General features: G+C 72.8%; 49 protein-coding genes and 1 pseudogene (1 of these 50 only partly in view). 30 read left to right on the top strand and 20 right to left on the bottom strand.

What is annotated here, in order from left to right; translation table 11 throughout:
• Window positions 1–3, bottom strand: the beginning of a protein-coding gene (locus AB0K28_RS44635) for a CPBP family intramembrane glutamic endopeptidase (RefSeq protein ID WP_364382755.1). It extends 558 nt beyond the left edge of the window; the window shows 3 of its 561 coding nt (coding positions 1–3); it begins with the start codon at window positions 1–3; its stop codon lies off the left edge, out of view.
• Between the two features lie 147 nt (window positions 4–150).
• Here AB0K28_RS44635 and AB0K28_RS44630 point away from each other — a divergent pair, with 147 nt between their 5' ends.
• Window positions 151–1,065 (top strand): phosphotransferase, encoded by a 915-nt coding sequence (locus AB0K28_RS44630; protein ID WP_364382846.1) that lies wholly within the window; start codon window positions 151–153, stop codon window positions 1,063–1,065.
• A 118-nt stretch (window positions 1,066–1,183) separates the two neighbouring features.
• On the opposite strand, the gene AB0K28_RS44625 is transcribed toward AB0K28_RS44630, so the two are convergent.
• Both AB0K28_RS44625 and AB0K28_RS44620 read right to left on the bottom strand, forming a co-directional pair.
• Complete coding sequence (locus tag AB0K28_RS44625; protein WP_345385278.1) at window positions 1,184–2,098, bottom strand: alpha/beta hydrolase; 915 nt, start codon at window positions 2,096–2,098, stop codon at window positions 1,184–1,186.
• Window positions 2,099–2,176: 78 nt separating this feature from the next.
• Window positions 2,177–3,001, bottom strand: coding sequence for a winged helix-turn-helix transcriptional regulator (locus tag AB0K28_RS44620; RefSeq protein WP_364382752.1), 825 nt, complete (start codon window positions 2,999–3,001; stop codon window positions 2,177–2,179).
• A 106-nt stretch (window positions 3,002–3,107) separates the two neighbouring features.
• Between AB0K28_RS44620 and eno the strand changes: the two genes are divergently transcribed.
• The gene (eno, locus tag AB0K28_RS44615; RefSeq protein WP_345385281.1) at window positions 3,108–4,385 is read left to right on the top strand and encodes a phosphopyruvate hydratase; all 1,278 of its coding nucleotides are present in this window, start codon (window positions 3,108–3,110) and stop codon (window positions 4,383–4,385) included.
• Here eno and AB0K28_RS44610 read toward each other — a convergent pair.
• Window positions 4,378–4,902: a CGNR zinc finger domain-containing protein gene (locus AB0K28_RS44610; protein ID WP_364382748.1), complete on the bottom strand. Its 525-nt coding sequence runs from the start codon at window positions 4,900–4,902 to the stop codon at window positions 4,378–4,380. The two genes, eno and AB0K28_RS44610, sit on opposite strands and share 8 nt — an antisense overlap.
• Before the next feature lie 81 nt (window positions 4,903–4,983).
• Here AB0K28_RS44610 and AB0K28_RS44605 point away from each other — a divergent pair, with 81 nt between their 5' ends.
• The 3 genes from AB0K28_RS44605 (at window position 4,984) to AB0K28_RS44595 (ending at window position 8,420) form a co-directional block, all read left to right on the top strand.
• Entirely contained in the window at window positions 4,984–5,943 is a 960-nt protein-coding gene (locus AB0K28_RS44605; protein WP_364382745.1) for a DUF523 and DUF1722 domain-containing protein, read from the top strand.
• A gap of 178 nt (window positions 5,944–6,121) precedes the next feature.
• Window positions 6,122–7,408, top strand: a complete 1,287-nt coding sequence (locus AB0K28_RS44600) for an MATE family efflux transporter (RefSeq protein WP_364382742.1) — start codon at window positions 6,122–6,124, stop codon at window positions 7,406–7,408.
• Between the two features lie 40 nt (window positions 7,409–7,448).
• On the top strand, window positions 7,449–8,420 hold the full coding sequence (locus tag AB0K28_RS44595) for a threo-3-hydroxy-L-aspartate ammonia-lyase (protein WP_364382739.1): 972 nt from the start codon (window positions 7,449–7,451) through the stop codon (window positions 8,418–8,420).
• Between the two features lie 6 nt (window positions 8,421–8,426).
• Here the strand turns inward: AB0K28_RS44595 and AB0K28_RS44590 are convergent, their stop codons facing one another.
• Genes AB0K28_RS44590 through AB0K28_RS44580 form a run of 3 tightly spaced genes read right to left on the bottom strand, consistent with a single transcriptional unit; the run spans window position 8,427 to window position 11,347 of the window.
• Window positions 8,427–9,713 (bottom strand): alpha/beta fold hydrolase, encoded by a 1,287-nt coding sequence (locus AB0K28_RS44590; RefSeq protein ID WP_364382736.1) that lies wholly within the window; start codon window positions 9,711–9,713, stop codon window positions 8,427–8,429.
• Window positions 9,710–10,303, bottom strand: a complete 594-nt coding sequence (locus tag AB0K28_RS44585; protein WP_364382733.1) for a WHG domain-containing protein — start codon at window positions 10,301–10,303, stop codon at window positions 9,710–9,712. Before AB0K28_RS44585 ends, AB0K28_RS44590 begins: the two co-directional genes overlap by 4 nt.
• Window positions 10,304–10,360: 57 nt before the next feature.
• On the bottom strand, window positions 10,361–11,347 hold the full coding sequence (locus AB0K28_RS44580) for a BtrH N-terminal domain-containing protein (protein ID WP_364382730.1): 987 nt from the start codon (window positions 11,345–11,347) through the stop codon (window positions 10,361–10,363).
• A gap of 93 nt (window positions 11,348–11,440) precedes the next feature.
• Here AB0K28_RS44580 and AB0K28_RS44575 point away from each other — a divergent pair, with 93 nt between their 5' ends.
• Window positions 11,441–11,776 carry a bacteriocin fulvocin C-related protein gene (locus AB0K28_RS44575; RefSeq protein WP_345385287.1) on the top strand — a complete coding sequence of 112 codons (336 nt, stop codon included), beginning with the start codon at window positions 11,441–11,443 and terminating at the stop codon, window positions 11,774–11,776.
• A 5-nt stretch (window positions 11,777–11,781) separates the two neighbouring features.
• On the opposite strand, the gene AB0K28_RS44570 is transcribed toward AB0K28_RS44575, so the two are convergent.
• Both AB0K28_RS44570 and AB0K28_RS44565 read right to left on the bottom strand, forming a co-directional pair.
• A complete protein-coding gene (locus tag AB0K28_RS44570) occupies window positions 11,782–12,576 on the bottom strand; it encodes a serine protease (protein WP_364382727.1) in 795 nt (264 codons plus the stop codon).
• 25 nt (window positions 12,577–12,601) lie between these two features.
• Window positions 12,602–14,107 (bottom strand): alpha/beta fold hydrolase, encoded by a 1,506-nt coding sequence (locus AB0K28_RS44565; protein ID WP_345385288.1) that lies wholly within the window; start codon window positions 14,105–14,107, stop codon window positions 12,602–12,604.
• A gap of 243 nt (window positions 14,108–14,350) precedes the next feature.
• Here AB0K28_RS44565 and AB0K28_RS44560 point away from each other — a divergent pair, with 243 nt between their 5' ends.
• The 3 genes from AB0K28_RS44560 (at window position 14,351) to AB0K28_RS44550 (ending at window position 18,096) form a co-directional block, all read left to right on the top strand.
• On the top strand, window positions 14,351–15,244 hold the full coding sequence (locus AB0K28_RS44560; RefSeq protein WP_345385289.1) for an NmrA family NAD(P)-binding protein: 894 nt from the start codon (window positions 14,351–14,353) through the stop codon (window positions 15,242–15,244).
• Between the two features lie 62 nt (window positions 15,245–15,306).
• A complete protein-coding gene (locus AB0K28_RS44555; RefSeq protein WP_345385290.1) occupies window positions 15,307–15,465 on the top strand; it encodes a hypothetical protein in 159 nt (52 codons plus the stop codon).
• Window positions 15,466–15,558: 93 nt separating this feature from the next.
• Complete coding sequence (locus tag AB0K28_RS44550; RefSeq protein WP_364382723.1) at window positions 15,559–18,096, top strand: polysaccharide lyase family 8 super-sandwich domain-containing protein; 2,538 nt, start codon at window positions 15,559–15,561, stop codon at window positions 18,094–18,096.
• Here AB0K28_RS44550 and AB0K28_RS44545 read toward each other — a convergent pair.
• Window positions 18,090–18,956 carry an alpha/beta hydrolase gene (locus tag AB0K28_RS44545; protein WP_364382720.1) on the bottom strand — a complete coding sequence of 289 codons (867 nt, stop codon included), beginning with the start codon at window positions 18,954–18,956 and terminating at the stop codon, window positions 18,090–18,092. The genes AB0K28_RS44550 and AB0K28_RS44545 overlap by 7 nt on opposite strands.
• An 85-nt stretch (window positions 18,957–19,041) precedes the next feature.
• Here AB0K28_RS44545 and AB0K28_RS44540 point away from each other — a divergent pair, with 85 nt between their 5' ends.
• From AB0K28_RS44540 to AB0K28_RS44500, 9 genes are all read left to right on the top strand, one after another.
• Window positions 19,042–19,608: an ABATE domain-containing protein gene (locus AB0K28_RS44540; RefSeq protein WP_345385291.1), complete on the top strand. Its 567-nt coding sequence runs from the start codon at window positions 19,042–19,044 to the stop codon at window positions 19,606–19,608.
• Between the two features lie 83 nt (window positions 19,609–19,691).
• Window positions 19,692–20,924 carry a family 16 glycosylhydrolase gene (locus AB0K28_RS44535; RefSeq protein ID WP_364382717.1) on the top strand — a complete coding sequence of 411 codons (1,233 nt, stop codon included), beginning with the start codon at window positions 19,692–19,694 and terminating at the stop codon, window positions 20,922–20,924.
• A gap of 203 nt (window positions 20,925–21,127) precedes the next feature.
• The gene (locus AB0K28_RS44530; protein ID WP_364382714.1) at window positions 21,128–22,165 is read left to right on the top strand and encodes a LacI family DNA-binding transcriptional regulator; all 1,038 of its coding nucleotides are present in this window, start codon (window positions 21,128–21,130) and stop codon (window positions 22,163–22,165) included.
• Between the two features lie 255 nt (window positions 22,166–22,420).
• Window positions 22,421–24,601 (top strand): alpha-galactosidase, encoded by a 2,181-nt coding sequence (locus tag AB0K28_RS44525; RefSeq protein WP_364382711.1) that lies wholly within the window; start codon window positions 22,421–22,423, stop codon window positions 24,599–24,601.
• Between the two features lie 46 nt (window positions 24,602–24,647).
• Complete coding sequence (locus AB0K28_RS44520) at window positions 24,648–25,970, top strand: ABC transporter substrate-binding protein (RefSeq protein ID WP_364382708.1); 1,323 nt, start codon at window positions 24,648–24,650, stop codon at window positions 25,968–25,970.
• A gap of 19 nt (window positions 25,971–25,989) precedes the next feature.
• Complete coding sequence (locus AB0K28_RS44515; protein ID WP_364382705.1) at window positions 25,990–26,907, top strand: sugar ABC transporter permease; 918 nt, start codon at window positions 25,990–25,992, stop codon at window positions 26,905–26,907.
• Entirely contained in the window at window positions 26,904–27,782 is an 879-nt protein-coding gene (locus tag AB0K28_RS44510) for a carbohydrate ABC transporter permease (RefSeq protein WP_345385295.1), read from the top strand. Before AB0K28_RS44515 ends, AB0K28_RS44510 begins: the two co-directional genes overlap by 4 nt.
• Window positions 27,783–27,808: 26 nt before the next feature.
• Window positions 27,809–30,400, top strand: coding sequence for a hypothetical protein (locus AB0K28_RS44505; protein WP_364382702.1), 2,592 nt, complete (start codon window positions 27,809–27,811; stop codon window positions 30,398–30,400).
• A gap of 180 nt (window positions 30,401–30,580) precedes the next feature.
• Window positions 30,581–31,888, top strand: a complete 1,308-nt coding sequence (locus AB0K28_RS44500) for a cytochrome P450 (protein ID WP_364382699.1) — start codon at window positions 30,581–30,583, stop codon at window positions 31,886–31,888.
• A gap of 4 nt (window positions 31,889–31,892) precedes the next feature.
• Here the strand turns inward: AB0K28_RS44500 and AB0K28_RS44495 are convergent, their stop codons facing one another.
• Complete coding sequence (locus AB0K28_RS44495; RefSeq protein ID WP_345385298.1) at window positions 31,893–32,462, bottom strand: XRE family transcriptional regulator; 570 nt, start codon at window positions 32,460–32,462, stop codon at window positions 31,893–31,895.
• A gap of 70 nt (window positions 32,463–32,532) precedes the next feature.
• On the opposite strand from AB0K28_RS44495, the gene AB0K28_RS44490 reads away from it, so the two are divergent.
• From AB0K28_RS44490 to AB0K28_RS44475, 4 genes are all read left to right on the top strand, one after another.
• Window positions 32,533–34,068, top strand: a complete 1,536-nt coding sequence (locus AB0K28_RS44490; RefSeq protein ID WP_364382696.1) for an MFS transporter — start codon at window positions 32,533–32,535, stop codon at window positions 34,066–34,068.
• 197 nt (window positions 34,069–34,265) lie between these two features.
• Window positions 34,266–35,006 (top strand): hypothetical protein, encoded by a 741-nt coding sequence (locus AB0K28_RS44485; protein WP_364382693.1) that lies wholly within the window; start codon window positions 34,266–34,268, stop codon window positions 35,004–35,006.
• A complete protein-coding gene (locus AB0K28_RS44480) occupies window positions 35,003–35,911 on the top strand; it encodes a hypothetical protein (RefSeq protein WP_364382690.1) in 909 nt (302 codons plus the stop codon). The genes AB0K28_RS44485 and AB0K28_RS44480 overlap by 4 nt, the downstream gene beginning before the upstream one ends.
• The gene (locus tag AB0K28_RS44475) at window positions 35,908–38,061 is read left to right on the top strand and encodes a hypothetical protein (RefSeq protein WP_364382687.1); all 2,154 of its coding nucleotides are present in this window, start codon (window positions 35,908–35,910) and stop codon (window positions 38,059–38,061) included. The genes AB0K28_RS44480 and AB0K28_RS44475 overlap by 4 nt, the downstream gene beginning before the upstream one ends.
• A 1,115-nt stretch (window positions 38,062–39,176) precedes the next feature.
• Here AB0K28_RS44475 and AB0K28_RS44470 read toward each other — a convergent pair.
• Genes AB0K28_RS44470 through fxsA form a run of 3 tightly spaced genes read right to left on the bottom strand, consistent with a single transcriptional unit; the run spans window position 39,177 to window position 43,913 of the window.
• Complete coding sequence (locus tag AB0K28_RS44470) at window positions 39,177–40,103, bottom strand: hypothetical protein (protein ID WP_364382684.1); 927 nt, start codon at window positions 40,101–40,103, stop codon at window positions 39,177–39,179.
• 16 nt (window positions 40,104–40,119) lie between these two features.
• Complete coding sequence (fxsT, locus tag AB0K28_RS44465; protein WP_364382681.1) at window positions 40,120–43,680, bottom strand: FxSxx-COOH system tetratricopeptide repeat protein; 3,561 nt, start codon at window positions 43,678–43,680, stop codon at window positions 40,120–40,122.
• A gap of 50 nt (window positions 43,681–43,730) precedes the next feature.
• Window positions 43,731–43,913, bottom strand: a complete 183-nt coding sequence (gene fxsA / locus AB0K28_RS44460; protein ID WP_345385306.1) for an FxSxx-COOH cyclophane-containing RiPP peptide — start codon at window positions 43,911–43,913, stop codon at window positions 43,731–43,733.
• A gap of 104 nt (window positions 43,914–44,017) precedes the next feature.
• Between fxsA and AB0K28_RS44455 the strand changes: the two genes are divergently transcribed.
• Window positions 44,018–45,127 (top strand): FxsB family cyclophane-forming radical SAM/SPASM peptide maturase, encoded by a 1,110-nt coding sequence (locus AB0K28_RS44455; RefSeq protein ID WP_364382678.1) that lies wholly within the window; start codon window positions 44,018–44,020, stop codon window positions 45,125–45,127.
• Window positions 45,124–46,539: an HEXXH motif-containing putative peptide modification protein gene (locus AB0K28_RS44450; protein WP_364382675.1), complete on the top strand. Its 1,416-nt coding sequence runs from the start codon at window positions 45,124–45,126 to the stop codon at window positions 46,537–46,539. Before AB0K28_RS44455 ends, AB0K28_RS44450 begins: the two co-directional genes overlap by 4 nt.
• Window positions 46,540–46,814: 275 nt before the next feature.
• On the opposite strand, the gene AB0K28_RS44445 is transcribed toward AB0K28_RS44450, so the two are convergent.
• Window positions 46,815–47,390 (bottom strand): TetR family transcriptional regulator, encoded by a 576-nt coding sequence (locus AB0K28_RS44445; protein WP_364382672.1) that lies wholly within the window; start codon window positions 47,388–47,390, stop codon window positions 46,815–46,817.
• A gap of 104 nt (window positions 47,391–47,494) precedes the next feature.
• Here AB0K28_RS44445 and AB0K28_RS44440 point away from each other — a divergent pair, with 104 nt between their 5' ends.
• The 3 genes from AB0K28_RS44440 (at window position 47,495) to AB0K28_RS44430 (ending at window position 49,666) form a co-directional block, all read left to right on the top strand.
• Complete coding sequence (locus AB0K28_RS44440) at window positions 47,495–48,979, top strand: aldehyde dehydrogenase family protein (protein WP_364382669.1); 1,485 nt, start codon at window positions 47,495–47,497, stop codon at window positions 48,977–48,979.
• Window positions 48,980–49,106: 127 nt separating this feature from the next.
• The gene (locus tag AB0K28_RS44435) at window positions 49,107–49,340 is read left to right on the top strand and encodes a DUF2945 domain-containing protein (protein ID WP_345385312.1); all 234 of its coding nucleotides are present in this window, start codon (window positions 49,107–49,109) and stop codon (window positions 49,338–49,340) included.
• Window positions 49,337–49,666 (top strand): DUF3140 domain-containing protein, encoded by a 330-nt coding sequence (locus AB0K28_RS44430; RefSeq protein ID WP_364382665.1) that lies wholly within the window; start codon window positions 49,337–49,339, stop codon window positions 49,664–49,666. The genes AB0K28_RS44435 and AB0K28_RS44430 overlap by 4 nt, the downstream gene beginning before the upstream one ends.
• Here the strand turns inward: AB0K28_RS44430 and AB0K28_RS44425 are convergent.
• From AB0K28_RS44425 to AB0K28_RS44410, 4 genes are all read right to left on the bottom strand, one after another.
• Window positions 49,659–50,342, bottom strand: a complete 684-nt coding sequence (locus AB0K28_RS44425; protein WP_364382662.1) for an alpha/beta hydrolase — start codon at window positions 50,340–50,342, stop codon at window positions 49,659–49,661. The two genes, AB0K28_RS44430 and AB0K28_RS44425, sit on opposite strands and share 8 nt — an antisense overlap.
• Window positions 50,343–50,490: 148 nt before the next feature.
• Window positions 50,491–50,727, bottom strand: coding sequence for a hypothetical protein (locus AB0K28_RS44420; protein ID WP_345385315.1), 237 nt, complete (start codon window positions 50,725–50,727; stop codon window positions 50,491–50,493).
• A 101-nt stretch (window positions 50,728–50,828) separates the two neighbouring features.
• Window positions 50,829–51,779, bottom strand: a complete 951-nt coding sequence (locus AB0K28_RS44415) for an alpha/beta fold hydrolase (protein WP_364382659.1) — start codon at window positions 51,777–51,779, stop codon at window positions 50,829–50,831.
• 59 nt (window positions 51,780–51,838) lie between these two features.
• Entirely contained in the window at window positions 51,839–52,291 is a 453-nt protein-coding gene (locus AB0K28_RS44410; RefSeq protein ID WP_364382656.1) for a MarR family transcriptional regulator, read from the bottom strand.
• A gap of 179 nt (window positions 52,292–52,470) precedes the next feature.
• Between AB0K28_RS44410 and AB0K28_RS44405 the strand changes: the two genes are divergently transcribed.
• The 3 genes from AB0K28_RS44405 to AB0K28_RS44395 all read left to right on the top strand — a co-directional run bounded on the left by AB0K28_RS44405 (window position 52,471) and on the right by AB0K28_RS44395 (window position 55,347).
• Window positions 52,471–53,523: an LLM class flavin-dependent oxidoreductase gene (locus tag AB0K28_RS44405; RefSeq protein WP_364382653.1), complete on the top strand. Its 1,053-nt coding sequence runs from the start codon at window positions 52,471–52,473 to the stop codon at window positions 53,521–53,523.
• Window positions 53,520–54,074 (top strand): NAD(P)H-dependent oxidoreductase, encoded by a 555-nt coding sequence (locus AB0K28_RS44400; protein WP_364382650.1) that lies wholly within the window; start codon window positions 53,520–53,522, stop codon window positions 54,072–54,074. The genes AB0K28_RS44405 and AB0K28_RS44400 overlap by 4 nt, the downstream gene beginning before the upstream one ends.
• A gap of 79 nt (window positions 54,075–54,153) precedes the next feature.
• The gene (locus AB0K28_RS44395) at window positions 54,154–55,347 is read left to right on the top strand and encodes an MFS transporter (protein WP_364382647.1); all 1,194 of its coding nucleotides are present in this window, start codon (window positions 54,154–54,156) and stop codon (window positions 55,345–55,347) included.
• A 4-nt stretch (window positions 55,348–55,351) separates the two neighbouring features.
• On the opposite strand, the pseudogene AB0K28_RS44390 reads toward AB0K28_RS44395, so the two are convergent.
• A pseudogene (locus AB0K28_RS44390) lies at window positions 55,352–56,007 on the bottom strand (rhamnogalacturonan lyase); the annotation flags it as partial.

Below are 56,007 nucleotides of genomic sequence, written 5' to 3'. Positions count from 1 at the left end.
CATGATGACTCCCTGCCGAGATCCGAGCGGCCGCTGTGGCCACGAGGAAAACGCTAGAGATCGAGGAAGCGGCGATCGTCACCGTACGGAGGACATTCTGGGGTAGCTCGCACGGGGGACAGCGCATTTGGCAGAGTCTTCCCCGTGTCTATGAACGATCTGCCGGACTGGTTGCCGGCCTGGTGTCTGCGCCGGCTCGGCAGCGAGCCCGAGGGCGTGTTGTTCCGGTTGCAGCAGACCTCGATGGTGTTCGGCCTGCGGCTGGCCGGCGGTGCGGACGTGGTGGTCAAGGCGCGTGCCGACGGCGGCAGGGCGGTGTCGTGCGTGACGGCGCAGGCCCGGCTGGCCGAGCGCGGGTTCCCGTGTGCGCGTCCGCTGACGCCGGTGACCGAGGTGGGGTCGCTGGCCGTGCACGCCGAGGAGTTCAGGCCGGGTGGCGAGGTGCTCGCAGGCGACTCGCCGGAAGTGGCCGTACGCTGCGCGGAGATGTTCGCCCGGCTGATGGCGGAGCTGGCCGAGGTGAGCGTGGAGCCGCCGCTGCCGAGCCCGCGCTGGGCGCGCTGGGACCACGCCGGCGCCGGCACCTGGCCGGCCATCCCCTACCTGGACGAGCAGGATCAGAGCCGGGTGCCTATGCACGTCGTCGAGACGGCTGAGCGGGCGCGCAGGCGCATCCTGGCGGCCGGGCTGCCGCGCGTGCTCGGTCACGCCGATTTCGAGGCGCAGAACCTGCGCTGGCGTGACGGGCGGTTGTGGACGGTGCACGACTGGGACAGCCTGGCCTGGCAGCCGGAGGCGGCGCTGGTGGGGGCGGCGAGCGGGGCGTTCGCCAGCTCGGGCCAGCCGACGCTGGCGCCGGTCGCGAGCTCGGCGGCCTTCCTGGAGGCGTATCAGGAGGCCAGGGGGCGGGTGTTCACGGACGTGGAGCTGGAGGTCGCGTGGGCGGCCAGCCTGTGGACGGCGTCGCACAACGCCCGCTACGAGGCCCTGTACGGCCAGCGGCCGGTTTCCGGCGACGCCGTCGCCACCCAGGCCGCCGAACGCCTCCGCCGCGCGGGCGCCTGACGCGTCCCTCCGTGACCATCCGGACCGGCCACGCCGACCACACCGGCGGTGGCAAGCCCGGCTGCAACGGCCGCCGCGACGTCATCGGCGTCGGCTGCCGCTGACGCACCCGCCCGGCTCAGGCGGTCGCCGGTTCCGCGGCTGCCGTGCGGTAGGCGTGGGCGAGGAAGAGCGCCGCGTCGTCGAGCGCCTGTCCCGCCTCCTCCACCAGCGCCGTGTGGTGCTGGAAGACGTGCGGGAGTCCGCCCCAGACGCGCAGCGTGACGTCCACGCCGGCCGCGCCCGCCCCGGCGGCCAGGCGTACCGAGTCGTCCAGCAGCAGCTCGTTCGACCCGGCCTGGACGAGCAGCGGCGGCAGGCCGGTGAGGTCGGCGAGCGCGGGGCTGGCCAGCGGCGCGGCCGGGTCGCCTCCGCCGAGGTAGTGCGTGCGGTAGCCCTCGATGTCGGCCCTGACGAAGATCGGGTCGGCGCCCAGCTTGCCCTCCATGCTGGCCCCGGTGAGCGTCAGGTCGGCCCACGGCGAGAACAGCACGGCGCCCGCCGGCATCGGCAGCCCCGCCTCACGGGCCGCGAGCAGCGTGGCGACGGCCAGCCCGCCGCCCGCCGAGTCGCCCGCCAGCGCGATCGCGGCCGGGCTGGTGCCCCGTTCCAGCAGCTCGCGATAGGCGGCCAGGCCGTCGTCGACCGCCGCGGGGAACCGGTGCTCGGGGGCGAGCCGGTAGTCGAGCGAGATGATTCTGGTGCGGGCGCGGCGGGCGAGGTCGCCGGCCAGGGCGGCGTGCGTACGCGGGGAGCCGACGACGTATCCGCCGCCGTGCAGGAAGAGCACCACCGTGTCCCCGTCCGCGCCGTCGGGCGTGAGCTCCAGGGCCGGGCGGCCGCCGAGCGTGGTGTCGCGGACGGTGACGCCGCCGGGGGCGGGCACGTCGAAAAGCGTGGCGAAGTCCGTACGGGCCTGTTCGACGGTGTCGCCCGCCGTCTTGGGGGCGTTGCGCAGCATGTCGTCCAGGTCCTGGCGCTGCTGACGGCTCATCGGTGACCTCTCATCCGGTGCGTCATTCGGGACGCATCGCGCAACACACCGCATCCTGATCGCATTCCGGCGAACGGCTCAGCGGACGAAGCGGCTGGTCACGCCGGCCGCCAGGCGGAGCGCCTCCTTCATCGCGGCGGTGGCGTCGGTGACCGGGTAGAGCACGTGGCGGATCGTCCGGTGGGCGTCGGCGACGATGACGACGGGCTTGAGGTGCAGCGTGTGCCCGGTGCGGAAGGTCGGCAACCCCAGGGCGGCGCACAGCGTCAGCTCGGCGTCCGACAGCACCGGGAACGCCTCCTCGTCTAGCCCCTGCGTGGTGACGCCCCGCAATGCCTGCTCTCCCGGCTCCCGCGTGGTGACGCCCCGCAACGCCACCCCCGCCTCGGCGAACGCGCCCGGGTCACCGCCGGCGAAGGCGTCACCGGCGAGGACGACGGTGGCGCGGGCGTCGGGGGCGACGACGTCCACGTCGTCGCCGTTCGCCGCCCGGAGGAGCAGGGGATGCGGGATGGGAGTGCCGGGCAGCGCGTGGAGGCGGGCGGTCTCCGTCTCGGTGGGGGCGGTGGTCGGTGTGCCGTCGCCGAGGAGGAAGCGTTCGCCCCAGTCCTGGAGGCCGGCCAGCAACGGGGCCAGGGCGTGCCCTGCGGCGGTCAGCCGGTATTCGTAGCGGGTGGGCCGCTGCTGGTACGGGCGCCGTTCCAGGACGCCGTGGTCGAGCAGGTGCTTGAGCCGTTCGGCCAGCACCCGGCGCGAGATGCCCAGCTCGGCGTGCAGGTCGTCGAAGCGGTAGCGGCCGCGGGTCACCTCGCGCACGATCAGCAGGCTCCACCACTCCCCCACCACCGCGGCGGCCTGCGCGATCGCGCAACCGGCGTCCTGCTCCCGCAGCTCTCGGGTCACCACGCTTCTCCTCGCTCGCGGGATGGCGCCCGCGTCCCGGACCAGTGTAAGTTCCATCTTGGAACTTAGTGAGTTCCGATCTGGAATTCGTACGGGGAAGGCAGACATGACAGCAATCGTCCGGGTGGCGGGCAGGGAGATCCTCGACAGCCGCGGCAATCCCACCGTGGAGGTGGACGTCGTCCTGGAGGACGGCTCCCTGGGCCGCGCGGCCGTACCGTCGGGCGCGTCGACGGGCACCAACGAGGCGGTGGAGCGGCGCGACGGCGACCCGCGCCGCTTCCACGGCAAGGGCGTGCGCCAGGCGATCGAGGCCGTCACCGGCGAGATCGCCGCGGCCGTCACCGGGATGGACGCCGAGGACCAGGCGGCCGTGGACGAGGCGATGATCGCGCTCGACGGCACCCCTGGCAAGGCGAGGTTCGGGGCGAACGCGGTGCTCGGCGTCTCGCTGGCCACGGCGAAGGCCGCCGCCGCCTCGCACCGGCTGCCGCTCTACCGCTATCTCGGCCCGGACGCCGCGCTGCTGCCGCTGCCGATGATGAACGTCATCAACGGCGGCGCGCACGCCGACAACCCGCTCGACTTCCAGGAGTTCATGATCGCGCCGATCGGGGCGACGACCTTCGCGGACGCCGTACGGATGGGCTCGGAGGTCTTCCACACCCTGCGCGCCACGCTCAAGAAGGCCGGCCACCACACCGGCGTCGGCGACGAGGGCGGCTTCGCCCCGGACCTGCGCACCGCGGAAGAGGCGCTCGACCTGATCGGCACCGCGATCTCCGACGCCGGCTACTCCCCCGGCACGCACATCGCCGTCCTGCTCGACCCGGCCGCCTCGGAGTTCTACCGCGACGGCGCCTACCACTACGCCGGCGAGGGCGTCCGGCGCGGCGTCGAGGAGCACGCCGCCTACCTGGCCGGGCTGGTCGCCGCCTACCCCATCGTGTCCATCGAGGACCCCATGGCGCAGGACGACGCCGAGGGCTGGCGGCTCGTCACCGAGCGCCTGGGCGCGACCTGCCAGCTCGTCGGCGACGACGTGTTCTGCACCAACGCCGCCCTCCTGCGGGCGGGCATCGACGCCGGCGTCGCGAACTCCATCCTGGTCAAGGTCAACCAGATCGGCACGCTGACCGAGATGCTGACCACCGTACGGACCGCCGAGGAGGCCGGCTACGGCGTCGTCATGTCGCACCGCTCCGGCGAGACCGAGGACACCACGATCGCCGACCTCGCCGTCTCCACCGGCTGCGGCCAGATCAAGACCGGCTCCCTGTCGCGCTCCGAGCGGACCGCCAAGTACAACCAGCTCATCCGCATCGAGGAGGAGCTCGGCGCCGAGGCCCGCTACGCCGGCCGCTCGGCGCTCACGATCAGGTGACCTTGCGGGCGGACGCGCGCTTCCTGTAGGCGGCCACCTTGTGCCGGTTGAGGCAGGTGGCGGAGCAGAAGCGGCGCTGGCCCGCCGGGGACGCGTCGGTGTAGACGTCGACGCATCGGGAGGCGTGGCAGGTGCCCAGCCGGGCCTGCTCGTGCGTCATGAGCCAGGCCAGCAGGCAGGTGGCCAGCGCGGCGGGCAGCAGGTCGGCGGCGTCGCCGACCGTCCAGCGCAGGCCGTCGGGGGCCGCCACGGGCAGCGGGCGGACGGCGCGGAGCAGGGCGTTCAGCTCCTCCAGGGCCCGGCCGTCGCGCGCCGCGGCGAAGACGGGGAAGACGGCGTTCGCCGCCGCGACGAGGCCGCCGGTCGCGGGCAACGCCAGCCCGGGGGGCCAGGCCAGGAGATCGTGGGCGTGGGGATACGGTGTCTCCTGCTCTCCCGCGGCCTCGCGCGGCGGGTCGGCGTACTCGTTGACGAACGCGACCACGTGTCTCACGTCGAGGACGGGAACGGCGGGCATTCCTCCAGTGTAACTCCGAAAAGCCGACCTTCAGGTTACGAGGGCAGGCGTGCGACCTGCGCTCCTGGGCAGCTGACCAGCATGGAGGAAGGTCAGGGATGCGGCAGACCCCGGGTGGCGGTGTCGAGCTGCCTGCTCGGCGAGCCCGTACGGCACAACGGCGGCCACAGCCGCAGCCGCTACCTCACCGACGAGCTCGCGCCGTTCGTGGACTGGCTGCCGCTCTGCCCCGAGATGGCGATCGGCCTCGGCGCGCCCCGCGAGGCGCTGCGCCTCGAACGCTCCCCCGAAGGCCCCCGGCTGATGACCCGCCGCAGCCGCCGCGACCTCACCCCCGCCATGGCGGTGCTGGCCGCCGAGCGCACCGCGGAGCTGGCCGCCGACGGGTACGTGTTCAAGGCCAAGAGCCCGAGCTGCGGCATCCACGGCATCCCGCTCTACGCCGGCGAGAACGCGGTGACCAGGCAGCAGCGCGGCATGTTCGCCGACGCGGTGATCGAGGCGCACCCGCTGCTGCCCGTGGAGGACGACGGCCGGCTCAACGACGCCGTACGGCGGGAGGCGTTCACCGAGCGGATCTTCGCCCACGCCCGGCTGCGTGAACTGCTGGAGAGCCCATGGAAGCCCCGCGACCTGATGGCCTTCCAGGCCCGGCACAAGATGCAGCTGCTCGCCCACACCACCGAGGGCTACCGCGAGACCGGCCGCCTGGCCGCCCAGGCGGGCACCCGGCCGCGCGACGAGGTGGCCGCCGCCTACAGCATCGCGTTCCGCACCGCGATGGCGGCGCCGACGACGGTCGGGCGGCACGTCAACGTGCTGCAGCACTGCCTCGGCATGATCGGCGACGGGCTCGACCCGGTGCGCCGCGCCGACGTGGCCGAGGTCATCGCCTCCTACCAGGCACGCCGGGTGGCGCTGAGCGTGCCGCTCGCCCTCCTGCTCCACCACGCACGCGGCGCCGCGGCCACGTACGTGGAGGAACAGACGTACTTCCAGCCCTACCCAGAGGACCTCCGCCTGCGCAACCACGTCGTGTGAGCCGCGGACGCACCTCCAGCCCCACCCCGAGGCGTTCTGTCGCCGCAACCCGGTCGTAGGAGCCGCGGACTCCCCACCCTGAGAAGCTCTGCCTGCCTGCGAACCCACGCCGGGTGCGGCGCTGATGCGATAGAATGATCACGTCCCGAGCGGTCGCCCGCCCGGGATTTTGCTTTTCATGTCCTCTTCTCTTCGCGTCGTCCTGAGCGCGGCGCTGCCGTTGCTGCTGTCCATGAGCGCCGGCGTCGTCGCGCAGCTTCTCGGCACCTCCCTGCTCGGCCGCCAGGCGACCGCCGAGCTGGCCGCGTTCACGCTGGCGAGCGCCGTGCTCAGCCCGGTGACGGCCGCCGTGGCGGGCGGTCTGCGCGGGATGTCGCCGTTCGTCGCCGCCTGCCGTGACCGTCCCGCCGAGGCGCTCGCCATCCTGAAGGACGCCCGCTGGCTCACGCTCGCCCTCGGGACGGCGGGCGCCGGCGTGGTGCTGGCCGTACCTCTCATCGCGCGGGCCGGCGGGGCGCCCGAGGCGGCGATCGCCGAGCTGGGCGCCCTGCCCGCGCTCCTCGCCGGGCAGGTGCTGCTGTCGGCGGCGGGCAGCGGCGCGGGCGGCATGCTGATCGCGCTACGGCACAGCAGGAAGGTGCTGTGGTCCGGCCTCTCCGGTACGGCGGCGCAGGTCGTCCTGCTGCTCACGCTCGTGCCCGCGTACGGCGTCCAGGGCACCGGCGTCGCGATGGTCACCGCCACCGCCGTCCAGGTCGTGGTCGCGAACGTGCTGCTGCTGCGGCTGCCCGAGCTGGCCGGGCAGTCGTGGTGGCCGGGACGGCCGCGCGGGCGGCGGATCCTGCGCATGGCCAGGGTCGGCCTGCCCCTGTCCGCCACGCTGATCGTCAAGTTCACGGTGACGGGCGGGGTCGCGTACGCCGCCGCGCGCACCGGCGTGCACCAGGCCGCCGCGCACGCGATCCTGCTGTCCCTGGACGGACTCCTGGGGCTCGCCGCCTTCGCCGCCGCGCAGGCGGTGACGCCGGAGGTCGCGCGGGCGTCGTCCCCTCGCGAGGCCAGGCGGCTGATCCTCGCCGCCGTCACGGTCGCGGCGGGCGGGGTGGTCGCGGGCGGGGTGGTGGTGCTCGTCGCCGGTGACGTGGTGCTGCGGCTGTTCACGCAGGACGCCACCGTGTACTCCCTCGCTCTTGGGCTGGCGCCGCTGCTCGTGGCGTTCTCGCTGGTGAGCAACTGCGCGATCGTCACCGCGTACGGGCTGGTCGGGCTCAAGCGCTCCTCTTGGCAGCTGGCCGCGGTCGGCACCGGCTACGGCCTGCTCGCGCTCGCCATGGTCCCGGCGGCCACCGCCTGGGGGCTGGCCGGGGTGTGGGGCGCCATGATCGCGACCGCCGCGCTCATCTGGGCGCTGCAGATCACCGGCTTCGTCCGGCACAGCGCCGCTCTCGAAACCGCCACCGCCTAAGATCGGAGAGCAGCTGATCCACCCGCGCCCGAGGAGCCTCATGGACACCGCCACGTCGGTCACGATCGACGACGTCCGTGCCGCCGCCGCCCGGCTCGACGGCATCGCGCACCGCACGCCCGTGCTCACCTCCCGCATACTCGACGAGCGCGCCGGCGCCGAGGTGTTCGTCAAGTGCGAGAACCTCCAGCGCGTCGGGGCGTTCAAGTTCCGCGGCGCTTACAACGCCATCGCGCTGCTCTCCCCCGAGCAGCGGGCGCGGGGCGTCGCCGCCTACTCCTCGGGCAACCACGCCCAGGCCGTCGCGCTGGCCGCGCGTGAGCTCGGCACCTCGGCCGTCATCCTCATGCCCGAGGACGCGCCCCGCTCCAAGCGCGCGGCCACCGCCGGTTACGGGGCCGAGGTCGTCACGTACGACCGCTACACCGAAGACCGCACCGCGCTCGCCCGCGCCCTGGCCGACGAGCGCGGCCTGGCCCTCATCCCTCCCTACGACCATCCCGACGTCATCGCCGGTCAGGGCACCGCCGCCCTTGAGCTGCTGGCCGAGACCGGCGAGCTGGACGCCCTGCTCGTGCCCGTCGGCGGGGGCGGGCTGCTGGCCGGCACCGCGATCGCCGCCACTTCAGTGCACCCGGCCATCCGGGTCATCGGCGTCGAGCCGGAGAGCGGCGACGACACCAAGCGCTCGCTGGAGGCCGGGGAGCGCGTCACCATCCCCGTGCCCAGGACGATCGCCGACGGGCAGGCGCTGCCCACGCCGGGCGAGCTGACGTTCGCGATCAACCGGCGGCTGGCCGACGGGGTCGTCCTGGTGAGCGACGCGGAGATCGTGGAGGCGATGCGGTTCGCGTTCGAGTACCTCAAGGTCGTCATCGAGCCCAGCGGTGCCACCCCGCTCGCCGCCCTGCTGTCCGGCCGCCTGGACGCCGCACCCCGCCGCGTGGGCCTCATCGCCTCAGGCGGCAACGTCGACGCACAACGCTTTACCGACCTGCTCAGCGGGAGCTAGCGTCGGTCACCGCAGCAGTTCGGCCAGCAGCTCACCGAACTCGTCGGGGTGCGTGCTGAGCCCGGTATGCCCACCGGGAAAGTGCACCAGCTCTGTGCCGAACCGCTCCGCCATGACCGCCGCCGGCCGGTAGGGCACCTCTCCCCGCGACTCGACGCCACCTGCAAGCACCAGCCGCTCGGACAGGGCCTGAAGCCGGTCGAGGTCGGGCACATAGCCCATGAAACTCGGCACGATCCGCCCGAGAAAGTACGGCATATCCCCCATCGTCCGCTCCACCCTCGCAGCGGCCTCCGGCGGCAACCCACTCCTCTCCACCGGTACGGCGGAGGAAGTGGAGGGGGTGGAACGGCCGACCTCGGCACCGGCAGCGGGCGCCGGCGCAGGTGAGGCGGAGGGTCCGGCCTCGGCACCCGGGGCAGATGCCGGCGCAGATGAGGCGGAATGGTCGGCCTGGACACCGGCATCGGGCGCAGGCGAGGCAGAGCCCACCCGCGGACCCCCAGCAGGGGTCGGCGTGGGTGTGGCGTGGCTCGCGTCGGGGTCGGCGGGTGGCTCAGGTGAGGTGGGCGCCGCTTGGAGGCCGGCGGGTGACTCAGGTGAGGTGGACGCCGCTTGGAGGCCGGCGGCGAAGATGGCTGCTGCGGGCATCAGGCCCTCCCTTTGCAGGGTGTCCTGGACCCTGATGAGGAGGGCTCGGTGTTGGGGGGCGTCTGGGAGGACCTCTAGCAGCGGGGGTTCGTGGGCCACCACCTTTTGCACGCGGCCGGGGTGGGTGGCGAGCAGGTGGAGGGCGGTGATCGCACCGGAGCTGCAGCCTGCCACGCGGGCGGGGGCGTCCGGGGAGAGCAGGTCCAGTAGCCGGTAGGCGTCCTCGGCGTGCTGCTCGACCCGCTGGGGCGCGTCGGGGTCGTCGAGCGGGCTGCGGGTCAGGCCGCGCGGGTCGTAGGAGGCGACCGTGTATGCGGTGGCGAGCCGGTCGGCGACGGCGTCGAAGGAGGCGGCGCCGCCCGTCCCGCCGGGGATCAGCAATACGAGCGGCCCGCTGCCGCGCACCTCGTAGTGCAGGGTGGCGCCGTCCACACCCAACCGCCCCGTCGTCGGGGCGAGGCCGTCCACGGGCAGCCGTCCGGTCGTCGGCGTGGCGCCGTTCACGGGCAGCCGTCCGGTCGTCGGCGTGGCGTCGTCCACGGGCAGCCGGCCCGTCGTCGGCGTGGTGCTGTCCGCGCGGTGTCGTGATGTGGGCGGGGTTGTGCCTTCTCTCCGCGGGCGGTCGGTGGGTGGGGTGGTCATTTCGGGGTTTCCTCTTCGCGGGTGGGCCAGTGTTCGAGGGCGTTGTGCAGGGCCTCGATGCAGCGGGGCCATGAGTCGGTGGCCGGGCGTGCGTGGGCGAAGCCGCCGGCCGCCTCGATGCTGACGAAGCCGTGCAGGGCGCTGCGGATCAGGCGGACGGCGTCGGTCAGGTCCGGCTCCGCCAGCCGGTACGCCCGCAACATGCTGTACGTCAGCTCGACCGCCCGCCGCGGCCCCGCCGCCTTGGCGGCCAGCTCGGGGTCGATGGGAATCGGGACCTGGGTCGCGGTGTAGCGGCCCGGATGGTCGTGGGCGTAGGACCGCCAGGCGTCGGCGTACGCGACGAGCGCGTCCTTGCCGGCCCGCCCCGCGGTGGCCTCGGCGATGCGGATGGTCTTCTCGTCCGCGCCCAGCAGCGCGATCCGCCCGCGCAGGTCCTCCAGGTTGCGTACGTGCGCGTAGAGGCTGGCGTCCTTGACGCCGAGCCGGCGCGCCACCGCCGACATGGTGACGTGGTCGAGCCCGACCTCGTCGGCCAGGTCCGCGGCGGTGAGCGTCACGCGTTCCACGGTCAGCCCGGCACGCGCCATAGGTCACCGACCCTTCCTAGGCATAAAACTTACTGCACTAGGCTATACCTAATACCCCTAGGAAAGGGTAATCAGCACCTCCATGGCCTCGCGTTCGATGCGGGACAGGTCGCGCAGGAGCGCCCCGGCCTGGGCGAGGTGGCCGGGGTCGCCGCTCTCCCCCGCCTTGGCGATCAGCGCCGACACGTCGGTCCACAGGCCGGCGGCCTCGGCGTACAGCCGGTGACCGGTACGCAGCTCCGCACCCCCCACCAGCTCGGCGCAGGCGGCGAGGAAGTCCCGGTAGAGCGCGCGGAACAGGCCGCCGCCCGTACCGCCCTGCTCCATGAGGAGTGCCGCCTGCGGCAGGTCGCGGCGCGGGTCCTCGGCGCGGTCCCACCAGGTGGGCACCTTCGCGGCGGCCTTGGCGATGCCGCGGTGTCCGAGGTTCGCGATGGGCGCGGCGAGGAAGGCGGCGGCGCAGTCCCTGACGGCGGGGACCAGGTGCTCCTGCCAGCGGACCGGGTGCGCGGGCAGGGCGATGGTGAAGGAGCGGTTCCTCGCGGTCATGGGGCCGCGTTCCGCGCGGGCGCGGGCCAGGCCGGCGAGCCCGGTACGCACGTCGCCGCCCTGCTGCGCGGTGTCCACGAGGTAGGCGTCGTGGCCGTCGTAGCCGTACATGGCGACGACGTGCCCGCCGAAGTGCACCTTCGAGCGGAAGTAGTCGAGGTGGTAGCAGTCGAGCTGCAGGCCGACGGGACGGCCCGCGTCGAGGGGCGCGGCCACGTTCAGCCAGGCCCGGCGCGGTGAGGAGGTCTCCTGCACGGTCAGCGTCAGGTTCAGCCTGGCGGCCAGGTTCCTGGTCAGCTCGAACGGCTTGACCCGGCCCCCGACGAACGGCACCGGCATCGCCTTGCCGTCCCAGTAGACGAACGACAGGCCGGCGCCGAGCCCGAACAACAGCGGCTCCGGCAGGTCGAGCCCTTCGTGGCGGAGCAGCACCCCGAGCGCGGTGGTCTCGCAGTGGTGCAGGCCGCGGGGCTCGACGCCGGTCACGATGGTCATGCTCGAAATCTCCTCAGGGCGTGGTGGGGCTGAGGAGTAGCATGAGGTCTCCCCCGGGGGGAGAGTCCACCCGTCCCGAGCGGCAGGAGCCCCATGGACGAGACGTACGACGCGTTCATCGCCCGCCCCGTGGCCGAGAGGCGGCGGCTCTATCAGGACCTGTCCGCGCAGGAGCGCAGCGATCTCTGGCTTGAGCAGCTGCTCCGTTTCCGCGCCGGCAACCCCGAGCTGACGGCGGAGCAGCGCGGCGTGCTGGACGAGGCCGAGGCGCTGGTCCGTGACGCGTCGACGTTCGAGCCGGGCAGCCCGCCCACCCCCGGCCTCGAACGGGTGGGCGAGGCGGCGATCGCCGCCTTCGGCAGGGACACCGCCCTCCTGCTGCTGGCCAGCCTCGGGCCGCCCGACGGCGACGCCTGCTCCATCGCCTGACCGCCTCAGGCGCGCCGCGGATCGGGCCTCGGCAGCAGGCAGCCCGGCCGGTCGAGGTCGAGCCGGTTGCCGGTGGTGAGGCAGGTGGTCAGCCAGTACGTCTGCGTGCCGTACGCGATGGACTTGTGCTTGGTGATGACGCCGTCGCGGTCCATCTCGCACGGGTTGTCCTGGGTGCAGGCGCCGCCGTCGCGGTTGCTGGTGTTGTTGATGCCGACGACCTGGCCGTTCTTGGCGTCCACGACCGGGGAGCCGGAGCTGCCCGGCCCGGTCTGACACGCCTTGGTGTAGCGCAGCACGTCCTCGGTGACGTAGCCCGACTCAAGCACCCGGTAGGCGAGCCGGTCGATCGCGCAGGTGAAGACCTTCTTGAGGCCGCCGGAGAGCACCTTGATCCGGGTGCCCGGCGCGGGGCGGGCGGCCGCGAGGGTGAGCGGGCGCACCTGGTGGTCGCGCTCCAGCTGCCGGTACGTGGTGCCGAGCCGGTAGAGGGCGACGTCGGTGCCGGTCATCGTGACGTACGCGGCCCTTTCCGCGTGCACGGCGGCGGCCGGTCGCCCGGCGTCGTCGAGCAGCCGGATGAGGCGGTGGGATGGCCGGTCCACCAGCACCTCGCCGGGCACCGGCCAGGCGCCTTCGTAGCAGTGCCCGTTCGTCAGGACGAGTGCGGGGTCGTCGGGGGTGCTGGCCGGGGTGCGTACGAGGGCGCCCGAGCAGCCGTTCACCTCGGCGGTGCCGGCCAGGCCCGACGGCGCCGACACCGGCGCGAGGAGGGCGGCGAGGAGCATGAGGATGCGCATCTGGGGGTCCGTTCTTTGGGAGGGGTCACTGCATGCCGGGGCAGGTGCCCGTGGCGGTGCGGCCGGTGCGGAAGAACTCGACGGCCTTGTCCGCGCACGGCAGCTTGGCCAGCGAGGCGTGCGCGTTGTCCTGGACGGTGAGCAGGGTGCCGCCGGCCGCCTTGACCGTGTCCACGGCCCACGCGTACGGCGTGGTGGCCTCGTCGACGTGGCCCGACACCTGTAGCGGGCTCGCGCCCCTGACCGGCCGCCACGGCTGCGCGGGCCACGGCCAGCCGGCGCACCAGCTGCCGAACTGGATGCCGCCCCCGGTCGCCGGGTACGTGCGCCGCCTGGCCTCCGCGTCGGCCCACAGCCGGTCGAAGTCGCGCCCGCCGGTGCCCTCGTTGCAGAAGACCCCGTTGTACTGGGTGGAGTTCAGGCCGAGCGGCGCGTCATCGAAGCCGTACACCGGGGCGGTGCCGGAGCTCGGGCGCGCCGAGCGGGGGACGCCGCCGTCGCGCGCGGTCGCCAGGTCTCTGGCGGCGGTGGCCCAGCCGGTCGCGTCGAGGCCGAGCAGGCTCCTGACCCACTCGCCGTCCAGCCTGGCGCCCTTGCCCGCCGGGCGCGGCTTCCTGGTCAGCTGGTCGCGCAGGGCGAAGACGGCTTCGCGGGCCCGCTGCGGGGTGGCGCCGAAGTGGTATTCGGGGTCGTGCCCGGCCAGCCAGGTGACGAAGCCGTCGAAGTTGCGCTCGGCGACCGCGTCCGCGGCGGCGTCCATCGCGGCGAGGTCCATGACGGGCGGCATCACCGAGTCCAGCCACATCCGCTCGACGCGGGTGTCGAACAGCGAGCGGTAGTTGAGCCCGACCGCGGTGCCGTACGAGACGCCGTAGAAGCTGATCTTCGGTACGCCGAGCACCGCCCTGATCGCGTCGACGTCCCGGGCGATGTTCCTGGTGGTGAGCTGCCTGGCGAAGGCCGGGTCCAGGGCGGTGCACCGCTTGTTGGCGGCGGCCATGTGGTCGAAGAGCGCCTTCGCCTGCGCCTTGGCCGACGCGTTCGCCGGTGGCTCGAACGTGCCCTCGTCGCAGTCGATCCTGTCGCTGTAGCCGACGCCGCGCGGGTCGAACCCGACCAGGTCGTGGTCGGTGGCCAGCGGGGCCAGGCCGTTGGCGGCGTAGCTCGACGGGGCGGTGATGTTGGAGATGCCGGGGCCGCCGGGGCTGATGACGAGCACGCCCCGCCGCTTCGCGGGGTCTGCGGCCTTCAGCCGGCTCACCGCGATCCTGATCTTCCGCCCGTCCGGCTTCGCGTAGTCCATCGGAACGGTCACCAGCGCACATTCCGACTTGGTGTCCTCCGGCGCCGGCCAGTCCTTGGCCGTCGTGGCACACGGCCGCCAGGTGAGCGCCTCCGCGCCTTTGCCAGGAGCGGCGTTCACGCCGGCCAGCGGCGAGCCGCCGGCCGCGGCGGCCGCCGGTGGGGCGGTGAGGCAGGCGACCGCCGCCCCCGCCAGCGCGGCGTGGGCGAGGTTTCTGGTGCTGGGCATCGTCGTGTCTTTCCGTGGTGCCGCCCGCGCGCCGCCCGGCACGCGGGGCACGCCGTGCGGCGCACTCGGGACATCCTGGACGGCCTGCCCATCCATCGTGTATCGGTCGCCGCGCGGGCTCGTATCAATCCCAGAAATTTAGCTGCGCAAGCAATTACATGGAATAGTTGCCTGCGCAACCATGTTGTTCGGCGACGTACACGGCCGGTGGCGACCGCCGCCGGCCGGGAAGGAGAGACACGCATGTCCACCGTTTTCGTGGCAGGAGCGACCGGCACGCTCGGCCGCCTCGTCATCGCCAGCCTCCAGCGGCGCGGCGCCACGGTCCGCGCCCTCGTCAGGCCGGGCAACACCGAGGGCCGCAGGGCGCTCGGCCAGGACGTCGAGATCGTCGAAGGCGACATCCGCGACCCCGCCGACCGGCTCGCCCGCGCGCTGGAGGGCTCCGACGTGATCGTCTCCGCCGTCCAGGGCGGCGCGGACGTCATCATCGACGGCCAGGCCAACCTCCTGAGCGCGGCCGAGCGGGCCGGGGTCCCCCGGCTGATCCCGTCCGACTTCTCGCTGGCCATCGACCGGCTCGACCACGGCGACAACGACTTCGCCGACCTGCGCAAGAAGGCCGCCGAGTCGTTCGCGGGCAGCCCCGTGGCGACCACGTCGGTGCTCTGCGGCGCCTTCCTGGAGGTGCTCAACCAGCCCTTCTACAACTGGGTGGACTGGCGGGCAGGCACCTTCAGCTACTGGGGCGACGGCGACCAGCCGGTCGACTTCTCCACCATGACCGACACCGCCGAGTGGACGGCCGAGGCGGCGCTCGACCCGGCCACCGCCGGCCGCACGGTGCGGGTCGCGGGAGACGTGCTGACGGTGAAGGAGCTGCACCAGGCGATGGAGCGCGGCTCGGGCCGGCGGCTGCAGGCCCGCAGACTCGGCGGGGTCCGGGAGCTGAAGGCCGAGATCGACCGCCTCCAGGCCGACGGGGCCGACCCGTTCGCGTGGCTGCTGCTGCAGTACACCTGGGCCATGGTGAGCGGGAAGGGCAAGCTCGACCCGCTCGACAACCACCGCTACCCCGGCGTCCGCCCGACCGGCGCGGAGGAGTTCTTCCGCCAGGCCATGAGCCCCTCGGCCTAGGCTTGCGCACGACCGGTGCCCGGCGAGAGAGTGGCGTTGTGGATCGTACGGACATCTCCCGGATGAGAGCTGAGCGAGCGGTCCATCGCGCCCTCAGGCACAAGCGGCGGGTGAACAGGGCGCTGCGCCGGGCGTCGGTCGTGGCGGCCGCGATCGTGATCACCTTCATGGCGGTGCTCGCGATCGTCGTGACGGCCTTCGGCCTCCAGCACTGGTGGTGACGGGCGAGGCTCTTCCTGTGAAGCCGATCGGCGATCATGTACGGTGAGCCCCAGCCGTATCCCCCTAACGGCCTGGAGTAAGCAGTGCCGCACATGTCCCGCCGTCAGGTGCTCTCCCTCGTCCCCGCCGCCGGTCTGCTGGGCGTTGCCGCCCCGGCCCGCGCCGCCGTACCCGGTCCAGCCGCCGTGTCAGGAGCCGTGGCAGGAGCCGCGTCAGGAGCCGCGTCAGGAGCCGTGCAGGCCGTCGATCACGGCCGCCTGCTCGCCAACACCGTCGCCATCCTCGCCGGCACCCCCGAGGTCAACGCCCGTCCGGAGGTGGCGGGCAAGCTCACCGCCATCGTCAACGCCGCCAGGCAGCGGCTGACCGCCATGGACCAGGCGGGCGACGGCGAGCTGTTCGCCGGTCTGGCGCTCGGCGCCGACGACGTCAACCTCCGCCTGGCCTACCAGTACCTGTACGAGATCGCGCTGGCCACCCGCACCCCCGGCAGCGCGCTGGAGGGCGACGCCACCGCCGCGCGGCGCGCCGCCGACGGCCTGGCCTGGCTGCACGAGCGGTACTTCGGCGACCAGTCGGCCGGCTACTACGGCAACTGGCACAACTGGGAGATCGCCATCCCCACCCACGTCAGCAGGACCCTCGCCCTGCTGCCCGACGAGCTGCGCGGCGACCTCACCCCGCCCTACCTCGCCTCGATGGACGCCTACCTGCGCAACGGCAAGGACGGCGACGTCGATCTCGACTCCCGCTTCCACACCGGCGCGAACCTGGCCGACATCACCGCCAACCGCATCCTGCAGGGCGCGCTCACCGGCGACGACGCCCGGGTCGCCAAGGCGATCGCCGACCAGTCGACGGTCTTCGCCACGATCGACCCGTACGACCTGCGGCACGGCAACACCGACGGCTACTACGCCGACGGCTCCTTCATCCAGCACCACTCGGTCGCCTACACCGGCTCGTACGGCCGCGCCCTGCTGACCCGCGTGGTGCAGACGCTCAACATGCTCCAGGGCGCCACGACCGGCTTCGCCGACCTGCCGGCCGTGGTGTACCGGTGGATCAGCGACGGCTTCGCCCCGCTGATCTTCGAGGGCTGGATGATGGAGATCGTCAAGGGGCGCGCGGTCTCGCGTACCACCAGCGGCTACACCGACCTCAACGTGATCGTGGAGGCCATCGCCGACCTGGCCGAGCACGTCGATGACCCGCTGCCGCTGAAGAAGTACCTGCGGTTCCTGCCGGCCGCCGACACCACGACGTTCGTCTCGCCGGGCGGCATCGCCCGCTACGCCGCCGTACGCGCCGACGCGTCCGTCCCCGCCGCTGACCTCAACCCGGCCGCGCGGTCGGTGGCGTTCAACGCGATGGACCGCACTGTGCACCGCCGTCCCGGCTACGCGTTCGCGCTCGCGCGCAGCTCGGAGCGGATCAGCAAGTACGAGTACATGAGCGGCGAGAACCTCATGCCCTGGTTCCAGGGCGACGGCGCCTACTACCTCTACCTGACGGGCGAGGACCAGCGGGAGGTCTACGGGGTCGACTACTACACGACCGTGTCGCCGTACCGGCTGGCCGGGGTCACCGCGCCGGTGGAGGAGCGGCGGACGATCCCCGAGCTGTACGGGCGCCTGTGGTACGAGAACCCCGGCCACCCGCTGAACTTCACGTCCTCGTCGGAGTCGCAGAACACCTACGTGTACTTCCCGCGCGGCGAGAACGCCTTCTCCGGCGGGGCCACGCTCGGCGCGTACGGCGTGGCGGGCATGGTGCAGTCCGACGACGTGGCCTACACCGCCAAGCAGGAGGGCCTGCTGCCCGACGACTTCGTGGCCTACCGCAACGCGCGCGCCACCAAGTCGTGGTTCATGTTCGACGACGAGATCGTGGTGCTGGCGGCCGGCATCTCAGGGCAGGGCGGGCGCGACGTGGTGACCACCGTCGACAGCCGTATCGCCGCGCCGGGCGACGCGGTCGCGCTCACCGGCGAGCGCTGGGACGGGCGCGCCTGGCAGGCCGGCGGCGCGGCCACGCCCCTGCGGTGGCTGCGCTACGCCAACGGCACCCGGGGCACCTCCGTCGGTTACGCCTTCCTCGCCAGGCGGCCGGTCGCGGCGGGGCTGGAGACGGTCACCCGCAGCCGCAGGGTCGTCAGGACCGGCAACCCCGACACGGCCGTCACCAAGAACGTGTTCACCGCCACCGTCGCGGGCGACGACGCGCTGGCGTACGCGCTGGTCCCCCACGCCACCGAGGCCGCGCTGCGCCGCTACGCCCGCGGCCCGGTCAGCGTCGTGGCCAACACCCGCGACGTGCAGGCCGTCCGGCACGAGGGGCTCGGCATCACCGCCTGCACCGTCTTCGCGAAGGGGCCGCGCCTGGCCGGCCGCCTGCTCGTGGACGGCCCGGCCGCGCTCATCGTGCGGCAGTCGGGCAGGCGCACCGAGGTCGCCCTGTCCGACCCGACGATGCGGCGCGACCACGTCTCGGTGCTCGTGCCCGGCCGGCCGCTGCGGGTGTCGGAGGCCGGCGAGGGCGTCACCGTACGGCGCGTGCCGGGCGGCACCCTCGTCCGGGCGGCGACCCGGCACGCCTACGGCCGGACGTTCACCGCCATCCTTCACTGAGTGCGGTCCAGGAAGGCCGCCACGAGCGGGGCGATCTCCGCGACGTGGGTCTCCAGCGCGAAGTGCCCGGTGCCGAACAGGTGCAGCTCGGCATCGGGCAGGTCACGCAGGTACGCGCGGGCGCCCGCCTCGGTGAAGAACGGGTCGTGCTCGCCCCACACGATGAGGGCGGGCGGGGTGTGCTTGCGCAGCCATGCCTGCCAGCGGTCGTAGCTCTCGACGTTGGTGTGGTAGTCGAACAGCAGCGCCGCCTGGGCGTCCCTGCGGCCCGGCCGCTCCAGGAAGTGGTGGTCGAGCGTCCAGCCGTCCGGGGCCACCAGGGCCTGGTCGGGGACGCCGGTGACGTACTGGGCGCGGACGGCGTCCAGGGTCAGCTCGGCGCGCACGCGCTGCTCGGCGCCTGGCATGTCCGGGCGCTGTGAGAGCAGCTCGATCGCGGCGTCCGACAGGCCGTCCGCGTAGGCGTTGCCGTTCTGGACGATCAGGCCCGCGATCCATTCGGGATTGCGCTCGGCGACGCGGAAGCCGACCGGGGCGCCGAAGTCGAAGACGTACAGGGCGAAGCGGGTCAGGCCGAGCGCGCGGACGAAGCCCTCGGTGAGGTCGGCGAGCCGGTCGAAGGTGTACGTGTAGCCGGCCGGGGCCTCGGTGTGGCCGGAGCCCGGGTGGTCGGGGGCGATGAGCCGGTAGCGGGAGGCGAGCCGGTCGAACAGGCCGCGGTACTGGTGCGAGGCCGACGGGAAGCCGTGCAACAGCAGCAGGACGGGCGCGTCTGCGCGGTCCGGAAGGGACTCGCGGTAGAAGACGCGGACTCCTTCGACGTCGACGTGGCGGTGCGCGGTGCGGGCTGGTGCAGTCATTTCTAATGCCTTCCTTCGTAGCTGATGCATTAGATACAACCTGGCGCTTCCTAATGTGTCAAACCCGTCGGATACCATTAGGGACATGAGCGATCCCGGTCCCCTCGTCGGCGAGCCACTCGCGCTCGACCTCGTCAACACCCGCAACGCAGACGGCGACCACCTGGCCACGCCGCAGGCCCTGCGCGGGTGGCTGGACCTGGAGGCCGCGCGGTTCCCCGACGTCCGGGACCTCGCGGTCTCCGACGCCGGCCTCGCCGCCGTTCGCGAGGTGCGCGAGCACACGGCTCGGGCGCTGGAGTGCGTACGGCGGGGCGAGCAGCCGCCCCAGGAGGCCCTCGACGCGCTCAACCGCGCCCAGCGCGCCGCGCCCGCCATCAGCGAGCTGGCCTGGGACGGCGCCGCGGCGACCGCCACCCGGCGGCGCGCCGGCTCGGCGGCCGACCGGCTGGCGGCCTGGCTCGCCGAGGCGGCGGCCGAGCTGCTGGCCGACCCGGCGGTGACCACCGTCCGCGCGTGCGAGGCGGACGACTGCGTGACGCTGTTCCTGCCCGCGCACCCCCGCCGGCGCTGGTGCGCCGCCGCCCGCTGCGGCAACCGGGTGCGCGTCGCCCGCCATTACCAGCGGCAGAAATCCGTTGGGGAAAAGTGAGAGAGCGCTCTCTTGACAGGAGCACTCACCTTGTCGGAAGGTTTCCGTAAACTCACACCCATGGATCCGATGAGGTAACCCACTTGGCACGCACCCCCCGTTCCAAAACGCTGCTCGCCATCGGTACCGCCCTCGCCGCGATCGCCGCTCTGGTCGCTCCCATGACCGGCACCGCGAGCGCCGCACCCGCTCCAGGCCCGCTCGTCTGGTCCGACGAGTTCGACGGCCCCGCCGGCAGCGCCGTCGACTCCTCGAAGTGGCGCTTCGACATCGGTGGTGGCGGCTGGGGCAACAACGAGCACCAGTACTACACCGACAGCACCCGCAACGCCGCCAAGGACGGCAACGGCAACCTGGTGATCACCGCCCGCCGCGAGAACCCGGCCAACTACCAGTGCCACTACGGCACCTGCCAGTACACCTCCGCCCGCCTGCTCACCGCCGCCACCTTCACCCGCACGTACGGGCGGTTCGAGGCGCGCATGAAACTGCCGCGCGGGCAGGGCATCTGGCCGGCCTTCTGGATGCTCGGCGGCACGTCGGGCTGGCCGGACAACGGCGAGATCGACATCATGGAGAACATCGGCCGCGAGCCGAACACCGTCCACGGCACCATCCACGGCCCCGGCTACAGCGGGGGCGGCGGCATCGGCGCCGGCTACACGATCGGCGCCCCGTTCGCCGACGCCTTCCACACCTTCGCCGTCGACTGGTCGCCGAACCTCATCGTCTGGTACGTGGACGGCGTCGAATTCCAGCGCCGCACCCCCGCCGACCTGGGCGGCAACCGCTGGGTCTTCGACCACCCGTTCTTCATGATCATGAACGTGGCGGTCGGCGGCAACTGGCCCGGCTACCCCGACGGCAGCACCACGTTCCCGCAGACCCTGACCGTGGACTACGTCCGCGTCTACGCCCCGCCGACCACGGGCGGCGGCGGCCAGATCACCGGCATCGGCGGCAAGTGCGTCGACGTGGCCGGCGCCGCCACCGCCAACGGCACCCCCGTCCAGCTCTGGGACTGCAACGGCACCGGCGCCCAGAGCTGGAGCTGGAACGGCGACGGCTCGGTCCGCGCGCTCGGCAAGTGCATGGACGTGACCGCCGGCTCCACCGCGAACGGCGCGAAGGTGCAGCTCTACGACTGCAACGGCACCGGCGCGCAACGCTGGACCTACAACTCCGGCACCGGCCAGATCGTCAACCCGCAGTCGGGCAAGTGCCTCGACGCGACCGACGTCAGCTCAGCGAACGGCACCCGCCTGCAGATCTGGGACTGCTCCGGCGGCACCAACCAACGCTGGACCCGCACCTGACCCTTCACCCCGACCCGCCTGCCATTCCCTCCGCCCGCCGAAACACCGTTTCGGCGGGCGTCGGTCCTTACCCGGCCGCAATCAATTCCCGTTCGCGTTGCGGGAGAGCGCGTTCTCCGTCGAGACGGCTGCCGCGCGGAAAGGGCGTTCGTGCGGGGACCGGGCCGGGTTGGGGGCGGATGATCAGGTCATACGATGGGGAGGTGGCTCCGACTTCCCCGCGCGCGTCCCGTGACGCCGCCGTACCCAGCATCAGGGACGTCGCCGCAGCGGCGGGAGTGTCGTACCAGACGGTCTCACGGGTGCTCAACGACTCGCCCAGGGTGCGCCCCGAGACCCGCGCCACCGTCCTCGCCGCCATCGAGCAGCTCGGCTTCCGCCCCAGCCGCACGGCCCGCGCGCTGAGCCTCGGCCGGGCGCGCGGCATCACCGTGGTCACCTCCGACACCGTCCTCTACGGCTACGCCGCCACCCTCCAGGGCATCGAGGAGGCGGCCCGCACGGCCGGGATGTCCGTGGGCGTGCGGGTCGTGGAGTCGGCGGAGCCGGCCGAGGTGCGGCAGGCCGTCGAATACGTCAGCGACGCCAGCGCCGGGGCCGTGGTGGTGATCGCCTTCGACACGACCGGCGTCACGGTGCTGGAGGCGCTGCCGGCCCACGTACCGGCCGTGGCGGTGGCCGAGCCGGCCGCGCCCGACCGTGGCAGGGTCGCGATCGCGCTGGACGAGCGGGGCGCCGCGGCCGACGCCACCCGGCACCTGCTCGACCTGGGCCACCGCACGGTGCACCACGTGGCGATCCCGTCCGAGGGCGGTCAGGGCGGCCGCCTGGCCGGCTGGCGCGACGCCCTGCACGCCGCCGGGGCCGCCGTCCCCGAGGTGCTGGGCTGCGGGTGGGACATCGCCTCCGCGTACGCGGCCGGGCGCGAGCTCGCCGCCGACCCGCAGGTCACGGCCATCCTGTGCGGCAACGACGACATCGCGCAGGGGGTGCGGCGGGCGCTGTACGACGCCGGCAAGGACGTGCCGGGTCACGTCAGCATCGTCGGCTTCGACGACATCCCCGGCGCCGCCTACTGGACGCCGGCGCTGACCACCGTACGCATGGACTTCCCAGGGCTCGGCCGCGCCTGCTTCGACGCCGCCATGGCCGAGCTCTCCGGCCACCCCCAGCCGACCCCTCGCCTGGTCCCCCCGGCCCTGATGATCCGCGAATCCACCGCCCCGCCCCCGGCCACCTGACGCGGCCTCCCCCGAAACACGCCCTCGGCCACCTGACGCGGGCTCACTCCGAACACTCCCCACTCCCGGCCCCTCCGCCGCGAGCCCGCTCGAACACGCCGCCACCGGCCGTCAGAGGCGGGCTCGCTCGAAACACGCAGGTAACGATCCGGCAAAGGAGGCTTTCGCCGGAGGCGTGTGACCGTTCACACTGGCGGGCATGTGACCGGTCACATCACGGCCGGCTCCGTGGAGTGCGCGAAAGAGAGAGCTTGCATGCCTGCTGATGTCGTGGAGACCCTGCGCTGGGGCCATTCGGGGCTCGCGCTCGCGCTGGAGATCCATCCGGATCGCCCGGTGACGCTGCGCGAGCTGTCGCCTGGCCAGGCGGCGGCGCCCCCGCGGACGTCCCAGCCCGTCGTGGAGGTGCTGGTGCCGGGCGAGGGCCGGGCGCGCGCCTCGCAGCGGCTGTCGGAGACGGCGGTGGGCCTCAGGCTGCGGTACGCGGGCGCGGACCGCTCGTCGCACGACGGCCGGCACCAGCTGCGGGTGCGGCTGCGGGACGAGGCGTCGGAGCTGGGCGCCGAGCTGCTGCTGGAGTCGTACGACGGTGTGCCCGCGGTGCGGGCGTCGGTCCGGGTGACGAACCTGGGCACGGCCCCGGTGCCGCTGCTGGCGGTGACCTCGTTCGCGGCCGGCTTCCACGGCGGTCCGGCGAGCGACCTCGACGTCCTGTACGCCGACAGCGCCTGGCTTGGCGAGAGCCGCTGGACCCGGCGCCCGCTCGCCGACCACCTGCCCGACCTGGGCCTGGAGGGGCACGGCCATGGCCGGGGCGCGTTCGCGCTGACCAGTTCCGGCACGTGGTCGAGCGGCCGGTACGTCCCGATGGGCGGCCTGTCGGAGCGCGGCTCCGGCCGTACGTGGCTGTGGCAGATCGAGCACAACGGCCCCTGGCGCTGGGAGGTCGGCGACCGGCTGGACGGCGTCTACGCCGCCCTGTCCGGCCCCACCGACCTCGACCACCAGTGGAGTCACCCGCTGGCGCCCGGCGAGTCGTTCACCACGGTGCCGGTCTCGGTCGCGGTGTCGGCCGACGGCCTGACGGGCGCGGCGGCGGCGCTGACCGCGCACCGGCGCGCGTCGCGGCGTCCGCATCCGGACCGGGAGCGACTGCCGGTCGTGTTCAACGACTACATGAACACGCTGATGGGCGACCCGACGACGGACAAGCTGCTGCCGCTGGTGGACGCCGCCGCCGCGGCGGGCGCCGAGGTGTTCTGCGTGGACGCCGGCTGGTACGACGACGGCGGCGACTGGTGGGACAGCGTCGGCGAGTGGCGTCCGTCGAGCACCCGGTTCCCCGGCGGCATCGAGGAGGTGCTGGCCCGCATCGCCGAGCGCGGCATGACGGCCGGGCTGTGGCTGGAGCCCGAGGTGATCGGGGTGCGCAGCCCGATGGCCGGGAAGCTGCCGGACGAGGCGTTCCTGCGGCGCGGCGGCGTACGGGTGGCCGAGCACGGCCGCCACCACCTCGACCTGCGCCATCCGGCCGCCGTCGCGCACCTGGACCAGGTGGTGGACCGGCTGGTCACGGAGCTGGGAGTGGGCTACTTCAAGCTCGACTACAACATCAACCCGGGCGCGGGCACCGACGTGGACGCGCCCAGCGCCGGCGCCGGGCTGCTCGCGCACAACCGGGCTCACCTGGCCTGGCTGGAGTCGGTCCTCGACCGCCATCCGCACCTGGTGCTGGAGAACTGCGCGTCCGGCGCGATGCGGATGGACTACGCGATGCTCTCGCGCCTGCAGCTGCAGTCGACCAGCGACCAGCAGGACTTCCTGCGTTACCCGCCGATCGCGGCCGCCGCTCCCCTGTCGGTGCTGCCCGAGCAGGCGGCCAACTGGGCGTACCCGCAGCCGGACATGACGGAGGAGGAGGTGGTGTTCGCGATGTGCACCGGGATTCTCGGCCGCCTCTATCTGTCGGGCAACCTGCACCTCATGGACGAGCGCCGGCTCGCCCTGGTCAGGGAGGGCGTGGCGGTGCACGGACGGCTGCGCCCGGTGCTGCCGCGCGCGACCGCGTGCTGGCCGCTCGGCCTGCCCGGCTGGGACGACCCCTGGCTGGCCTTCGGCCTCCGCGACACCGCCCATCCCGACAACGCCCGCTCGACCGGCGCCGCCTCAAGCGCCGCCGCCCCGGCCCACACCGCCCCGGCCGACGGCTCCTCGGCCGGCGACCTTTACCTGACCGTCTGGCGGCGGCCGGGGGCGCCGGACAGTGCCGTGCTCTCCCTCCCCCACCTGCGCGACCGCGACCTGGACGCCACGGTCGCCTACCCGGAGGCGGCCGAGGGCTGGCGGCTCGCCTGGGATCCGGGGGCCGCCGAGCTGACCGTCACGGCGGACGTACCGCCGCCCACCGCCCGCATCCTGCACCTCCGCCCCCGCTAGTCCCCCAGAACCGGCCGACAGCGTGACGAGACCGAAGGACGTTATCGTGCGAACCGCCCCCCGTACCGCGATCATGGTCGCGGCAGCCGCCCTCCTGGCGCTCACCGCCTGCAGCGATCCCGCCGCCGGGCCGGCGGCCACCGCCGGGGCCGCCCCGGCCACCTGGCCCGACCCGAGTGCCCGCCTGGACGGGGTGACGCTCACCATCTGGGCCGCCCAGAACAGCACCACCGTCCCCAAGGCGGTCACCGACGCCTTCTCCCAGGCCACCGGGGCCAAGGTGGAGGTCGTCACCGTCCCCGACCCGTACGAGCAGGGCGTGCAGACCAAGGTCGCCACGGGCGACAAGCCGGACCTGGCGTTCTGGCAGCCGACGGCGTCGATGCTGACCGCGCTGAACGCCCGCGCCAACCTGCAGCCGCTGGACGGCGCCCCATGGATCGAGAGGCTCTCGCCCGAGCTGCGCGACATCACCGGGATCCTGGACAGGACGCGGTACGCGGCGCTCATCACCAGCCCCGCCGTCGAGGGCGTCTACTACAACAAGGAGGTCTTCGCGGCCAACGGCGTCAAGGAGCCGCCGAAGACGTTCGACGAGATGGTGGAGCTGGCCCGCACGCTCAAGGGCAAGGGCGTCACCCCGTTCTTCGAGATGGCCGGCGACAAGTGGGCCACCCAGTGGTGGGTGCAGGTCCAGCTCGCCGACGCCGCCAGGGACGGTCTGTGGGAGCGGATCAACACCGGCAAGGAGACGTTCGAGGACAAGACGGTCCTGGACGCGATCAAGACCTACAAGAGGCTGATCGACGAGGGGCTGTTCAACGCCGACATCAAGACGGCGACGTTCGAGGACCAGGGCGAGGCGCTGCTGTCGGGCAAGGCGGCGATGGCGGTGCAGGTCAACTCGTTCTTCGGGCAGCTCCAGGCCAAGGCGGACACGGCCGAGCTGGATGAGAAGATCGGCTTCTTCCCGATCTCGCCGTCCGGCAACGTGGGCACGTCGATCCCCGACCAGTCGAACGCGCTGGTGGCCTTCCGCACCGGTGACGAGAAGCGGGAGGCGGCGGCGCGGCAGTTGCTGGCGTACTGGATGGGGCCGGGTTACGGCACGTTCGTCGCCGACCGCAAGACCGTGTCGCTGCGTCCTGACGTGCCGACGCCCGACAGGGTGCCGCAGGCGCTGAAGGACGTGCACGCCTCGCTCGGCGAGTCGGTGGGGTCGATGCAGTCGCTCGCGGTCGCGAACCCCGACCTTTATCTCAACCTGGCCGACATGATCACCGGCAGCCTGACGCCCGAGCAGGTGGCGGCCGCCACCCAGAAGCAGTTCGCGCAGCTCGCCAAGGCCGCCGGCGCGCCCGGCTTCTGACCTGGGAGCAGCAGTGCTCATGACCAGAGAGCGGTCCGCCCAGGAGACGCGCCGCCCGCCCGCCGGGGCGGGCAGGAACCGCACGCACCCGATGTGGTTCCTCGTCCCGGCCTTCGCGATCCTGTTCGTCTTCTTCTTCCTGCCGACCCTGTTCAACTTCGTCTACGCGTTCACGGACTGGTCGAGCTTCAAGAGCGAGATCCGGCCCGTGGGTCTGGACAACTTCGCCGCGCTGCTGTCGGACGGCACGCTGTTCGGCGCGCTGCGCGTCACCCTGATCTACGCGGTGCTGGTGGCGGTGTTCCAGAACCTGTTCGGCTTCGGCCTGGCGGTGCTGCTGGAGCGGGACACCTGGCTCAACAGGGCGGCGAGGGTGGTGTTCGTCATCCCGGTGCTGATGTCCGCGCTGGCGGTCGGCTACCTCTTCCAGGCCCTGCTCAAGCCCGACGGCAGCCTCAACGGGCTGCTGTCGGCGCTGACCGCGCAGCAGGTGGAGGTCGCCTGGCTGGGCAGCACCACGTGGACGCTGGTGCTGGCCGCCGTCATCCACGCCTGGAAGTGGATGGGCCTGTCGATGCTCATCTACCTGGCCGGGCTGAAGTCGGTGCCCGAGGACGTCGCGGAGGCGGCCCGCATGGACGGGGCCTCGCCGTGGCAGGCGTTCTGGGCGGTGCGCTTCCCGTTGCTGGCGCCGGCGATCACGTTCAACGTGGCCACCGCGCTGCTCGGCTCGATGAACGGCTTCGACATCGTGCAGGCGCTCACCGGCGGCGGCCCGGCCCGCAGCACCGAGATCCTCAACATCTTCATCTACCGCACCTTCGGTCAGGGCCTGTTCGCGCAGGCCACGACCATGAGCCTGGTGCTGTTCCTGATGGTGACGCTGCTGGCCTTCCCGGTGATCCGCATCCTGCGCAAGAGGGAGGAGATCCTGTGACGGCGCCTGTCTTCGGCGGTCCAGCCCGCGCGCGTGCCGCCCGCCCGCCGCTCTCGCGGGGCCTGGCCGCGCGGCTGCGTCCCGTCGCGGTCGTCGTGCTCGTCCTGCTCGTGATGGGCGTGCCGCTGTGGCTGGTCGTGGTGACGGCGGGCAAGTCGCAGGCCGAGGCGCTCTCGCCGGACCTGTCCCTGCCGTCGAGCTGGCACCTGTGGGAGAACCTGGCCCAGGTCTGGGAGCAGGGCGAGGTGCCGAAGGCGTTCGTCGGCAGCGTGCTGGTGGTGGCGCCGTCGGTGGCGCTGGTGCTGGCGCTGGGGTCGATGGCGTCGTGGATCCTCGCCCGCCGCGCCTCGCGGCTCGTCGCCGTGCTGTACGCGCTGGCCATCAGCGGCATCGTGCTGCCGCCCGCCGTGGTGACGATCGTGCTGCTGCTGCGCCAGCTCGGCCTGGCGGGCAGCCTGGTCGGGATGGTCGGGGTCTACGTCGGCATCTACCTGTCCACGGTGATCTTCTTCGTGACGGGCTTCGTGCGTACGGTGCCGCTGTCGCTGGAGGAGGCCGCCCGCATGGACGGCGCGGGCCCGCTGCGGGTGTTCTTCTCCGTCATCCTGCCGTTGCTGCGCCCGGTGCTGGCCACCGCGACCATCCTCATCTGCCTGTACGTCTGGAACGACGTCTTCTACGCCTTCTTCGTCGTCGGCGGCCGGCTGGACACGCTGCCGCTCAACCTGTTCCAGGTGGCCAACGCCGGGCTGTACCTCAGCAACTGGCACCTGATCTTCGCCTACATCATCCTCATGAGCCTGCCGCTGCTGGTCGTGTTCGCCGTCGCCCAGCGCAGGATCATCTCCGGCATCACCGGCGGTGCCGTCAAGTAGCCCCCCTTTTCACAGGAGGTTGTCCCATGCCCAGACACCGGTTAGGACGGCAGGCCCTCGCGTCCGCCGTCGCCTTTGTGACGCTGGCCGCGCTGACGTCGGCGCCCGCCACGGCGGCGGGGCCTGACGTGGTCGCCGTGGACTTCGCGCAGCGCACCGGCCCCGTGCACGGCGGCGCTACCGGCGGTCTCTACGCGCTGTCCGACCCCGGCGTGCCGGGCGACAGCCTGGTGGCCGGCGCGCGTCCGCGTACGGTCGCGCAGAAGGCCCCGGACGGCGAGCAGCACCCCAACGGCGACGCGCTGACCGTCGCCGACGGGTTCTTCGCCGCCGGCGGCGACGAGGTCGTCATCTACATGCAGGACGTCTACAGCCGCTGGCCGTACCAGGACCTCGGCATCGAGGACTACCTGGCCAAGGTCGAGACGATGGTGCGCAAGGTCGTCCGCGAGCGGCCCCGCGACAAGGACAGGTTCGTCTGGGTGCCGTTCAACGAGCCCGACTGGATCTGGTACGAGGACTGGGCCACTCAGAGGGAGCGCTTCTTCTCCGACTGGAAGGCGGTGTTCGAGCGCATCCGCTCGATCGACCCGGATGCCCGCATCGTCGGCCCCAACGAGGCGTTCTACCGTCCGGAGCGGCTGCGCGACTTCCTCACCTGGGCCAAGGAGACGCCCTGCGCCGGGCAGGACGACTGCCTGCCGGACATCATGGCCTGGCACGAGCTGCAGCGCGAGCGGCTCGCCGACTACCGCTCGCACTACGAGCACTACCGCGCGATGGAGCGCGAGCTCGGCATCGGCCCGCTGCCCATCAACATCGACGAGTACGGCAACCGCCGCGACATGTCGGTGCCCGGCCAGATGATCCAGTGGATCTCCCTGTTCGAGGACACCAAGGTGGACGCCGACATGGCGTACTGGACGTACGCCGGCAACCTCGGCGACCACGCGGTGCGCACCCGGCAGGCGAACGGCGGCTGGTGGCTGCTCAAGTGGTACGCGGACCTGACCGGCCAGACCGTCAAGGTGACCCCGCCGCGCCTGAACGCCGCCGACACCGTGCAGGCGGTCGCGGCGCTCGACGAGTCCGCGCGGCGCGGCACGATCCTGGTCGGCGGCGGCGCCGCGCCGGTCAGGCTGGACGTGTCCGGGCTCGACCGCCGCGTCTTCGGGGACCGGGTGGACGTCGTGGTTTCGAAGACGACCTGGACCGGGTACGAGGGCGACGCGGCCGAGCCGCCGGTCGTCGCCGCGACGCGGGCCGAGGTGTCGGGCGGCGCGATCACGGTGGACGTGCCGGGCGGTGACGTGATGGCGGCGTACCGGGTGACGGTCGTGCCATCGAGCGGCCCCGCGCCCGCCGCGGACGCGCCGTGGTCGGTGTCGGTGGAGGCCGAGTCGGCCACGCTCACGGCCGCCCGCGTCTTCGACCAGGACACGACGGCCGACCCGCAGCTGTACGCCACGTCCGGCAAGCGCGACGTCGGCGGCATGAACCAGGACGATTCCGCGGTGACGTTCCCGGTCACGGTGCCCCGCGACGGGCGTTACCGGCTGGGCGTCTACCAGGGCACGAACAAGGCGCCTGGACGGCACGCGCTCTTCGTGGACGGCAAGCTCGACCGGATCGTCCAGTATTCGGCGGACCTCGGGTGGACCTACCGGGGCAGGACCGACGTCGAGATCGAGCTGAAGGCGGGCACGCACGAGCTGTCGCTGCGCACGAGCACCGGCGACGGGACGCGGCTGCCGGGCAGTGACGTGACGCTCGACAGGTTCGACCTGACGGAGGTGCGCGGGCCGCATCGGGCGGTCCACGGGGCCGACGAGGCGCGGCTGTCCGGCGGCGCGCGGATCACCAGGGGCGGCAAGGGGCCGGCCGTGGTGCTCGGCGGCAAGGCGCGGGCGACGTACTTCGTGGCCGCACGTGCGGACGGCTACCACGACCTGACCTTCTCCTACCACGCCGGCGGGCGTGGTGACCTGCGGGTCTCCGTGGACGGCCGGGAGATCCCCGGCCTGCGCGCGACGCGGCCCGGTGAGGGCGCGTCGCGGGCGCGGGTCTACCTGCCTGCCGGGATCTCCAAGGTCGAGGTGGGCGGCCCGGCCCGGCTGGAGCTGCGCGCGCTGACCACGGTCAGGGCCACCGCGTCGGACGGGACCGTGCACCGGGTGGAGGCCGAGCGGGCGCCGCTCGGCGGGGCCGCGAAGACGGTGACCGTCCCCGGGACGAGCGCGTCCAACGCCTCGGGCGGCGCGTACGTCACCGACCTGGGCGGCGCCTCCGCCGGCACCCTCACCCTGGCCCGCCCCGACGGCTTCGGCCCCGGCGCGTACGTGCTGGTCGTCCACTACGCCAACGCCGACAGGAACACCGGACACCCCTACAACACGGATGTGATCAGCCGGCACCTCGACATCGCGGAAGCAGGGGGCACGACGACACGCGGCGTGTTCCGTCACAACTACGCCTGGGACGAGTTCTGGCCCCAGGCCACCCCGCTCACCCTCAAGACGGGTGACGGAGCACTGACCATCGGCAACGCCACCGCCCCGGGCCCGAACGTGGACCGCCTGGAGCTGGCCCGCCTGGTGGCCGAGGTCTCCAACCGCTGAGTCGGCAGCGGGAAAGCGCGCGCCGGGGCCCTCGGGCTCCGGCGCGCCCGGCGTTCTGGGGGTCATAATGCAGGCGGGGGCCGGTCCGCCGGGGGGCGGGCTCCACCGCGGCTCGGGAGCGTCCTCCCCAGCAGGCGGCGCACCACCGTCCGCACACCCGCCGACCAGGAGCCCGCCATCATGCCATCGCCATCACCCACCGACCCGTTCGCACACGAACGCGTCCACGGTTTGACCGTCGCCGAGGCGGGGCGGGTGCTGGCGACGCCCGCCGCGTACGCCGATGAGGGGCTGCTGCACGCGGCGCTCGCGCTGCTGCGGCGGGAGGCGCCCGTCCACTATGTGCAGGCTGACGGCTATAACCCGTTCTGGGCGGTCACCAGGCATGACGACGTGCAGGCCGTCGAACGTGACCACACGCTCTGGCTCAACGCGCCGCGTCCCGTGCTGCGCAGTGCCGCGCTCGACGCGGCCCTGCAGGAGCGGCGCGCGCAGGGCAAGGCGCTGGCCAGTCTCGTGCACCTCGACGAGCCCGAGCACCGGCCGCTGCGGGCGATCGCCGCCGACTGGTTCCGTCCGAAGGCCATGCGGGCGCTGCAGGACCGGGTGCGGGAGCTGGCCCGCAGGCACGTCGATCTCATGGCCGAGCACGGCTCCACCTGCGACTTCGCCCGGCAGATCGCCGCGCCCTACCCCCTGTACGCGATCCTCGCCCTGCTCGGCCTGCCCGAGTCCGACTATCCGCTGATGCTGCGGCTCACCCAGCAGCTGTTCGGCCACGACGACCGCGACAAGGGGAGCCCGGCGGCGGGCACGCCGGGCGCGCACATGGGCGCCCTGGAGGAGCTGTTCGCGTACTTCCACGACCTGACCGCGGCCCGCCGCGCGCGGCCGACCGGTGACCTGGCCTCCTGCGTCGCGGGCGCGCGCATCGACGGCCGCCTGCTCGACGACACCACGATCGCCTCCTACTACATCCTCATCGCCACCGCCGGCCACGACACCACCAGCTCCACCGTCGCGGGCGGGCTGGAGGCGCTCATCCGCCACCCCGATCAGCTCGGCCTGCTGCGCCGCGACCCCGGCCTGCTGCCCACGGCCGTGGAGGAGATGATCCGCTGGGTGAGCCCGGTCACGTCGTTCATGCGCACGGCCCGCGCCGACACCCACGTACGCGGTGTCCCGATCGCGGCGGGCGAGTCGGTGCTGCTGTCGTACCCGTCGGCCAACAGGGACGAGGACGTCTTCGACGAGCCGTTCCGCTTCGACGTCGCCCGCGACCCGAACCGGCACCTGGCCTTCGGCACCGGCGTGCACTACTGCCTGGGGGCGGCGCTGGCGAGGATGGAGGTGGCGGCGCTGTTCGCCGAGCTGCTGCCCCGGCTGGAGAGCGTCGAGCTGGACGGCGAGCCGGCGTGGACGGCGACGACGTTCGTCGGCGGCCTGAAGCGCCTGCCGATCCGTTACCGCCTGACGCCCGCCTCGTAGGGGCTCAGGTCTCCTGGGCTGGGCGGTGGCCGCGGCGGGCGTCGCGGTCGAAGATGCCGAGGATCTCGCAGGGCCGCCCCTCGGCGCCGATGGCGTGCGGGAGCATCGTGGGGAACTCGGCCGCCTGGTTCGTCTCGACGCGCAGCCGCCGGTTGCCGAGCAGGAGCACGGCGGTGCCGGACAGGACGACCAGCCATTCGCGGCCGGGGTGGGCGCGCATGCGCGCGGGGTTGTCGGGGGGCGGCTCGGTGATGCGCTGGCGTACGACGCTCAGGCCGGGGTCGGCCTTGACCGGCCAGCGCATCAGCTGGTGGGGAGCGTCGATCATGGGGTTGCTGATGACGTCGTCGCCGGCGGTCTCGACGAGCTGGTCGAGCGAGGTGTCGAGGGCGCGGGCGAGGGTGACGAGGCTGTCGAGCGCGAGGCGGCGCTGACCGTTCTCGATGCGGCTGAGCGTGGACTGGCTGAGCTTGGCGCGGGCGGCCAGCTCCTCCAGTGACCAGCCCTGGGCGACGCGCAGGGCGCGGATCCTCTTGCGTACCAGGCTGTCGAGGTCGTCATCGTCTTGCGTCATGGGCAACAGCTTATGCGTCAGCGGCAAGTCGCGGCTACGTTCGCAGGACCACCTGCGAAAGGACCCTTTCATGAGCACGTACGAGCCGCGCCGGTTGCGCGCGATCCTCGTGGCCGTCTGCGTCGCGCTGATGGCGGTGATCGCCTCGGTGTCCGGCCTGAACGTCGCCCAGCCCGAGCTGGCCGTCGAGCTGGACGCCGCGCAGAGCACGATCCTGTGGATCATCAACGTCTACACCCTCACCCTGGCCGCGCTGCTGCTGCCGCTCGGTGCGATCGGCGACCGCTGGGGCCGCAGGCGCATGCTGATCGCCGGGCTGGCCGTCTTCGGGGTGGCGAGCGCGGCTGCGGCGCTGGCCCCGACGGCGGAGGTGCTGCTGGCCGCCCGCCTGGCGAGCGGCGTCGGCGCCGCGATGATCATGCCGATCACGCTCGCCGTCATCACCTCCACCTTCCCGGCCCAGGAGCGCGGCCGGGCGATCGGCGTGTGGACGGGCGTCGCGGGCGGCGGCGGCATCCTCGGCATGTTCCTGTCGGCCGCCCTGGTGGACGTCGCGACCTGGCGGTGGTCGTTCGTCCTGCCGCTGGCCCTGGTCGTGGTGGCGCTGGTCATGACCGTGCGGTCGGTGCCCGACTCGCGCGAGCGTCACGGGCACCGCTTCGACGGGGTGGGCGCGGTGGCCTCCGTCGTGGCCGTGGCGGGGCTGATCTTCGCGCTCCAGGAGGGTCCCGTACGCGGCTGGGCGGCGCCCGAGATCCTGGCCGCGCTCGCCGCCGGTCTCGTGGCGGCGGCCGGGTTCGTCGCGTGGGAGCTGCGCCGGCGGGAGGCGTCGCTGCTGGACGTGCGGCTGTTCAGGGAGCGCGGCCTGGCGGGAGGGTCGGTCACGCTGCTGGCGGTGTTCGGCGTCCAGGCGGGGATCTTCGTGGTGCTCTTCCCGTTCCTGCAGGCGGTGCTCGGCTGGACGGCGCTGCTGTCCACGGTGGCGCTGATGCCCATGGCGGTGCTGATGATGCTCAGCTCGGGGCTGGCGGCGCGGCTGGCCGCGCGGGTGGGGCCGCGGGCGACCATGGCCACCGGGATCCTGCTGGCCGGGGCCGGGCTGGCGCTGATGGCCTCGATCGTCTCCGTTCCCGGCGGTTACCTGTCCGTGCTGCCCGGCATGCTGGCGATGGGCGCCGGCATGGGGCTGTCGATGACGCCCGCCACCGAGGCCATCACCGCCGCGCTGCCACGGGAGCGGCAGGGTGTCGCGTCCGCGCTCAACGACGTGACCCGCGAGTTCGGCACCGCGCTCGGGGTCGCGCTGCTCGGCGCGCTGCTGTCGGCCGGCTACCGCGACGCGGTCGGCGCGCGGCTGTCCGGTGTGCCCGAGGAGGTGGCCGGGCTGGCGCGCGAGGGCGTCGCGACCGCGGTCGACGCGGCGGGACCGTACGCGGACACAGTGGTCCTGGCGGCCAGGGAGTCGTTCGTGGCGGGCTGGCAGCAGGCGATGTGGGCGGGCGTCGCGGTGATGGCCGTGCTGTTCGTGTACGTGCTCGCCCGCGGTCCCCAGCGGCCCGCCGTGCCCGGGGACGACAGGGAGCCCGCCACCGCCACCGCGTCCTGACCGCCGGGAAAGGCGCCATTTCCCGCTCGCGCCTTCCGCCCGGTGCGAAAAGTCGCGGTCACCGGCTCCTCGTCCGTATTCCGCCTTCCGGCGAGCGGGTTTCCTGTGCTGTCATATGACGAGCTTGTGACCACCGCGCACTAACGCTGGAGGGGCCGGTTATCGTGGCAATTACCGGCGAGGCGAGGAATCCTGGTATGCGACGTTTGTGGGTGTTCGGCTGGTTACTCCTCCTCGGCGCACCCATAGCACTGACCGCATGTTCGCATTCCGCCCCGCCGTTGCGCGACGACCAGATCGTCCAGTGCCTTTCCCCCTCCCGGCAGCCCGAGCTGGCCGCCGCGGCGGCGGCGCTCGACGACCGGCTGAGCGCCGCCCAGGGCCGCGTCGTCACCCCCACCGCCACCCTCGACCCGAGCCGGTGGGCGAAGGAGAACCGCGCCGCGTTCACCCGGGCCTGCCAGGCGATGACGTACGTCGCCCCGCCCAAACCGGCCGACGGCCCGTTACCGACCGTGGTGTCCGTCCTGCTGCCGGTGCTGGCCGGCGGGCTGGTGGCGCTCGTCTCCACGGAGTGGCGCAACGCCTCGACGGTGGCCGTCAAGCACGCCGACGACCTGGGCGACGCCGCCGACGCCTTCCTCGTGACGGCCCGCGAATACCGGGCCTCCCGGCAGGCGGGCAGGACACCGCAGGCCGGGCCGTACGAGGAGGCGTACGAGAAGCTCGCCGCCCAGCTCGCCAGGGTGAGCAGGTTCCGTCCCGGCTGGCGCCAGGTGCCCGAGGCCCGGCGCCTGCTCACCGAGCGGCTCACCCGCGAGCAGGCCCACGACGGCGACATCGAGCCGGCCCTGACCACCCTGTCGGAGCGGCTGGCGGGCTTCGACAGGGCGCTGCGCCGGCCGTGGCGGCCCCATCCGGGGGTGCGGCGCGCATGACCAACCCCATCCACCCGCCGAGCCCCGACGGCTCCCCCTACACGGGGCCGCTGCTCTTCTTCGACGAGCGGGTGGACCACCTGCCGTTGTTCGCGTTCATCGACGGCATGCACGACCTGCTGTACGAGCGCTTCGACACCGCCGTCACCAAGGACCGGGTCGCCGCCCGCGGCCACCTGATCCTGGTGCACGGCCCGCGCGGGGTCGGCAAGAGCACGTTCATCCAGCGCTGCGCCCACCTGCTGGCCCGCGAGCGGGAGATCGAGCGGGTCTGCGTCGCCGACTACAGCCAGTCGACCGGCCACGAGGACTGCACCGAGTTCGCCGAGATGGCGCTGTGGCTGGCCCGGCAGATGACCGTACTCCTGGAGGAGGAGGAATGGACCCTCCACGAGGATGTGGAATCGCTGCGGGAGGCGACCGATGATCCGTATGTGGCGTTCGGCCGGATCAGGGACGTCCTGAACGAACGCGGCGGCGTGGCCGTCGTCCTCCTCCCGCAGCACCTGCAGCTCAAGTGGGTGCGCAACTTCCAGGAGCTGGCGCGCAGGCGGATGGTCTTCTTCGCCGAGTCCTTGACGGACGACCCCGGCAAGCTCGCCGGTCAGTTCGGCAGGCACCCCACCTGCCATACAATTTTCCTGCCGGTCGGCCTTTTGGACGGCGGGGGATGCGACATCCGCGAAATTCTGGTCAAACGTCGAGTCTCCCTGGGGGACGCGGAAATGCACGAGCTCTCCGAAGCGGTACGCCCCTTCAAGACACCCAGTCAGGCGCTCGAACAGCTGGCCCTTTTCTTCGAGGATTATGGCCATAGGGACATAACTCCCGCGAAACTCAAGGCGTTCGGCGAGAAGATCGTGATGCGCCTTCTCACCCGGTTGGAGAAAGACAAGAAGTCATGAAGGGCAGCCAAGGACCGCACGAGCCCGAGGTCCCCGTCACCTACACGCTGCGCCTTGGCGACGACGCCGACCCCACCGCGATCACCGTGGTCACCCCGGCCTTCGACAGCGCCCACCGGTTCGTCGACGGCTACCTGTCGACGGGCGGCGGCGAGCTCGGCGAGTCGGGCCGGGCCCTGGCCCTGATCGGCGACCTGGGGTCGGGCAAGACCCATCTGGCCACGTCGGTGCTGCACCGCATCGCGCGCAGCCACGAGGACGCCGTCATACTCAAGCTCGACACGCCCCACTCCGAGTTCGGCTACCTGTTCCGCAACATCCTGCTGGAGCAGTTCGGCCGCGAGCGGCTGCACGACCTGGTCATCGACTACTACGGCCGGGTGACCGCCGAGCAGATCGGCGAGGAGCAGGCGGGGCCCGAGCTGGCCGGCGAGATCAGGTCGCGGCTGCGCGACGGCACGCTCGACCCGCGCAAGGTGGTCGAGCACTTCCACCTGGCCAAGCGGGCGCTGCAGGAGGAGCTGCGCCACATGCTGCGGCACCTGACCGAGCACTCGGTGTGGGCGACGGCGCTGGCTCTCATGGTGATGGACGAGCTGACCGACGCGGTCTGGGAGTGGCTGGGCGGCGCGCCGCCCAGCCCCGAGCTGCGGGCCAGGGGCGTGCACCGCCAGCTCGTCACCTCCGCCGACGCCTACCACACGCTGTCGGTGCTGGTCTATCTCGGCGGCCGGATGCGCCGCCGCATGGTCCTGGTGATCGACGAGTTCGAGAAGCTGCTCGGGGGCGAGGGCCAGGCCAGGGAGGACGCGATCAACTCGCTCGAAGAGCTGGTCAAGGTGTTCATCGACGCCAGGGGGCTGCTGGTCTACTGCGGGCCCACCGACAGCCTGCCGCTGGTCAGCCGGGGCACGCTGCAACGCACCCGGGTCATCACGCCCTCGCCGTTCGACCGCGAGGAGGCGATCGAGCTCGTCGGCAAGCGCGGCGACGAGGTGAGCGGGCCGGTCGCCGAGGCGCTGGTGCAGATGACCGACGGCAACCCGCGCGAGATCCTCTCGCTGTTCCGGCGGGCGCAGGCGATCGTCGAGCCGACCGGCAGGCCGGTGACCACCGCCACGATCAGGGAGGCCGTCAGGCAGCGCCACGAGTTCGAGCAGTGGGAGGTGAGCACCACCGTGCGGCGCATCCTGGAGGAGAGCGGGCTCGACTTCCGCACCGGCGTGGTGCTCGCCGCCGACACCGACCCGATCGACTTCTGGGTCCGCTACGCCGACGGCCGGGCCGCGGTCGCCGTGCTCGTCACCAGGTCACTGCTCAGCGCGGGCGACGACGCCCAGCTGGAGCGCAGGGTGGCGGCGGCGCGGGCCAGCCAGGTGCCGTGCGAGCTGATCGCGGTCGTCAACGGCCACCTCACCACGTCGATGCGGGCCGGCGTGTCCAGCCTGCTCGGCCGCCAGCCTCTGCTGTTCAACGTCCAGGACTTCGGCGGGCGCTTCAGGCAGACGCTGGAGGTCGCGCTCAACCGGCTGGCCGCCTCGGCCGAGGAGAACGTCCTGGAGGGGCTGCGCCGCCGGATGGACCGGCTGAGCAGGCAGCAGAGCGCCACCCAGAACATGATCGACCAGCTCCACGAGACGGTCGCCGGGCTCAGGTCGGCCCCGCCGTCCGGCGCCGCCGAGCCCGACCTGAGCGTGCTGCCGCCGGCCGTGGCCGAGCAGTTCCAGCGGGCGGGCGCGCTCACCGAGGCCACCGGCGAGCTCGACCGGCTGCTGCACGACGTCTTCGACAACCCGGCGGGCAGCGAGCACAGCCTGCGCGCCAGGCGCCGGCTGGCCTCGCGTGACCTGATGGAGGCGGCCGGCGCGGCGATGGTGCGGCGGCTGCTGGTGCGGGCGTTCCAGGAGCGGGTGGCGCAGTTCCTGGCCGGCACGCCTGCGGGGCGGCTGAGCCCAGGCCAGGAGGAGGAGCTGCAGGCGATCTGCCGCACGTTCGAGGTGACCGTGCAGTCGCTGCCGTCGGCGCCGCTCAGCGCGGCGGCTCCCCAACGGGGTCCTGCGCATCCGCCACGGCCGGACGAATGCTCCCAGGTGCTGGACGAGCTGGGGCGTCGGGTGCTGAACGGAGTGGTCTCCGCAGTCCGCCCGTGAGCACGCGCTGCCAGCCGGTGTTGGCGGCCACGTGCAGCACGTTGACCACGAGCACGGCCGGCGCGATCACCGCCACCGCCTGCGGATAGGCCGGGGCCAGGGCAAGTGCCAGCAGGATCGCGGTGATGCCGTTCTGCTGGCCGAGCGCGAGACTCACCCGGTCGCGCACCGGCAGGCCGCGGGTGATCAGCAGGCCGCCGACCACGGCCTGCGCCGCGAACGCCGCCACGCCCAGCACCAGCGCCATGACCGGCTCGATGCCGGCGACCAGCAGCGTGCCCATCGCGAACGTGGCCAGGTAGAAGGCGCCGGTGAGCGCGCCGTCCAGCAGCCTGCCCAGCTCGGGGCGGAAGAACAGCCCGATGAGGGCCATCCCGAGGACGAGGAACTGCGCCGTGGCGACCGCCAGCAACGCGATGAGCAGCAGCAGCGAGCCGGTACGCACCATGCCGGGCCGCACCCGGTGACCGGCCCCCCAGCGCCTGGTCAGCAGGACGGCGGCCAGAACCGCGCCGGCGAAGACCAGGTTGAGCCCCAGGTTCGTCAGGTAGCCGGCGTAGCCCCCGCCCGTCGTGCCCAGCACGAGCGAGGACAGGTAGACGGTCAGCAGGGCGGTGATCGGGTCGTCGAAGGAGGCCCAGGCCAGCAGCAGGGACTTGGCGCGCGGCGACATGCGGGCCCGGCCGATCAGCGCGCCCACCGACAGCGGGTCGATCTGGGCCACCGCGAGTGCCAGCAGGATGACCGCGGGATGGCCGAAGAACAGCCACATCACGCCCGCGATCAGCGCCGTCTTCAGCAGCACGCCCACGGTGACGGCGATGACGACCGTCCTGACATCGCCGGAGGCCGACTCCTTGTCGATGCCGTGCACGCTGCCGTACAGGCCGACGCAGAGCAGCGCCGTCACGCCGTACAGGAAGATCGGGTGGCCGCTCGGGCTGCCGAGGCCCAGAGCGGCGACGGCCCAGCCGGCCAGCGCCACGCCGACGCCCTTCGCCAGCCGGTCGGCGGCAGGGTCGGTCAGCAACGGGCGCACGGCCCCTCCTCACAGTGGCTGTCAAGGACGACGATAAGCCCCTGCCGATCATCGGGCCATGAGCGGGGCCGCCACATCAGCCCGTCCCCAGCAGCTCCGACAGTCTGGCCAGCCCTTCACGCAGCCGGTTCTCGGCGACGAACACCTCCGGCTGGAACACCGTGAGCCCGACCGCGAACCCCCGGGCGCCGGGCAGCGGGTAGACGTAGATCGCGCCGGAGACGACGTCGAGGACCAGCCGCGTGATCGGCGCCTCCGACAGCTGCCGCAGCGAGTACGCCAGCTCCGGCAGGTCGGAGCGGAGCCGGGCGGCGAAGTCCTGGTACAGCTTACGGGCGCCCTCGCCGCCCTCGGCGCCGCCGAACCAGGGCGCGAGCGCCGGGCTGTCGATGACGTCGGCCGCGCACAGGAAGCGCCAGTCGCGGTAGACGGCCACGTAGTGCAGGTCGTTGACGTCCACGAGCGAGCCGAGGCAGCTCACCAGGTCGGCGACCAGTGTGGGGTCGGCCGCCTCGCCCGCCGTCGTCCTGAGCACCGCCGGCTCGATGCCGGGCGTCTCGCGCGGGCTGCGCCGCCCGCCGGGCAGCTGGTCGGCCTGCAGGTAGACCTCGGTCCTGATGCGGCTGACGAGCCGGGCGACCTGCTCGTCCATCTCCTCGGCGGCGGCGAGGTCGCGGGTCATGCCGATGAGGAACTCCTCCTCGAAGACGTGCCCGCACTGCACGGCCGCGTCCTCGGTCATGACGAACGTCCGCATCAGCTCGCCGGTGCCGAAGTCGCGGACCAGGCCGTCGAGGCGGACGTTCTCGGTGACGAGCTGGCGGAAGGCCCGCTCGAGCGACCTGCGCTCCTCGTCGTCGCCCTCGGCGATCGTGAACACGTGGAAGCCGCGGTCGTAGAAGGCGAGCACCTCGATGTCCGGCAGGCCGGGCAGCGCCTCTTCGCAGAGCGTGACCAGTCGTTCGTGCCCGATGTGGGCGAAGGGCGAGCGAGTCGTCCTCAAGTCCGCCTCCCGCATGTCAGTTCCCGAGGATCTCGATCTCGACGGCGTGCCGGACGCCCGCCTCGGCTCCCGGGTGGCCGACCAGGCGGCGCCGGGTGTTGGTCAGGTTCTCCTGCACGGCCAGCGTGCGCGGATGCTCGGGGCCGAAGGTCCTCGACAGACAGTCCCACGCGCGTTCCTCCAGGACCAGGGCCTCGGCCGGCTCGTGCGCCACCAGCCGGCCGGCCAGCGTCACGGCGGCGGCCAGCGTGTACGGGTGCCGCGTCCCGAGCCGCCTGCGCAGCGCCTCGTGCGCCTGCCTGGCCGGCTCCAGCGCCTCGGCGTCCGCTCCCGCGGCGGCCAGGTAGGTGGCCAGGTTGACCCGGGCGGCGTGGGTGAAGGGGTGCTCGGCCTGCATGGCGGCCAGGCCGTCGGCCACGTGCCGCGCGTTGCCCGCCGCCTCCGCGTGCTCGCCGCGCGCGTGCAGGTCGGCGGCGAAGCCGGCCTGGCAGAGCAGCGCGTACAGGTGCCGGCCGCCGACCAGGGAGCGCAGCTCCTCCAGCGTCTCGCGGTCGCGGGCCAGCGCCTCGAAGGGGCGGCCGAGCATGCGTTCGGCGGCGGCGAGGCTGCTCTGCATGCGCAGCATGAGCAGGGTGCGCGGGTCGCCCTTGGCGCTCCTGCTCGCCAGCTGGTCGAGCCCGGCGCGGAGCAGGTCGTACGACTCCTGGTAGCGGCCGAGGTCGCGCAGCAGCACCCCGGCGGTCAGCGCGGTGCGCCACAGCCCGAGGTCGCTCTCGCCGAACAGCGCCCGCCGCCGGTCCATGCGCTGCCTGGCCAGCTCGTACGCCCGGTGCGGCCGGCCGTTGAGCGAGGCCGACAGCGCCAGGCTGTTGAGCACCTTGCTCGTCCACTCGTGGTCGGGGCCGAACACGCGGTGCATGCCCTCGTACGCCACCGAGTCCCAGTGGTAGGCCTCGTCGAAGTCGCCGACGGCACGCAGGTCGGCCGCGTGGACCTGGGCGGCGATGTACCGGAGCGGATGGCCGCGCCGGTCGCCGCTGAGCTCCTGGAGCGCCTGCCCGGACAGCGCGTAGGCGGTCTCGGGCCGGTCGAGCACGCGGTGGACGTTGGCCAGCTCCATGCGCAGCCGGTTGACCAGGTCGGGCCTGGCCTCCGCGCCGGGCGCGGTCCAGCTGCGCAGCGCGCGGTCACCGATGGCGACCGCCTTGTCCCAGGCGCTGCGGTCGCCGAGCAGGAACAGGAAGCGGACCTGCCCGATGATCCAGCGCCTGACCATCTCCTCGCCGCACTCGATCGCGCCCGACGGGAACACGTGCCTGCCCAGCTCCAGGTACATCCCGGCGTCGGGGCCCTCGGTGTCGGCGGGCGCGTGCCTGGCCAGCAGCGCGAGCACCTGGCGGCGGCGCTCCTCGACCTGCGCGGCCGGCATGCGGGCGCGGACCAGGCTCGCGGTCACGCGGTGCACGCGCAGCCGCCCGCCGGGGCCGGGCTCGGCCCTGGCCAGGGCGTGCTCGTGCAGCAGGCGCAGCAGGGCGTCCACCATGAGGCCGTCGCCGTACTCGCCGATCAGCGCGACCGCGTAGTCGCGCGAGGCGGTGGAGTGGGCCAGGCTCAGCGGGACGCCGTCGGAGGAGACGAACGTCAGCGCCTCCAGCAGCCACGGGGCGCCCTCGCCGCCCGGCACCCCGCGCAGCAGGTCGAGCATCAGCTCCACCATGACGGCGTGCACGTCGTCGGGGCGGCCCTGCTCGCGCAGGTCGCGCCTGATCCGCTGGTAGGTGAACAGGAAGCGGTCGACAGTGATCGTCCGCAGGTCGTCGATCGTGCGGCGGGGGCGCTGCGCGCTGGTCAGCTCGCGCTCCATCCACGCCCTGGCCATGGACAGGGCCAGCGGCAGGTGTTCGACGGTGGCGGCGACCTTGGCCGCGCCGCTCTCGCTGAGCAGCTCGTCGCCCGAGGTCAGCAGCTCGACGGCGTCGGCGGCGGCGAGCTTGCCGACCTCGACGGGGCTGAAGTCGCCGGGCCAGCCGGTCGCGCGGGAGGTGACGATGACATGGCCGTACGGGCCCTGCGGGACGAGGCCGGCGATGGCGTCGGGGCGATCGGCCTCGTCGAACACCAGCAGCCAGCGGCCGGACTCGGGGCTCGCCAGGTGCTCCTTCAGCACGGTCACCGCGTCCTCGCGGGGCGGCAGGCCCAGCTCCTGGCCCAGCCTGCGCAGCCCCTCGCGGGCGGAGTAGACGTCCTCGGCGTGCAGCCAGTGCACGACGTCGTACGCGCCGCGGAAGCGGTGGGCGTACTCCAGGACCAGCGCGCTCTTGCCGCGACCTGCCGGGCCCGTGACCACGCAGCGTCCCGTGCCGTCCCACCGGGGTCCCAGCTGGGCGCGCAGCTGGGTCAGCAGCGCCTGGCGGCCGGTGAAACCCTCGTCGCGCTGCGGCAGCTCCGACAGGGCGGGGCCGCGGCCGGGGAAGCGGGCGGTGCCCGTGCCCTCGCCGCCGGCGACGTACGCGCCGCCGACCCCGAGCGCGGCCTGCAGCTCGGCGGCGGCCTCCGCCTCGTGCAGGCCACGCAGGTCCAGCTCCACCTCGCCCGCCGGTGCGGCGCCGGCGCCCTTGCCGTCGACCAGCACGCGGATCAGGCCGCGGCCCGGCAGCGGCGCGGCCCGGCCTCCCCTGCGCTGCCAGTCGAGGCCCGACGGCTCGCCCGGCGGGCCGACGACCAGCACGGCCGTGTGCGCGTCGCCGGCCAGCAGGTCGACCGGCGTGCGCGAGAGGTAGTCGGCCTTGGTGAGGCTGTCGGCCCTGACGCCCCACAGGTCGAGCTGGGCGGCGATCCACTCGGCCCACACGTCGTAGCCGGGGACGTACACGATGGAGACGTGGCGCAGTGTCGTGACCGCGCCGCCGCTCAGCAGCTCGACCAGGCGTTCGTAGGCGGCCCGCTGAGTGCCGCCCGAACCCGGCGGCTCGGTGAGGACGGCGAGGTCGTCGGAGAAGTAGGCGGCGCTGTCGTAGGGCACCTCGACGGCGATGTCCGTGCCGAAGCCGGCCGTGGCCCGCTGCCTGGCCGTGCGCAGCAGGTCCTCGCCCTCGTGGGAGACCATCGTGGGCAGCGGCACGACCGGGGTGCCGGCCGCGCGCATCTGGCGGGCCGTGGCCGCCGCCTCGTCGATGCCGTACGGGCTGAGCCAGAAGCACACCACGGCGCTGTCGCAGGACCGGATCACCGGCGACGGCTCCGCGCCTGGCCTGAGGTTGACCAGCACGTAGTCGTAGGGGGCGGCGGCGTCGATCTCCTCGCCGGTCAGCACCGCGTGCCGCACGACCTGGCCGGGCAGGTCGACGGCGATCTCCAGGCCCGACCAGTCGCCGGGGCCCGCCGTACGCGGCTCACCAGGGCGTTCCGGCAGGAAACGGCTCAGGTAATGGCGCAACGCGGGCGCCTGCGGCTCCTCATCGAGCACGAGGACGCGTTTTCCCGCCTCGGCGAGAAGAAGTGCGCAGTTGCACAGCGCCATGGTGCGGCCGAGGCCGGCCCGGGTCGAGAAAAAACCGATCACACGAGCTTTCGTCATCGTGTCCACCGCCCGCGCCTTCGCTCTATGCCGACATCGCGCCCTCGGACCTAATCCTTACCTGCGCCGGGCAGGCATGTGTCGTGACCGAGGAAATAAGTTTCCGATGGATCGTCCGTGTCCGCCAGCAGCCTGCGCACGGCGCGGCTGAGTGCGCTGTCGGGCAGCTGCGCCACCGCTTCCAGGTCGAGGTCCGACAGGTCCGGCAGCTCTGAACGGAGAATCTCATCCACCTGTCCCCCAGGACCGAAATCGTAGTCAATTTCCGGTTACTCGGATATTATCCGTTGAGCGTTTCCCGGAGCATTGGACAGCAGTGCATTTATTTCCCGCAGCCATGCCGGAGAGTTTTCGCACATTCGTTCTCAAAGTCCACAGCCGGTGTGATCTGGCCTGCGATCACTGTTACATTTACGAATCCGCTGACCAGAGCTGGCGTGACCGTCCCCTCATGATGAGCGCCCGCACCGCCGCGGCGACGGCGGCCCGCATCGAGGAGCACGCGGCGGCCCACGGGCTGCGCTCGGTCAACGTCGTCCTGCACGGCGGGGAGCCGCTGCTGTGCGGGCCCGCCCACCTGCGCACCCTGCTCGCCACCTTCGCCGGGATGTCCGTCCGCGCCCACCTCACCGTCCAGACCAACGGGCTGCGGCTCGGGCCCGCCTTCCTCGACCTGTTCGACGAGTTCCGCGTCCGGGTCGGCGTCAGCATGGACGGCGGGCGGGCCGCCCACGACCGGCACCGCAGGACGCGTGCCGGGCGCGGCAGCTACGACCGGGTCAGGGCCGCCGTCGAGACGCTGGCCGCCCGCGAGGGGCGCTTCGCCGGGCTACTGTGCACGATCGACCTGCGCAACGACCCCGTCGAGGTGTACGAGGAGCTCATCTCCCTCCGGCCGCCCGCCGTCGACTTCCTGCTGCCGCACGGCAACTGGTCGCAGCCGCCGCCCGGACGGGTGCCCAGGGGCGGGACCCCGTACGCGGACTGGCTGATCGCCGTCTTCGACCGCTGGTACGGCGCGGTCCCGCCGGAGACCTCCGTACGCGTCCTGGAGGGGATCCTCGTGCTGCACCTGGGCGGCCGGTCGGGCACCGAGGGCATCGGGCCAGAGCCCGCGGCCGTCGTGGTCGTGGAGAGCGACGGGTCGATCGAGCAGAGCGACGCGCTCAAGTCCGCCTACCAGGGGGCCGCCGCGACCGGGCTGCACGTCGCCACCGACCCCTTCGACGCCGTCTTCGGCCTGCCCGGGGTGGCCGTCCGCCGGCCGCCTCCGTCCGCCTGCCTGGCCTGCCCGCGCGTACGGGTGTGCGGCGGCGGGCACGTCGCGCACCGCTACCGCGACGGGGCCGGCTTCGACCGGCCCAGCGTCTACTGCCCCGACCTGTACCGGCTGATCGGGCACATCGGCTCCAGGGTGACCGGCGACCTCGCCCGGCTCGGCGGATGATCCGCGGCTTCGCCCTCTCCCCCGCCGCACTCGACGACCTGGCACGCGGCGGCCCGGTCCCCGGCGACCCGGCCGCGATGGAGCGCGGCAAGAACATCCTGCTCCTGCACGCGGTCGTCGCCCGCAGCCGCGCCCTGGACCACCCAGGCGCCCCGGCCACCGCGGACGCTTACCGGCTCCTTGCCCGCATCCAGCAAGCCGCCCCTTCCGCAGCGGCGGAAGCTTTGGGCTACCCCCTCCTCGGCACCTGGGCCTCCACCACAGTGGCAGCCCTGAACCGCGGAGAAGACGCCACTCCCCAACGCCTCGCCGCCCTCGCCGCCACCGCCGCCCTCATGGCCGGCATCCCCGGAACAGCTTCTTTCACCACAAGCACGGAAATGGCCGAACTCCCCGGCCTCGGCCGCCTCCTCCTCCCAGGAGTCCCCGCCAACGAACCGGTCACCCTGCTCATCCCCACCCCCAGCCCGCCACGCGCCGCCGCAGACTCCCCAGCCAGCCTCACCCCTCACCACCAGCCGGCGGCCGCCGCAAGCGGGCCAGCCGACCCCACCTCTCGCCACCAGCCGAGCGCCATCGGCGGACCGGTCGGTCCCCCTTCCGCCTGCCTTGAGGTGGCCGGTGAGCGCTTTCCTCTCCCCCATGACCTACGCGTGACCGTGGCGGTCGGTGGGGCGCGGTGGGAAGGGGTGCGGGACGTCGGGTTTCTGCTGGATGATGTGGATCCCTGGCGGTTTCCTGGGCCGATTCAGCCGTTGGGGCGACTGTCCGACGTCGAGGCGGAGGCTTGGGGGGCGGTGCTCGATCAAGCCCGGGGAGTGCTCAAGGCTCGGCATCCGGGGGTGGCGCGGGCGCTGGAAGGCATCACCAAGGTCGTGGTGCCGATCGCGCCGCCTGAGGCGGGCACGCGGAGTGCGACGGCGCGCACCGCGTACGGGAGTGTCGCGATGTCGTGGCCGCATGACCCGCGGTCGGCGGCGCTCACGCTGGCCCACGAGGTGCAGCACGCCAAGCTGACCATGCTGATGGACCTGTTCGACCTGGTACGTCCGGGCGCGCGGGGCCACTACTACGCGCCCTGGCGCGACGACCCGAGGCCGGCGGCGGCGCTGCTGCAGGGTGCGTACGCGCACATGGGGGTGGCCGGGTTCTGGCGGGCCGAGCGCCACGTGGCGGCCGACCCCGAGGTGGCGCACAGCGAGTTCGCCCGCTGGCGGGACGCGGCGCACGAGGCCTGCCTGACCCTGCTCACCAGCGGCACGGTCACGGCGCTCGGCCGCCGCTTCGTCGAGGGCATGCTGGAGACGCTCGCGGCCTGGCGAGCGGAACGCGTCCCGGCGGAGGCGTCGGCGCTGGCCCACCGCGCCGCCACCCGCCACCGCCTCCAATGGGCCGCCCGCCACGACACCTGACCCATCGGCCTCACTTGCTCAGAGGCGCACGTCACGACATGACGAACGCCGACCGGCAGGAGACGCGGGCCTCGGCTCACGTGCGAGCCGGCGGGAGAACGCTGAGGCAGTCAGCGGCCGGCCAGGGGCGGCGGGCGGTGCGGGTCAGGACCTCCCGGCGCATGCAAAGGCACGGTAGGCAGCGCGGGTCAGGGCCTCCCGATGGGGGGTGAAGGCGCGGCGGGCAGTGCGAATCAGGGCCCCAGCGGAGGCGAAGGCGCGGCGGGCGGTGCTGGTCAGGGCCTCTTGGTGGGGGTGAAGGCGCGGTGGACGGCGGCGGCGAGGGCGGCGCGGCGGCGGTTGTGTTCCGCCTCGGGGTCGTCTTCTGTCGCGGTGTAGATGATGCCGGCCGGTGACCAGGTCATGGCCAGGGCGATGACCATGGCGTGCACGTCGGCGGGGTCGAACGCGGGATCGATGTGGCCGGCGGCTTGGGCCTCGGCGATGGCGCCGGCCTTGGGCACCTCATCGGCCGCGGAGAACAGGTAGCCGGTGGGGGTGCGTTCGAGCCTGGCCCAGGTGGCCAGGCGGACGAGCTGCGGCCGGTCGAGGTAGGCGTCGTAGAGCCGGACGGCGTAGCCGGGCAGGTCGTCGGGGGTCAGCGGCGCGACGTCGAGCACGCCCTGGACCTGGTCGGCCAGGACGGCGTCGAACAGGTCCTCCTTGCTGCCGTACTTGGCGTACATGACGGCCTTGCTGACCTTGGCCTCGGCGGCGATGCGATCGACGCGGGCGCCCGCGATGCCGTAGGCGGCGAACTCGGCGGCGGCGGCGTCGAGGAGGCGCCGCCTGCTGGCCTCTCCTCTCCCCATGCGGGCGATTCTAGAACGAACTGGTTCGTTTGCGCGAACCGCGCGGATGGGGTTACGGTCGGTCGCATCAGAACAAACTAGTTCGTTTTGGAGAGACAACCCTGATGACTGCTCCCCTCACCCTGAGCCCCTCCGAGCGTCCCGCGCCCGCCTTCCTCGGCGACGGCACCCCCAAGCGGCTGCTGATCGGCGGCGCCTGGGTGCCCGCGCGGTCGGGCGAGACGTTCGAGACCCGCGACCCGGCCACCGGTCAGGTGCTGGCCGACGTGTCCGCCGCCGGCCCCGACGACGTCGCCGCCGCCGTGGCCGCCGCCCGCCGCGCCTTCGAGGCGCCCTCGTGGGCGGACATCACCCCGTACGAGCGCAGCAAAGTGCTGCTGCGCATCGCCGACGTGATCGAGACGCACACCGAGGAACTGGCCGTGCTCGACTCGCTCGACATGGGCGGGCCGCTGTGGCTGACGCGCTGGATGGTGGAGCACGCGGTGGAGGTGTTCCGCCACTACGCGGGCTGGCCGACGAAGATCTACGGGCGGTCCGGGCCGTCGGACCCCTCGACCCTCGCCTACACCGTCCGCCAGCCGCTCGGCGTGGTCGCCGCCATCACCGCGTGGAACGGCCCGATCCTGCAGCTCGCCTGGAAGCTGGCCCCCGCGCTGGCGACCGGCAACACGGTCGTCGCCAAGCCCGCCGCCTGGTCGCCGCTGTCCGCGCTGCGCGTCGGCGAGCTGCTGGCGGAGACCGGGCTGCCGGCCGGCGTGGTGAACATCGTCACCGGCGGCGCCCCGACGGGCGAGGCCATGACGGGCCACCCGGACGTCGACAAGATCTCCTTCACCGGCTCGCTCGCCGTGGGCCGGCGCATCCTGGAGGTCTCCAGCAGGGACCTCAAGCGCGTCACGCTAGAGCTGGGGGGCAAGTCGCCGACCATCGTCTTCGACGACGCCGACCTGGAGGCGGCGGCGAAGGGCGCGGTGGCGGGGTTCGCGCAGGGCAGCGGCCAGGGCTGCGTGGCGGGCAGCCGCATCTTCGTGCAGGAGCCGGTCCGTGAGCGGTTCCGGGAGCTGCTCGTACGGGAGATGCGCTCGTACGCGCTGGGCGACCCGTTCCATCCCGGGACCAAGGCCGGGCCGCTCGCCACGCGGGAGCACTTCGACCGGGTGGCGGCGTACCTGGACGTGGCCAGGGAGGAGGGCGGCGTCCTGCACACCGCCGGCGAGCTCGGCCACGGCCTCTACATGCCGCCCACGCTGGTGGAGCAGGCCGGTCCCGGCGCCCGCGTCGTACGGGAGGAGATCTTCGGCCCCGTCGCGGCGCTGCTGACCTTCACCGACCTCGACGACGCCGTCGCCCAGGGCAACGACACGATCTACGGCCTGTCGGCGTCGGTGTGGACCAGGGACCTCGGCCGCGCCCACCGCGCCGCCGCCCGCCTGCGCGCCGGCACCGTGTGGATCAACACCTTCGGCGAGATGAGCGCGGGGAGCCTGCCGTTCGGCGGGTTCAAGCAGTCGGGGCTGGGCCGCGAGCACGGCCTCGAAGTCCTGGACGCCTACACCGAGACCAAGACCGTCATGGTCCGGCTCTGAGTCCGGCCCTGAGCCCGGCCCCCGAGTCCGGCCCCCGAGTCCGGTTCTGAGGGGGCTTGACCTCGCCATGGCGGTATCCGTGCCCGCCGTGGGGCCTGCGCAGGTCTGGCCGGGTAGGGCGCAGCTCATGACGAAGAAGCGGAAGCAGGAGCCGTCCGTCGGCGACGAGGTCACCTGGAAGAGCCACGGCTCCACCGCCCACGGCAAGGTCGAGAAGAAGGTCACCGGCAGGCAGGAGGAGGCGGGCCGCACGGTCGCCGCCTCGCCCGATGAGCCCCAGTACGTCGTCCGCAGCGAGAAGAGCGGCAAGAAGGCGGTGCACAAGCCGTCGGCGCTGCGCAAGGGCAAGGGGTCGCGGTGAGCGAGGATCACGAGACGGTCGCCAAGGAGTTCGGCGAGGCGGTGAACATGACCGCCAAGGAGCTGGAGCACTGGCTGGACAGCGACGACTCCAAGGCGGTCGGGCAGAAGGACGGCGGCGGCGAGTCCACCGGCCACGAGTCGGGCCGGCGGATCGTCCAGCTGCTGCGCGCCAAGAGGTCCGACCTGACGGATGACGACTTCGCGCACATGCGCAAGGTGGTCGGCTACGTCCACCGGCACCTGGCGCAGCGGCCCTCGGGTGACGTCAAGGAGACCAAGTGGCGCTACTCGCTGATGAACTGGGGGCACGACCCGCTCAAGTGACGCCCACCGAACGAGCCGGCTCGCCACTGACCTGGGCCAGGTAGTCGGCCAGCTCGCGTGGGCGGGAGACCATCACCATGTGGCCGCCGGGCAGCTCGTCGGGCACGATGCCGAGCCGTTCCTTGACGTGCCGGCGGACGAAGTCGGGGGTGAAGAGGCGGTCGTCGCGGCAGAGCGCGTACCGGGTGGGGACGTCCGGCCAGGCGGGCAGCGGCCACGGCGCGCCGGTGGCCCGGTCCATGCTGAGGTCGCCGGCCGCCGCCGCGTCCTCGGCGGTCACCCGGTCGGCCAGGTCGCGCGGGACGTCGTTCCAGAACAGCTCGTACTCGTCGTCGGTGCCGGACGCGGGCCGGCCGCTGCGCTCCCACCAGGCCTCTGGCGACTCCCCCGGGCTCGGGATCATGGCGGTGACCAGCACCAGCGCGGCCACTTCGAGGCGGGCGCAGACCAGGGGCCCCACGAAGCCGCCCCACGAGTGCGCCACCACGACCAGCGGCCGCCGCTCACCGACCGCCTCGACGACGGCGTCGGCGTAGGTCCACAGGTCCGCCTCTGGGTCGGACATGGGCAGGGTGACGGCGACGGTGTCGTGGCCGCGGGCGCGCAGCTCGGGTTCGAGCAGGTGCCAGTCGTACGCGCTGCCACCGCCGCCGTGGATGAGAGCGAAAGTCGTCATACCCGTACGGACCGGCGACGCCCCGGAAACTCATCGGCCGTGCTGAAGCGTGACCGAGAAGCACGCATGGGGCCGCCGAGCGTGACCTCCTGCTCGCGGCGCCGGCATGAGGACGCCCCCGGGCGCGGCCGGGGGCGTCTGCGGAATGTCAGGCGACCAGGCGTTTGCGGAGCAGTTCCTTGGCCTGCTCCGCGCCCTTGTGGCTCTCGGCCTGGGCGCGGCGGAAGAAGCCGGCCAGCTCGTCGTCGCCCGTACGCTCGGCGTCGGCGATGTAGTTCTCCAGCCGCAGCACGTTGCTCAGGCACTGCTCGACGAACCAGATGAGGTTGTAGTCCTTGTCCTGGGTGCCGGTGACCTTGCCGGTCTCCTGGCCTGACGGATTCATGTGTCTCCTCCTAGCCTTCGGACGGTCGGGTCCCCCTCGTGGACCGGCGGCGTGGCCGGTCGCCTCCGTCCTCCTGCCCGGCAGGCGCGCGTTATGCGCTCTCAGCGCCTCCGTGTGGTGAAGTCCAGCAGGAGGGCGGCGGTGCGCTGGGGGTCCTCCAGGATGGGGGTGTGTCCGAGGCCGGGCAGCAGCTCGACCGTCGCGCCCGGCACCTTCCGGTAGTCGGCGGCGGAGGACGAGCGCCATCTGCCGTCGTCCGCGCCGAACAGCACCAGCAGCGGTTCGCCGAGGCTCGCCAGCCTTTCGGGCAGTGCGCGTTGCCGCAGGTACTCCGTGGTCTCCCGCATCGTCGTGGTGAGGGTGTGGAAGGTCATCAGGCGGACCTCGTCCACGAGCTCCTGGGGCACCTCGAAGCCGGGACGGCTGAACGCGGTGCGGCCGAAGCGGAGGATCTGCTCGTCCTCGGGTGGCCACCGCGCCGGGTCCAGGGGCAGCGGTTCCTGCGGGATGTACGCCTCCAGGCTCGGCCCCGTGTTGATGAGCGCGAGCGCGTCCACCAGGCCGGGCCGCAGCTCGGCGAGGGCGGTGGCCACCACGCCGCCGCTGGAGTGGCCGGCCACGACGGCGTGCTCCATGCCGAGCCGGTCGAGTGCCTCGCCGACGCGGCGGGCCTGGTCGGGCGTCGCGTAACTGCGGTCGTCCGGCTTGCCCGACCTGCCGTGTCCGAGCAGGTCGATCCTGATGACGTGGTGCCGCTCCGCCAGCAGCGGGACCATCGCGTCCCACGAGCGGAGCGAGGAGGCGGAGCCGTGGACGAGCAGGAGTGCGGGCGCGTCGCGCGGGCCGTCCTGGCAGACGTGGAGCTCCCCGTCGTCCAGCGACAGCGTGCGGCTCCCGGTGGCGCCGGCGTCCTGTGACGGCGCGGGTCTCTCGCTGGAGCCGGTGTCCTGTGACGGCGCGGGTCTCTCGCTGGAGCCGGTGTCCTGTGACGGCGTATATCTCTGGGCGGGGCCTGCGCTCTGCGCGCGCGGCCCGCTGTCGGAAACAGTCATGCCGTCACTGTGGCGTCGGCCGGGTGGCGGCGTATTGGACGAATGTTCCCCCGTCGGCGTTACCGGGCGTCGTCCGGCGGGGTGAGGCGGGTCCAGATGGCGGCGAGGGTTTCGAGGTCGTCGTCGTCGAGCCGGTCGAAGAAGAGCCGGCGCAGGTCGCTGTGCTGGCGGCGCCACGCCTTGCGCATCAGGGCGCGGCCCTCCTTGGTCAGGTGGACCTCGAAGCCGCGCCCGTCGTCGGCCGAGCGCCGCCGCTCGATGAGGCCGCGCCGCTCCAGCCGGTCGGCGAGCCGGGTGAACCCGCCGCTCGACATCAGCCGCTGCTGGGCCAGCTCCGACATGCGCACGCCCTTGCGGCCCGCCTCGCCGAGCAGCGCGAGCACGCTGTATTCGGCCATGCTCACCCCGAGGGGCGCGAGCCCGGCCTCGATCTCGCGCCAGATGCGGTCGTGGGTGACCAGGAACCCGCGCCACGCCGCGTCCTCGAGCTCTGACAGCCTCTCCGTCGCCATGGGCAGCACCGTATCGGCCCGCGCACGGCCGCGCCAGCCGCACCTGCCTGCCTGCACAGCAAAGCTCAGCCAAGGATGCACACCACCGGCCCAAGCGACCACCAGCGGAATCTCCCGGAATAATTGCTTGCGCAAGCAGATTAGAGCACAATGACCGAACCCAGAGATAGGAGAACGACATGTCGTTCGAGATCGGCATCATGACGTTCGGCGAGCTGACGGAGGACCCCGCGACGGGACGGCTCCCCTCCCCCAGGCAGCGCGTCCGCGAGACGATCGAGCAGGCGCAACTCGCCGACCAGGTGGGCCTCGACGTCTTCGGCGTGGGTGAGCATCACAGGTCCGACTTCGTCGGCTCGGCGCCGTCGATCCTGCTGGCCGCCGCCGCCGAGCGCACCGAGCGGATCAGGCTGACCAGCGCGGTCACCGTGCTCAGCTCGGAGGACCCGGTACGCGTGTGGGAGCAGTTCGCCACCATCGACCTGCTGTCGGCCGGCCGGGCGGAGATCATCGCTGGGCGCGGCTCGTACACGGAGTCGTTCCCGCTGTTCGGCTACGACCTGAAGGACTACGCGGAGCTGTTCCGCGAGAAGCTCGGCCTGCTGCTCGCCATCCGCGACCGCAACCCGCTCACCTGGCGGGGCCGCTTCCGTCCGCCCCTGTACGAGGCGGACGTCGCGCCGCGCGCCGACGGCGGCACAATCCCGATCTGGGTCGGGGTCGGCGGGTCACCGGCGTCGGCGATCAGCACCGGCAGGCTCGGCCTGCCGATGGCGCTGGCCCTGCTGCTCGGGCCGATGACGACGCACGAGGAGACCGTACGGCTCTACCGGGCCGCCGCGGCGGAGGCCGGCCACGACGCCGCCGCGCTGCCCGTCAGCATCAACGCCCACGGGTACGTCGGCCGCACCAGCCAGGCCGCCCGCGACACCATGTACCCCTACTTCGCCAGGGGCATGCTGGACAACAACCACCAGCGCGGGGCCGGTTTCCCGCTGTCGAGGCCGGTGTTCGACGCGCAGGCGACGCCCGCGGCCGGGCTGCTGGTCGGCAGCGCGCAGGAGGTCGCCGACAAGCTGCTCGCCTACCACGAGCTGTACGGGGTGACGCGGGCCATCATCCAGATGGGCTTCGGCGGCATGCCGCAGAAGGAGCACCTGGCCGCCATCGAACGCCTCGGCACCGAGGTGGCTCCCCTGGTGCGCCGCGAGGTGGAGAGGAGCGCGGCATGACCTTGCGCGTCGTGGTGGTCAACGGCAGCCCGAACGAGCCGTCCAAGACGATGGGGCTGGTGGACGTCGTCCTCGCCACGCTGGACGGCATGATGCCGATCGAGGTGGCGCGGATCGACGTCTACCGGCTCGGCCCCGGCTTCACCGGCGCGGCCGAGCGCGACGACGTCACGCCGGAGGTCGAGTCCAAGCTGCGACTGGCTGAGGAGGCGGATCTGCTGGTGGCGGCGGCGCCGGTGTACAGGGGCTCGTATCCGGGGATGTTCAAGCACTTCTTCGACCTCGTGGAGCAGTACGCGCTGGCCGGCAAGCCGGTGCTGCTGGCTGCGACGGGCGGCGGGGAGCACCACGCGCTGATGCTGGAGCACGCGCTGCGCCCGCTGTTCGGCTTCTTCCAGGCGCTGACCGTGCCGGTGGCGATCTTCGCGTCGGCCGGCGACTTCGACGGCACGCTCCTCCTCAACCCGCGCGTCCACGGACGCGTCGAGCTCGCCCTGGCGGACGTGGCGGACCTGCTGCGAGCGCGCGCGACGAGTCCGGCGCCCTCCTGACCACCCCGCCCGAATTGTCCATAGAGATCACCCTTAGCATGCAGGGGTACCCCCGGCCACGGACAGGAGACCCCGCTGCATGGACCTCGCCACCCGCCGGCGCCGGCAGGCCCTCTTCCTGCTCTTCTTCCTCCCCGGCATCGCCCTGTCGTCGTGGGTGACCCGCACCCCCGACATCCGTGACCGGCTGGAGGCCTCCACCGGCGAGATGGGGTGGATCCTGTTCGGGCTCTCGCTGGGCTCGATGGCGGGCATCCTCTGCTCGGGGCGGCTCACCTCCCGCTTCGGCACCCGCCCGGTCATCGCGGTGGGCACCGCCCTGCTCGTCGCCGCGCTGGCCATGCTGAGCGGCGGCACCCTCCTGTCGTCGGTGCCGCTGGTGGTGGCGGGGCTGTTCACGTTCGGGATGGGAGTGGGCGCCGGCGAGGTCGCGGTGAACGTCGACGCCACCGACATCGAGCGCGCCACCGGCCGGACCACCATGCCCATGCTGCACGGCTGCTTCAGCCTGGGCACGGTGGCCGGCGCCGGGGCCGGCATCGCGGCCACCGCCGCCCGGCTGCCGGTGCACTGGCACCTGGCCGCCGTCACGGTGATCGCCGTCGTGCTGATGCTGTACGCCGTCCGCGCCATCCCCGCCGGCACCGGCCGCGCCGCCGCGCAGGACGGCGGGCCCCGCGAGCGGCCGAAGCTGTGGAAGGACGCGAAGCTCCTCATGATCGGCGCGATCGTGCTCGCGATGGCGCTGGCCGAGGGCGCGGCCAACGACTGGCTGCCGCTGCTCATGGTGGACGGGCACGGCGTGGACGCCGCGTCCGGGTCGCTCGTCTACACGGGGTTCGCCGCCGCGATGACGATCGGCCGGTTCTGCGGCACGTACGTCCTCGACCGGTTCGGCCGCACCCTCGTGGTCCGCGCGAGCGCCGTGTCGGGTGCGGTCGGCCTGCTGCTGGTGATCTTCTCCGACAGCGCCGTGCTGGCCGGGGCGGCGGTGCTGTTCTGGGGGCTCGGCGCGTCACTCGGCTTCCCCGTCGCGCTGTCGGCGGCGGGCGAGACCGGGCCCGACGAGACCGCCCGCGTCAGCCTGGTCGCCACCATCGGCTACGTGGCCTTCCTCGTCGGACCGCCCGGTCTCGGCTTCCTCGGGGATCACTGGGGGCTGCGGCCGGCGATGCTGGTCGTGCTCGCGTTCGTCGCCTGTGCCGCCTTCCTCGCCTCCGCCGTCGACACCCGCCGCACCACCCCTGCTGCGGTGGGCGGCGAGGCGTCGTAGCGGCTCAGCGTACGTACACGTCGGGCCTGGGCGGGGTGCTCATGCCGGCGCCGATGAAGAAGCTCGGGTGCGGCGGCTGGTTGTAGGCGGTGTTCTGCCAGGCCAGCGCCACCCGGTACTGCGGGTCGTGCAGCAGCGTGTGGATCTTGGTGGCGGTGGCGTGCGGGGTGGCGTAGATGCGCAGGGCGCGGTCGTCGCTCGTCGGCCAGATGACCTCTTCGCGCCAGTCGCCCAGGATGTCGCCCGACAGGGACGGGGTGGCCTTGGTGCCGTTGTTGGAGTGCACGCCTGAGGCCGTGAGCAGGCGGGTGTCGCCGCCGGTGCCGTACTTGTCGATGCGGGTCTGGTCCAGCAGTTCTCTCACCGGGTCGGCGTCCCACCAGGCCAGGAAGTTCGCCGAGGACGGCTTGCGGCCGACGTTGCCGCCGGTGACGCCGCGCAGGTTCGACTCTGCCGCCGACCAGAACTCGCCCGCCCCGCTCGCCGCCGAGATGTCGCCGGCCACTCCCCGGCCGTTGTCGTTGCCCGAGGCGGTGGACCAGAGGATGCCGCCGTTGCGCGGGTTGATGTAGAGGGAGCCGGGCTGGGAGGTGGACTCGCTGACCTTGAAGTATTCGAGGCCGGACCTGGCGGGGTCGAAGTCGCCGAGGTGCTGGGCGT

It is taken from the genome of Nonomuraea sp. NPDC049504 (genome assembly GCF_040676845.1).
Taxonomy (GTDB): Bacteria; Actinomycetota; Actinomycetes; order Streptosporangiales; family Streptosporangiaceae; genus Nonomuraea; species Nonomuraea salmonea.
This window is presented reverse-complemented; position numbering and strand designations above follow the sequence as displayed.

Bases quoted from the DNA above. Each gene is read 5' to 3' on its own strand.
- AB0K28_RS44630 (WP_364382846.1), top strand. From the start codon at position 151: ATGAACGATCTGCCGGACTGGTTGCCGGCCTGGTGTCTGCGCCGGCTC.
- AB0K28_RS44625 (WP_345385278.1), bottom strand. From the start codon at position 2,098: ATGAGCCGTCAGCAGCGCCAGGACCTGGACGACATGCTGCGCAACGCC.
- eno (WP_345385281.1), top strand. From the start codon at position 3,108: ATGACAGCAATCGTCCGGGTGGCGGGCAGGGAGATCCTCGACAGCCGC.
- AB0K28_RS44610 (WP_364382748.1), bottom strand. From the start codon at position 4,902: ATGCCCGCCGTTCCCGTCCTCGACGTGAGACACGTGGTCGCGTTCGTC.
- AB0K28_RS44605 (WP_364382745.1), top strand. From the start codon at position 4,984: ATGGAGGAAGGTCAGGGATGCGGCAGACCCCGGGTGGCGGTGTCGAGC.
- AB0K28_RS44600 (WP_364382742.1), top strand. From the start codon at position 6,122: ATGTCCTCTTCTCTTCGCGTCGTCCTGAGCGCGGCGCTGCCGTTGCTG.
- AB0K28_RS44595 (WP_364382739.1), top strand. From the start codon at position 7,449: ATGGACACCGCCACGTCGGTCACGATCGACGACGTCCGTGCCGCCGCC.
- AB0K28_RS44590 (WP_364382736.1), bottom strand. From the start codon at position 9,713: ATGACCACCCCACCCACCGACCGCCCGCGGAGAGAAGGCACAACCCCG.
- AB0K28_RS44585 (WP_364382733.1), bottom strand. From the start codon at position 10,303: ATGGCGCGTGCCGGGCTGACCGTGGAACGCGTGACGCTCACCGCCGCG.
- AB0K28_RS44580 (WP_364382730.1), bottom strand. From the start codon at position 11,347: ATGACCATCGTGACCGGCGTCGAGCCCCGCGGCCTGCACCACTGCGAG.
- AB0K28_RS44575 (WP_345385287.1), top strand. From the start codon at position 11,441: ATGGACGAGACGTACGACGCGTTCATCGCCCGCCCCGTGGCCGAGAGG.
- AB0K28_RS44570 (WP_364382727.1), bottom strand. From the start codon at position 12,576: ATGCGCATCCTCATGCTCCTCGCCGCCCTCCTCGCGCCGGTGTCGGCG.
- AB0K28_RS44565 (WP_345385288.1), bottom strand. From the start codon at position 14,107: ATGCCCAGCACCAGAAACCTCGCCCACGCCGCGCTGGCGGGGGCGGCG.
- AB0K28_RS44560 (WP_345385289.1), top strand. From the start codon at position 14,351: ATGTCCACCGTTTTCGTGGCAGGAGCGACCGGCACGCTCGGCCGCCTC.
- AB0K28_RS44555 (WP_345385290.1), top strand. From the start codon at position 15,307: ATGAGAGCTGAGCGAGCGGTCCATCGCGCCCTCAGGCACAAGCGGCGG.
- AB0K28_RS44550 (WP_364382723.1), top strand. From the start codon at position 15,559: ATGTCCCGCCGTCAGGTGCTCTCCCTCGTCCCCGCCGCCGGTCTGCTG.
- AB0K28_RS44545 (WP_364382720.1), bottom strand. From the start codon at position 18,956: ATGACTGCACCAGCCCGCACCGCGCACCGCCACGTCGACGTCGAAGGA.
- AB0K28_RS44540 (WP_345385291.1), top strand. From the start codon at position 19,042: ATGAGCGATCCCGGTCCCCTCGTCGGCGAGCCACTCGCGCTCGACCTC.
- AB0K28_RS44525 (WP_364382711.1), top strand. From the start codon at position 22,421: ATGCCTGCTGATGTCGTGGAGACCCTGCGCTGGGGCCATTCGGGGCTC.
- AB0K28_RS44515 (WP_364382705.1), top strand. From the start codon at position 25,990: ATGACCAGAGAGCGGTCCGCCCAGGAGACGCGCCGCCCGCCCGCCGGG.
- AB0K28_RS44505 (WP_364382702.1), top strand. From the start codon at position 27,809: ATGCCCAGACACCGGTTAGGACGGCAGGCCCTCGCGTCCGCCGTCGCC.
- AB0K28_RS44500 (WP_364382699.1), top strand. From the start codon at position 30,581: ATGCCATCGCCATCACCCACCGACCCGTTCGCACACGAACGCGTCCAC.
- AB0K28_RS44495 (WP_345385298.1), bottom strand. From the start codon at position 32,462: ATGACGCAAGACGATGACGACCTCGACAGCCTGGTACGCAAGAGGATC.
- AB0K28_RS44490 (WP_364382696.1), top strand. From the start codon at position 32,533: ATGAGCACGTACGAGCCGCGCCGGTTGCGCGCGATCCTCGTGGCCGTC.
- AB0K28_RS44485 (WP_364382693.1), top strand. From the start codon at position 34,266: ATGCGACGTTTGTGGGTGTTCGGCTGGTTACTCCTCCTCGGCGCACCC.
- AB0K28_RS44480 (WP_364382690.1), top strand. From the start codon at position 35,003: ATGACCAACCCCATCCACCCGCCGAGCCCCGACGGCTCCCCCTACACG.
- AB0K28_RS44475 (WP_364382687.1), top strand. From the start codon at position 35,908: ATGAAGGGCAGCCAAGGACCGCACGAGCCCGAGGTCCCCGTCACCTAC.
- fxsT (WP_364382681.1), bottom strand. From the start codon at position 43,680: ATGACGAAAGCTCGTGTGATCGGTTTTTTCTCGACCCGGGCCGGCCTC.
- AB0K28_RS44455 (WP_364382678.1), top strand. From the start codon at position 44,018: ATGCCGGAGAGTTTTCGCACATTCGTTCTCAAAGTCCACAGCCGGTGT.
- AB0K28_RS44450 (WP_364382675.1), top strand. From the start codon at position 45,124: ATGATCCGCGGCTTCGCCCTCTCCCCCGCCGCACTCGACGACCTGGCA.
- AB0K28_RS44445 (WP_364382672.1), bottom strand. From the start codon at position 47,390: ATGGGGAGAGGAGAGGCCAGCAGGCGGCGCCTCCTCGACGCCGCCGCC.
- AB0K28_RS44440 (WP_364382669.1), top strand. From the start codon at position 47,495: ATGACTGCTCCCCTCACCCTGAGCCCCTCCGAGCGTCCCGCGCCCGCC.
- AB0K28_RS44435 (WP_345385312.1), top strand. From the start codon at position 49,107: ATGACGAAGAAGCGGAAGCAGGAGCCGTCCGTCGGCGACGAGGTCACC.
- AB0K28_RS44425 (WP_364382662.1), bottom strand. From the start codon at position 50,342: ATGACGACTTTCGCTCTCATCCACGGCGGCGGTGGCAGCGCGTACGAC.
- AB0K28_RS44420 (WP_345385315.1), bottom strand. From the start codon at position 50,727: ATGAATCCGTCAGGCCAGGAGACCGGCAAGGTCACCGGCACCCAGGAC.
- AB0K28_RS44415 (WP_364382659.1), bottom strand. From the start codon at position 51,779: ATGACTGTTTCCGACAGCGGGCCGCGCGCGCAGAGCGCAGGCCCCGCC.
- AB0K28_RS44410 (WP_364382656.1), bottom strand. From the start codon at position 52,291: ATGGCGACGGAGAGGCTGTCAGAGCTCGAGGACGCGGCGTGGCGCGGG.
- AB0K28_RS44405 (WP_364382653.1), top strand. From the start codon at position 52,471: ATGTCGTTCGAGATCGGCATCATGACGTTCGGCGAGCTGACGGAGGAC.
- AB0K28_RS44400 (WP_364382650.1), top strand. From the start codon at position 53,520: ATGACCTTGCGCGTCGTGGTGGTCAACGGCAGCCCGAACGAGCCGTCC.
- AB0K28_RS44395 (WP_364382647.1), top strand. From the start codon at position 54,154: ATGGACCTCGCCACCCGCCGGCGCCGGCAGGCCCTCTTCCTGCTCTTC.